The following is a 57,671-nucleotide window of genomic DNA, read 5'->3' on the forward strand; positions in this document are numbered from 1 at the left end:
GTGTATTCTTCATCGGCAAGCACACAAGACGTATTGAAAATATTCAGACCTTTATTTTCCATGGCACCCATGTTAAAGGCACTGGTCGCCACAATCATGTAATTGTCCAGGTCATAGGGACGACCATAATGTTCCTCATCCCATTGCATTGAATGTTTCAGGGCTTCCATGGCAATGTGGCATTTTGGAATGTCTTTTTCTTCGGCATAAATTTCCAGCGAAACGTTCCGACCTTCAGAGGTCACATAAGAATCTTTTAGTACCGCCAAATCACCAATCACGCAGGCAAACAGATAGCTTGGTTTTTTGATCGGATCTTGCCAGATGGTATAGTGACGACCTTCACCAGCCTCACCAGCTTCCATCAGGTTACCATTGGCTAACAGTACCGGAAATTTTTTATCGGCTTCGACACGGGTAGTAAATACAGACAGTACATCCGGACGGTCTGGATAGAAGGTAATTTTACGGAAACCTTCAGGCTCGTTTTGCGTTACGAATAAATCACCACTGGCCTGATACAAACCTTCAAGCTGGGTATTGCTTTCCGGATGAATGATCACTTCTGTTTCCAGAATGACCTGATCTGGTGCATTGGCAATTACCAATTGTTCAGAATCGAGGGTGTAATCTGCAGCTGTCAGAAGTTTACCATTTAAGGTAATGGATTTTAATTCCAGATCACGGCCCAGCAGCACCAAATCCCCGGCAGTCTGACGCTTCATTACCAGGTTTGCATTGACCTGGGTATGATCTGTATAGACTCGAATATCTAAGTTGATTGAATCCACCAAAAAAGAAGGTTTTTGATAGTCTTTTAAATAAACTGTTTGGTCTGCTTCAACCACCGGGTTTGCCGCGATATTCATATAATGTCCTAATCCTGTCGTTCTTAAGCCAAGACTTTGTTGTTGTGAAACGCTTCGATCATACGACAACTTTCGCAATCTGTCTGTGCCATTGATTTAAGTCATATATGGGCATATTGCTGTCAGTTTTCAATTCAAGTTATGCACATTGGTACAATTAATTTCCCTATTGATGACTTAAGGTGCATAAAAGAAGCACATGCTACACATCATGCCGAGAATATGTCTTCACTTTCCACCCTATACTCCTGCGGCTCGGATAGCGCCTTTTTCATATATGTTTGTATAAATTTATTTTTTTCAGATTAAATAAAAAAACTTAACCCAAATTGACACTAATTTTCAAGATGACTACATTTTGAGCACGATTTTTGCTTGTATTCATCTGTGTAAAGCGCACTATAAAATTAAAACAAAACGAGAAGAGGTGTATTATGTATTTAAAAGACCATATTGTTCGTGTTGAAAATATCAAAACCATGCAAACACTTGATGCTGCCGGAATTGATCACAAAGTCATTGCCATGTTTTTGAGCTGTGAAGGTATTCCGATGCAATCGGCGGATATTTACGCAATTTTAAACAACTACGATGCTCTAGGAAGCAGAAAAGTTCCATCTAAAAAAGTTCAGGCCTTGATTAATGCAAAGCAGCTAGGCGAGGAGGATGAGTCTCTGCCTTGTCCTGCCTCTTATTAACCGAAAACTTACCTTCTCTGATGCCCCTATCCTTTCTTGTGGAGATGAAAGATCAGGTCTTCACCTCCACATATTTCAATGTATTGTAAAACTTAGGCTATTTTTCAGTATCCTACTTTCTGGCCAGCTTGTGCTTAGCGAATTATTTTCCATTCAGTACTATTCCATCACGTCCTGGCAAAAGACAGGTGTATAATCTCTGCAATGATTAACCCGACTTGTGATCGACCCATTCCATGCTTCTTCAAATTCTGCAAAAACAGCTCGATGAAAGTACATCATGTCCTTTATGTCAGGCATCCATGTTCTGGATAGAGGCTGAACAGTACGATCAAGCAATGAATTTTCATGAATGCAGCCACTGTCATCATCGCCTGTTTCAAGATGGACGTGGCAACTGCCACTGTGAAACATGTCTGTCCAAGCGTAAAAAAATGCTAGCTGAAACACGGCTTCAGGAACAGCGTAAGCTGAAGTCCAAAGAGAAAGATGCTGTTGAATACCGACTGGATCAAATCAGTTTTTTAAATAAATTGTTTTTACTCAGTATTCTGGATAATCAGGTTCAGGAACATACTACGCATTATGAATATATAGACTGGGAAAACATTAAATATCATTCCCTTACACCAAATTATCTGTTCCAGAATTATTTGATCAAGCAACTGGTAAAAGAACAGATCCTGATTGCCAAGGATTTTGCATCCGAAGCCCATCATTATTACGTCAATGTCCGTTTGGACGGTTATTCGGAACCGAGTCTGTTCAGTATTACCCAGCAACTGAGAAACTGGTTCTATGAAAATTTAACCTTGGGTGTGCCTTTTAAAAATGCCGATGAAGTCAAAAATACGCTTTATCTGGTGCTGTATCAGGAAATTATTCAGTTTGCCCAGTTTTATTGTCGGACTTGGGGCATTCAAATTGCAGGGAACAACAGCTTTCAGACCTTCTGCTATCGCCTGATGGATTCTCTGGCAGTAGGTCAAATCTACTATTTAGTACAAACTGCTTTAGAATATTTGCATCAGCAAAAAGCCCTACAAGCACGCAATGAAAATTTTATTAATACCAACTTGTTAAAGAAAACCTTACAGCAATATCGTGAACGTTCCGTGACTGAAAAATGGGAAACCTCCACCCTGCCCCGTCCACACAACATTCCTTTTAGCAAGATGAGCGAAATCCTGTTGTTCCGCTTTCTGGGCTATGATGAGAGTATTTTTTTCCAGCCCATCTGGAAATTATGGAAAAAAATTGAACCGCGATTAAGTTTTTATTCACAAAAACGCTGTATGTATTGTGGTTCTAATGAACTTACTGTCGATTATGATGCTGAAAATTATGTGACACTCTGCTGTCGAACCTGTAAGCATCAAGACCACTATTTTACCCAATAAAATTTCACCCACTACCACTAGATAGTGATTGATATGTCCAGTTTCTCCGACTCTACCCTGTACAATTCAAGGAATAATCCCATGAATCAAATGTCAACATTGGTCGAGCAGATTGTTGAAGCATGGACACAACTGCAAAACCGGCAGCCTTTGGTGCAATGTATTACTAACAGTGTTGCAGCAAATTATGCAGCCAATGTATTGCTGGCCGCAGGTGCCTCTCCGGCTATGATTGACAATCCGTTCGAAGCCGAAAGTTTTACCACGATTGCCGCTGCACTCAGTATTAATCTGGGTACACCAACCAATGAGCAGATGCAGGCCATGCAAATTTCTGCACAAACGGCGCAGCGTACCCATACCCCATGGGTGCTCGACCCAGTAGGTTATGGTCCTATTCTAAAATGGCGTTCGGATATGGTAGATAAATTACTGCAATATCATCCCACGGTCATTCGCGGTAATGCTTCAGAAATCAGTACGCTTGCAGGCAACCAGGTAGAATCCAAAGGCGTGGATAGCACTTTGGATAGTGCCGATGTCTATCATCAGGCTAAAGTACTGTTAGCCCATGCTGACTGTATTGCCATTTCTGGTGAATCCGATTTTATTTTGACTAAAGAGCTAGATGTCGTAATTCAGGTCAATGGCGGTTCTTATTTACAGCCCAAAGTCACTGCGACAGGTTGTGCACTGGGTGCATTAATCGCAGCTTATTGCGCTGTTACATCACCAACGATTGCGACGATTGCAGCCCATACCCATTTTGCCATTTCAGGAAAACTGGCCTTCGATCAAGCTCAAACGGTCGGACGGTTTAATGTGGCCTTTATGGATCAAATTCAAAGTTTAAATCCGGATTTAATCCAACAATATGCGGATCTTAAAATTCTTAGCCTTTAAGTTTAGTCTACATTCCTGTTACTAAGGTTGACCTGGTTCAGATTGTAATGACCGGGTCTGGGCTTATATCCATGCCAGTATCGGTATAAAAAAGTGAATGACGACGGAAATTTAATAGATTTTTCGACCTGTAAATAAATTAAATACCGTTTCCAAAATCGTTGGCAAATCCAATTTGCAGATACAAAGCAAACCCATGCCATCAAAATAGTCAGGTACATGCTGCATAAAAAAATTGATATGTGGCGTTGCCTTATTTCTTAGACGTTGAATGTGTTCAGGTGTCGTGTGGGGCATCACATAAGGATAGACAAAAATATCTTCACGACGTTTATGCACTTCCGATTTACGCTGCTGAATCATCTGTAGAATTTTTAAATATTCCTGTGGAATTTCTTTGTCTCTACGTGGAAAGAAATTTTGTGAACGAGACGCAAAATAAGTATAAATTTTGGGTTGTATAATGGTAGGTACAAACCATAATGGAATACCGGGATGTTTAATCCGGTGATTAATTGCAACCCGGATTGCGGTTTTAAGTGTCCTGTTACCTTTACGATAAGCAGGTAAAATACTGGCCCGGTAGCTCACCACAAAGATAGGATGCCCCTCTAGAGAAAGCTTAAGCACAGGAATAATATTTTGTCCGACCCGTGTATTTTTATGATAATAATGAACCACTAGAACTGAAACAGCATCCTGATCATAGACAAAATTATAAATTTCTTCTTCGCAAGAATCCGGAAAAATTTGTTGATCAAATTCACAGATCAGTTTAAAAAAACGATGCTTTTCTTCAGATGCAAGTTTTGCAAAATCGACTATCGTTTCTGTAATACGCATCAAATTGATCCAATTTTTTGATAACTATCAATTATTCCCGATTTCAGCTGACTTAAATATCACTAGAAATAGTGATTTAAACTACAGTTCCTCAGTTTTTTACCTGGCTACAATATTACGACGACAATCTATGTATATAAAAATACTACAAAGCATAATAAAAAAGCCCAATAGATCGAGTCCATTAGGCTTTTTCAATAGGGAAAAAAGAGTGATTAAAAGATATAAATCTCGAGTTTAAATCTTGAATTACCCTCTTTACTCAACTCTACTCGATCACACTCTCTAAGGATAGGTAATGAGTACAGACTTAATCCGGTTATCTTCCAGTTCAGTCACTTCAAAGTGAATACCGTGATATTCCAGTTGCGCCCCAAGACTGACTTTGCCATGAGTTTTCTCTAAAATCAGCCCCGCAAGACTGATATAACCCGCCTCTTCTTCAACTAAATCCAGCATGCCCAGCTCCAGTTCAAGCTGATACACATCAAGCATGCCAGAGGCTTTCCAGGTATGATCATCTATTTTCACCAGATCGAGCTGCTCATCAGCATCCGGAAACTCACCTGCAATCGCCTCAAATACATCCAGAGGAGAAATCAAACCTTGTACATTTCCAAACTCGTCACTGACTAATACCAATGAACCTTTCGAACTACGCAAAGTATTAATGGCATCAATCACTTTCATTTTTTCAAAAATATAAATCGGACGATGGCGTTTGATTAAAGCCTTGAGCTGTTCTGGCTCTTCAATGACATCAAGGAGTTCTTTGGCACGAACCACACTCAATACTTTATCCAGGCTACCACGACAAACCGGAAACAGGCTATGCGGTACAGCAAGTACCTGTTCACGAATCTGTTCAGCAGTGTCATCCAGATTCACCCATGAAATCTGGCTTCGAGGGGTCATGATCGAAGCAACTGACCTTTCTGCCAGGGTTAATACTCCACCGATCATATAACGCTCTTCATCGGCAAATGCTTCTTGAGCTTCGAAGTGTTGGGCACTGTCAGTGACCGTTTCCATTTTGCCGCCCATCATTTTCAAGATGGAATCTGCAGTACGGTGACGTAATGGAATTTTAGATTCATGTTTGGCTATATTACGTTGACCAAACTGGTTAAATGCTTCAATTGCAATGGCAACACCAATACCTGAATAGATATAACCTTTCGGAATATGAAAACCAAAACCTTCTGCAATCAGGCTAACACCAATCAGCAACAAGAAACTTAAGCACAGAATCACGACAGTCGGATGTCGGTTTACAAAAGCAGTTAACGATTTAGAAGCCAGCAACATCACAGCCATGGCAACAATCATGGCCACCATCATCACATAGATGTTGTCGACCATGCCGATTGCGGTAATCACCGAATCTAGAGAGAATACCGCGTCTAGCACTACAATTTGTGCAACAACTGCGGTAAAACTTGCATAAACAATACTAGTGGTAACTTTAACTTCAGGCTTGCCCTCAATTTTTTCATGCAGTTCAGTCACAGCTTTATAGACCAGGAATAAACCACCGAATAAAAGAATAAGATCTCGCCCTGAGAATGTCCAATCAAAGACGGTAATAAGCGGTTTAGTCAAAGTGACTAACCAAGAGATAGCAAACAATAAGCCCAAGCGCATGAATAAAGCGAGGGAAAGACCGACTACACGTGCTTTATCACGTTGTTCTGGAGGAAGTTTTTCGGCCAAAATGGCAATAAATACTAGGTTATCAATACCTAAAACAATTTCTAAAACAATAAGGGTAAGCAAACCAACCCAAATTCCCGGATCTAATAAAAACTCCATTAGTTTATATCTCCGTTTTCAAGAATTTGGTTAAAAAAAATTTAAACCGGCACGGCGACGGATCCATATAAGTGACCTTTTCAACAATAGATAAATTTATTATGCACAATCTATTAAATTTGTAATCAAATTTTTGTATTTTGAGCAGTTTCATCTTAGCCTGCCATGCAATTTAGCTTACTTTTGACGCTTTTATTTCGACCTCATCCGATTTTTAGATTAAGAAAATTAAGATTGATCCTTCAATGAATAAATTATTCAAAAAATATTATTAAACAATTATTTATTTAAAGACTTATTTAGAGGATTTACTTGTATACACAGGATTGACTTATTGTATGTACAATTCCAATGTCGAAAATATTTTATTAACAAGACCAGTTCCCCAGCCTTTTTCATTCGAATCAAGGATGATCAAGATTATTGAATTGAATAGATGATAGCTAAACTTAAGATAGGCAAGCTTCTAATTCTATTATTAAAATTTACAGGATAATGTGCAATGCCTCATAAATAAGATCATGCCCAGACATACAGCCCAAAAGTTTGAAATGCTTAAACCTGCCATTTTACAATACAATATTACCAGAACAACGTTATCTTCAGAACATATCAAAATCCTGAAATCCTCGTATATGTATTAAATTTCGTTCAAATTGTCGGATTTCGTCAAGACCAAGACAGTTATGCCCTGTCTTTTCTAACCCTTATGCTCAATTTTAATTCTTTTTGTAAGGAAATTTATAAATATAAGTTTCCTTATTGCAATATAAAAAACTTGAGATATATTAATAACAATAAAAATAATGTGCGTTGTTAGGCAAAATTGGATTTAAATAAGACGCTTTTCAACAAATTAAATACAACAATCTTAGGGAGGCTTTTCTCCATGACTAAAAAGTACAGTAAATTTTTACCTTCTATTGCAGAAGATTTCTCTCTGGAAAATTTTCCTTATTATTGGGTCACTCAAGTGCATGCCCAATATATACAAAATGTAGATCACGCTTTGAAAAAATACGGACTGGACAATTCACGTCGCCGTATTTTACTGTCACTAAAATCCAAACCTCATGCCAGCGTATCAGACCTCTCCGAAATGGTCATTTCCAAAATGTCGACCACAACCAAAATCGTCTATCGCTTAAAAGATGAAGGACTGGTTGAAACCTATTCCTGTGAAGATGACGCCCGGATTACCCGAGTTGTCTTAACCGAGAAAGGACAACAAATGGCACATAAGATTAATGACCTGACAAATGTGGTTTTGGAACAATCTTTTGAAGGTCTGACTCCCCTACAAATTGAAAAAATGATGGAAAGTTTAAAATATATTTTTAAAAATTTAGCCCATTAAGTCGGGTTAAATTCGAAAGTAAACAAATGATTTTTAAGTTTTACTTTACAATATTTTAAAAGATATCGTTTTCACTTTAAATTTATTAAAAATAAGTTACAATAATAAAATACAATTACAACAATTATTATTGGGAAGAGTATAGATGACAAAAAAATACAGTAAGTTTTTACCATCTACAGACAATTTTGAGCTGGAAAATTTTCCATATTACTGGGTAAGTCAAGTACATGCTCAATACGTACAAAATGTTGATCATGCACTGAAAAAATATGGTCTGGACAATTCACGTCGCCGTATCTTGCTCGCTTTAAAATCCAAACCTCGTGCCAGCGTGTCAGATCTATCTGAAATGGTCATTTCTAAAATGTCGACCACCACCAAAATCGTCTATCGTTTAAAAGATGAAGGACTGGTTGAAACCTATTCATGTGAAGATGATGCCCGGATTACCCGAGTTGTCTTAACCGAGAAAGGACAACAAATGGCTCAGAAAATTAATGACCTGACAAATGTGGTTTTGGAACAATCATTCGATGGTTTAACCCCTTTACAAATTGAAAAAATGATGGAAAGCCTGCAACATATTTTTAAAAATTTATCACGATAATGTAATAGAGCTGTAAATTTAAAATTTCGGTTTAATACTGAATTTTTCTTTTGGACTTTACAGATAATATACAATTCATGCATTTTTTACATTTTCTAAAAAATGTTGAAGCAATAAATTATAAATAAAAAATTAATGGGGAGAAAATAAACAATGCCCAAGAAATATAGTAGATTTTTACTTCTATCTGGTGAAAATTTTGATTTAGGAGACTTCCCTTACTACTGGATTACTCAGGTTCATGCACAAAGTGTAAAAAAACTAGATCACGCTTTGAAAAAATATGGTCTGGACAATTCACGTCGCCGTATTTTACTGTCACTAAAATCCAAACCTCATGCCAGCGTGTCAGATCTATCCGAAATGGTCATTTCGAAAATGTCGACCACCACAAAAATCGTCTATCGTTTAAAAGATGAAGGACTGGTTGAAACCTATTCATGTGAAGATGATGCCCGTATTACCCGAGTTGTCTTAACCGAGAAAGGACAACGAATGACCCTGAAGATTAAAGATCTGAGCAATATAGTTCTCAAACAATCTTACCAGGGCCTAACTCCATTACAAATTGAAAAAATGATGGAAAGCTTGCAACATATTTTTAAAAATTTATCGTAATCATCTTAGCTTAATCGAAAAAATTAAGTTGGGGACTAATTTTTTCGATTTTTGCCTTTGGAACATGTAAACATTCAAAATCTACCTCCGGAAACCCTTCTACGAAAGAACGAATATCTGATGAATTAAAACTTAGCCATTCCTCTAAACGCTCGTGAGGAATAATAATCACTGAGCGTTTTACATTTCCAGGTTCATGAAAATCTTTCATCATAGGGTGATTTATGGCATCCATCGTAAGCATGGTTGCTGAACAAATAATTTCATCTCCAATTCGGCAAATTTCATAGAGCGCTGCAATATAAAAAGCATGGCCGTCCTTTCGGCGTACCCCCCAACGTTGAGGCTTATTCTCAATATATTTTGACTCATAAAACTCACTCACCGGCATCACGCCAAATTTGCATTTTGAAGCAGCATTTATAAATGTCGGTTTTTGTAGCAAAGTTTCATTTCGAGCATTATAGGTTTTTAGGGCAATAGTTTTATCTTCAGCCCATTTAGGTACCATCCCAAAATTAACCTTGCGCCACTCCAAACCTTGCGCTGATTTGAACAGCAAGGGCAACTCATAATTTGGATAGACCTCATCCGGATATTCAAAAGGAATATCCGGAAGATTCAACTCATGAAGCTGCTTTAAAGTAAGCGGTTTAAAATTAGCGCACATACAATAAGATTTAAATTAAAACTTATTCCATTATAACTTTAATCACATCATTTCTACTTCACATGACTATTCGGAAGCGTTAACCAATGTGTACGGCTGAACTCATCCAATATCCACTGTCCATTAAAGCGCCCCAAGCCTGAATTTCGCTCTCCGCCAAAGGGTGCATTCGGCTGATCTGCCACGGTTATGGAATTGATATGTGTCATACCTGCATCAATCTGCATTGCAAAACGAGTTCCGCGCTCGAGATCGGTGGTACATACTGCGCTGGATAGCCCATAGGCTGTGTTATTAGCCAAACGCAAAGCATCGGCTTCATCTTGAGCCTTAATGATTGGTAAGACTGGCCCAAAACTTTCTTCTTTCGCTAAACTAGATTCAGGATTGACATCAATAAAAATATGCGGTGGCACCACATTATCTTGAATATCGCCTCTCACGATAAGTTTAGTCCCCTCTTGCAGTGCCTGAGCAATAATGTGTTTTATTTTTTCAACTTGTGTCCCATTAATAATCGGACCAATGAGAGTATCCTCTTGCTCAGGGTCACCGTAGACAATGTTTTTAGTGCGAATGACCAGTTTTTCAACAAAAGTATCATAAACTTTAGCATCGACAATCACCCGATTGGTACTCATGCAAATTTGTCCCTGATGCAAAAAACGTCCCACCACAGCGAGTTCCACTGCCAGATCCAGATCAGCATCATCCAGCACCACTAAAGGCGCATTACCGCCCAGTTCCAGCGCTATTCGCTTCAGATGGCTACCACCAACTGCCAATTGCCCGACACGTTTTCCAACTAAGGTTGAACCTGTAAATGAAATCATTTTAGGGGTATCGTGCTCAACAAAGTAATCCCCTATTTCACCACCTAAACCGGCAACCACACTGAATACCCCCTCAGGGAGACCCGCTTCTTCAAAAATTTTGGCAAGTAGCATTCCTCCTGTAATAGGTGTATCACTTGCAGGCTTTAACACCACACAATTTCCAATCGCTAGGGCTGTGACTACAGAACGCATACTAAGATGAAATGGAAAGTTCCAAGGACTAATTACTGCAATCACGCCGAGCGCTTTTCGTACAACATGGCTTTTGCGAGTAGGGTCTATAGATTGCAATTTCTGGATTTCCATTCTTTCAGGAAATGTGATGGCCTCATTGATAATACCCAATACAGCGTCTACTTCAATATTGGCTTTAAAATGTGTGCTGCCAGACTCCTGAATGAGCCAGTCAATGATTTCTTCGCGTCTATTTTTGACCACATCCAAAACTCGGAGGATAATGCTTTTACGCTCGGATGGAAGCGTTTGCGACCAGGTAGTAAAACTACGCTCTGCAGCCGAATAAGCACTATCCACATCGACAAGGCTGGCAGCCTGCAATTTTAAAATAAGTTCTTGAGTATAAGGATTGAGATTATTAAGCGTATGGGTTGACGTTCCTTTTAGCCAGTGCCCTGCTATAAAAGGATTTTTGTTACTTTTAGACAATAAAAAAGCCTCCGAAGAGGCTTTTTATATGGTAGCTTGATTACGCAGGATTAATCCCCTGTGTAACCTTTTAATTTCAAACGGTATGCATGAAGTAGCGGTTCAGTATAACCAGAAGGTTGTTCAGCACCTTTAAAGACTAAGTCATATGCAGCTTTGTAAGCACAGCCATCAAAACCTGGTGCCATTGGTGTATAAGCTGGATCATTTGCGTTTTGCTCATCAACCACTTTAGCCATACGTTGCATCACTTCTTCCACTTGCTCTTTGCTTACAATACCGTGACGCAACCAGTTTGCCACGTGTTGAGAAGAAATACGTAAGGTTGCACGGTCTTCCATCAAGCCAACATCGTTGATGTCTGGCACTTTAGAACAACCTACACCCAGATCAACCCAACGAACTACATAACCCAAAATACCTTGAAGGTTATTTTCAAGCTCTTTAGTTTTCTCTTCAGCAGTCCAGTTAGTATCTGTCGCTAAAGGCGGAGTTAACAAGTCATCTAATGATAACGGCTGAGTATTCAACAATTCTTTTTGACGCTCAGACACGTTGCATTGATGGTAATGGATCGCGTGAATCACAGCGCCAGATGGAGACGGAACCCATGCACAGCTTGCGCCAGCTTCTGGATGCTCAATCTTGGTTTTGTACATGTCTGCAAGCATATCTGGTTTTGGCCACATACCTTTACCGATTTGTGCCTTACCACGTAAACCTGCTTGAAGACCGATCATCACGTTACGGTTTTCATAAGCCGGGAACCAGATTTGTGACTTCACTTCACCTTTACGAACAAATGGACCTGCTTCCATAAACGTATGGATTTCATCGCCTGTACGGTCCATGAAACCGGTGTTAATGAAGATGGTACGGTCTTTCGCCTGAGCGATAGAGTTTTTCAGGTTCACAGATGTACGACGTTCTTCATCCATGATGCCGATTTTTAAAGTTTTCGCAGGTAAACCAAGTGCCTGTTCAGCACGTTCAAATAACTCAACTGCAAATGCAACTTCTTCTGGACCATGCATTTTTGGCTTCACGATATACATAGAACCTTTACGCGAGTTCTTGATCGTGTTTTCGCCTTTAATGTCAGCAAAAGTCAATAACGGCGTGATTAACGCATCCATGATACCTTCGTAGATTTCTTGACCATCTACCAAGATCGCAGGGTTTGTCATCAAGTGACCCACGTTACGAAGCAACATCAATGAACGGCCATGAAGCGTCGTTTCACCACCAATCAGGTTTTTATGAGTACGGTCCTGGTTCAATGTACGAGTCACGGTTTTACCGTTTTTCTCGATTGATTCAGAAAGTGTACCGCGCATCAAGCCCAACCAGTTACGGTAGCCTTCAACTTTCTCTTCAGCGTCTACAGCTGCGATAGAGTCTTCCAAGTCTTGAATAGTGGTTACAGCAGCTTCCAGTACAAGATCTTTTAAGCCAGCAGCGTCAGTTTGACCAATCGGGCTGGTTGCATCAATTTCAATAATAACGTGTAAGCCATTGTTTAGAAGTACGATTTCAGTTGGTGCTGCTTCATCACCATTGAAACCTACAAATTGCCCTTCTTTTGCTAAAGTCGTTGTTGAACCATCTTTTAGCATCACAACTAATTTTTTGCCTTCAACCGCATATTTGGTTGCATCTGCATGCGAACCATTTGCCAGAGGGAAGGTTTCATTTAAGAAGTTTTTAGCAAATTCGATAACTTTTGCGCCACGAACCGGGTTATAGCCCTTACCTTTTTCCGCGCCACCTTCTTCAGAGATTACGTCGAAACCGTAAAGCGCATCGTATAGAGAACCCCAACGTGCGTTTGCCGCATTCAAGCAGTAACGTGCATTACGCACAGGTACTACCAATTGCGCACCAGCCAATAATGCGATTTCTTCATCTACATTTTCTGTGCTGATTTGGAAATCTTCTACTTCTGGTAATAAGTAGCCAATTTCAGTAAGGAAAGCTTTGTAAGCTTCGAGTTCAAATTTGTTGTTGCGGTGCCATTCATCAATTTTAGCTTGAAGGTCATCACGCTTAGCCAATAGTGCTTTGTTCTTTGGACTAAGATCGACAACGACTTGTTCAAAGTTTTTCCAGTATGTTTCACTGTCCAAACCAGAACCTGGTAATGCTTCATTTTCGATGAAATCGTAAAGTTCTTTAGCAATCGCTAACTTGCCTTTTTGAATACGTGCAGTCATTGTCTTTCCTGATATTGCTACTTTTTATAACAAGAGATTCTAGTATACCGATTTATACCTAGCTGAATAGTATTATCACATTCCTAAATAATGATCATTTTCTAATAAATGAATGTAAACATCACTCAATAAAATAAAGATCACAAATGCAACATTATTATCTGCCTGAATACCTTTTTATAGTCTATAAAGTTTTTAAAATGTCGAAATTAGACTTAAGTGCAGAATTTTGTTTTAAAACCAACCAAAAACGCTATTTCTATCACTGTCGAGCAAAGATTAAGCCACGAATAGAACAAAATGTCGATAAAACACTCAAACAATTTATGTAAAAAAAAGCGCCTGTTTAGGCGCTTGATCTTTAGCTGGCTTCTGAGGCCGACCCCTGTATTTGTCTATGTTCAGAGTTCAGATAATCGTCAGACTGCATTTCCAGTAAACGTGAACGCGTGCGTTCAATTTCAAAGGCCAGTTTTTCACCTTGATAAATGTCAATAATACTGTCTTCCGACGTCAGCAATAGTTTGACCCCACGATCGTAAAACTCATCGACCAGATAGATAAAACGGCGTGTACCTTCCGATAGATAATCGGTCAAATGCGGCACATTACTGACCAGTACAGTATTATAGATATTGGCGATTTCAATAAAGTCAGCCGGACTGCGCGGTTTTAAACACAGCTCTGAATATTCACACCACAACACATCTTCAGTATGACCAATGGTTTCAACAATACGGTTATTGATGATAATCGGTTCTTGGGATTGAGTTTGAGTCTGGGTTAAAGCAGTAAAGCGCTGCGCAATCCAGAGTTTATGCTCATGTGTTAATGGATGTTTAAACAATTGTGCCTGTTTCAGCACACGTAAACGATAATCCACACCGGCATCCACATTGAGAACTACACAATATTTTTTCACCATTTCAATAGTGGGGATAAAACGGTCCCGATGGATTCCATTTTTATATAAACCATCGGGTGCAATATTTGAAGTCGCCACCAAGGTAATGCCACGGGTAAACAGTTTCTGGAATAACTCGCTCAGAATCATGGCATCTGTGACATTGGAAACAAAAAATTCATCAAAACAGATGACCACTGCCTGCTGGTAAATCTGGTCTGCAACCTGATCCAGCGGATTTCGCTGCCCTGATAATTTATTCAGCTCACGATGTACATGTTGCATGAAATGATGAAAATGCATGCGCGTTTTACGGCGAAACGGAATCGACTCAAAAAACTGGTCCATTAACCAGGTTTTACCTCGCCCCACACCACCCCACATATATACACCTCGTGGTGAGGTTTGACGACGAAAACGGCGAAACGCTTTTTTTGAAGCTTTGAAACGCTGAATCAACTCTTGCCAAACGCGATCCAGCTCATGTACAGCTTGCGCCTGTGCCTCATCCGGCATGAACTGACCAGACGCGATGGCCTGTGCATAGCGCTCCGCAGGTGATAAGGGAATAAAGGCTGTACTGTGCTTAGAATTTAAATCTGACATAGGATTGAATACTATTTTAGGCTATTGAAAGTATAGCGAAGGTTGAGGTGAAATATATAACACTTTGGCATTAATATACTTAGGCTATTTACAAAACTACTTAAAGTACTGGCGTGGACTTTGTCCAAACCAGCGTTTAAAGGCATGATTGAAAGCTGCAGGCTCTGAATAACCCAGCAATTCTGCAATCATTTCAATGGAATATTCTTTATATTCCATCAATCTTAATGCCTTGTCTTTAATCAATTGTTCACGTATCTGTTTATAACTGCTTTGCAACTGTTGCAGTTGATGCCGCAACGTACGTTCTGGAATTTGCAGCGCTTGTGCCGTCTCTGCCATGCTAGGCATTACACCTGCTTGCAGCTCTAGATAATCTTGCACACGCTGCACCAGGGAGGGTACAGATTTATTCATCTTTAAACGCTCCAACTCAGCAATACATTTGCTCTCATAAAGATTAAAGGTCATTTTATCTGCTGAAGGAATTTGTACATTTAACACAGCATCATCAAACCAGAATTCTGCATACTCGGCAGTAAACTGTAATTCAGCACCATAGTAATCCTGATAGACATCTAGATCCTGCTGATTTTCAGGCAGCACAAACGGCAGTTCAATCTGCATTCGGGGAATACTTAAGCCCATCATGTTATACAGATCTTGAATAAATTTATAAGTTCCCGATATTTCACATTGTGCTCGCAACAGTCCGAGATCACTGTTTAAATCTTCAGGTACATAGCACAAAGCCATCTTTTGAGCTTTATATTTTAAACTCAACACACCTGTTAAATGAGTTAATGCCTGATAGCGAATCCCCTGCTCTAAAGCAGTACGGATATTTTCACTGGTAACCAATAACATCAGTAAAGGACCATAACCCGCAAGTGCATAATGCTGCCCAATAAACAGACCTTTTTCTGGTGCCACATCCTGCCCAATAACTTTAAGCACATCCCATTCCAGACCTGGATGAATAATTGAGCTAGGATCCAATGCATCCGCACGCAGTCCAATACTTTGAAGTTTTGGATCAACAGCAATCCCAGCTTTACGCATGCCTTGAATTAAATACATCAAGCCGAGAATGGAACGTTTCATAGCAGGATCACATCAAAATAACCTCTTAATTTTTACTATAATTTTTCATGCTTGCAAATTGCCGAAACTATCAATTTTTCTGTCATGGCTATCATGTCGGTTATCTCACCCTTGCTATAAGATACAAAAATAATAGAAGCAATAAGGCCAATAAAAAATGCACAATCAAACACTGCAGCAATCTATGCCAACACAAACAAAAATCGCTATCATTGGTGCAGGCTTTGGCGGTTTGGCGATGGCTATACGTCTACTACAAAGCAATATGCATGATTTTGTGATCCTGGAAAAAGCCAGTGATGTAGGGGGAACCTGGCGCGAAAACCAATATCCCGGTGCAACCTGCGATGTCCAGTCCCATATGTATTCCCTTTCTTTTGCCCCCAAAAGCGACTGGTCAAAACGCTATGCTGAAGCACCCGAAATCTTTAAATATATACAAGATTTAGTCACTGGCTTTAACCTGGAAAAATATTGCCAATTTAATTGTGAAGTTCTGGCTGCCCAATACAATGAACAAAGTTGTGACTGGAAACTCATCCTCAATAATGAACAAACTTTAATTGCTCAATTTGTGGTTTTTGCATCCGGCCCTTTACATGTACCCCATATCCCTCATATCAAGGGCATTGAAAAGTTTCAGGGTAAAGTTTTTCATTCCTCACAATGGGATCACCAATATGACTTGACAGACAAAAATGTTGCTTCAATTGGGACAGGTGGGAGTGCAATTCAATACATTCCAGAAATTGCAGCTAAAGTTAAGCAACTCTATGTGTTCCAGCGTACTGCGGCTTGGGTCATTCCTAGAGATGAACGCCGCTATTGGAATGTTGAAAAGAAATTATTTAAAAAACTAGACTGGTTTAGGAAACTGCACCGGGCACGCTTATATTGGTCCAATGAATCTCGCGTGGTTCCCATTGTTCAACCTGCAGTGATGAAATACACCCAAAAACTGGCAGAAGCTTTTATCAAGTTTCAGGTCAAAGACAAAAATCTGGTGCAAAAACTGACACCTGATTACATCATGGGATGCAAACGTATTTTGGTATCCAATAAGTACTATCCCACTTTTAACCGAAGCAATGTTGAACTGGTGACCGAGGCTATTCAGGAATTTACTGAAAACAGCATCATTACCAAAGATGGCAAAGAACGTAAGATTGATTGCTTAATTTATGGAACCGGTTTTATTACCGATCCACGCATCTATCTAAAATCATTTCAATGTAGTGGTGAACACGGACAAGATTTGCGCGGTGCCTGGCAGGAGGGTGCAGAAAGCTTCTATGGGATGTGTACCAAAGGCTTTCCCAATTTATTTCAGTTGCTGGGACCTAATACGGTTTTGGCACACAACTCCGTGATTTTTATGATTGAATCTCAGGTGAACTATATTCTACAAATGATTGAACTGGTTAAAAACACGCAAAGTCATGCCATTGTGGTTAAAGATCAGGTACAAGACCGATTCAACCAGCGTGTACAAAAATTGCTTGATGGCACAGTCTGGCAATCTGGCTGTGTGAGCTGGTACCAGCAAGATAGCGGCAAGAACTTTGCCCTGTGGCCTACTTATACCTGGAAATACTGGCTACAGACAAAAAAGCTTAATCCTGCTGACTTCCGTCTGCTAAATAAAACAGCTGGAAGTCGTGCAGCCTAAATATTTAACGGTCATAATAAACAGGTATTTATTAGCTGCTTAATTCTTTATGCAATCCTTTTGGTTGATTTTCCAGTTACTGCTTTGTTTAGTGCTCGGATTTGTTTTGGCAAGACGCTTACCTCACTGGCTTGTGCATCTTGCTTTTAAGATTCTGCCCTATTTTACCTATATTCTGCTGATTGCTATTGCCATTGAGTTTAGGCAAACATTACATACGATTGCTCAGCCTTGGCAAATCCTGAATCAGGCCGCTGTTTTAGCCATACTCACCAGCCTCGGCGCATTCCTCTGCTGTTATGTGTTATTCAGGCTTTTGGGTTATCAACCGAGTCACGGCAAAGTGTCTATGAGCCTTGTGAGCAAATCCCTGATCAATATCAGTTATGCTTTTATTGCCTTACTATTAGGTTATGTACTTTCTGAATCTACAGCCTACATGGGCTACACATTGCATATAAGTACCTGGAACCTATTACTGGCGTTCATGTTCATGATTGGCTTGGATCTTGCCTATTCACCCTTAGACCGATCCTGGCTGAACTGGAAAATTTTACTGGTGCCATTGGGCTGTATAGCCGGTTCACTACTGGGTGCTTTCGTTACAGCTACACTGATTCAAGACATCAGTTTAAAAGATCTCATCATGCTGTCCCAAGGTTATGGCTTTTATTCCATGACTGGTATTGTGGTCACAGAACTCAAAAATGCCCATCTTGGTAGTATTGCACTGATGAATGACCTGTTTCGAGAAATATTGGCAATTGTGTTTATGTATATTATCGGTTGGCGTTATCCACGCTCTGCAATTTCTTCAGCAGGAGCAACAGCAATGGATGTCACTTTGCCGATGGTAAAACAGGCCTGTGGCAATGATTTTATTCCACACGCCATGGTCAGCGGCTTTATTCTTTCTATACTAGCGCCCATATTGGTGAGTGTGCTGGCAGCAGTTTAATTTTTATATTTATCCCTCACCTACCTCATCTCCCAGAAGGAGAACTTGTCCATTTTTACAATAATGAGACGTTCTCTCTCCCTTTGGGAGATGAGGAGTACTGCTCCGCAAGGGAGAGGGTGTAAAGTTACAAGGTCGCCAAAATATCTTTTAGCATTTGACGCGGATTGTCCGACTTGGTAATTGGACGGCCAATCACCAAATGTGTAGAACCATCCAGCATGGCTTGCTTAGGGGTGACAATACGTTTCTGATCATCCGCAGCTGAACCTGCCGGACGAATACCAGGAGTGACTAAAGCAAAGCCCTGGCCTAAAATTTCACGCAGCATTTTGGCTTCCTGAGCAGAACAAACCACCCCATCCAGACCACTTTCCTGAGTGAGTTTTGCAAGACGTTGCACTTGTTCAAATGGTTCAACATCTAAACCAATATCTTTTAAATCTTCACGCCCCATTGAAGTCAGTACAGTCACTGCAATCAGCTGCGTATTATAGTTACCGGCTTTTAATCGCTCTACACAGGTTTCCATCATCTTACGGCCACCTGATGCATGCACATTCACCATCCAAACACCTAGGTCTGCTGCTGCACATACGGCTTGAGCCGTAGTATTGGGAATATCATGAAACTTCAAGTCCAAGAAAACTTCAAAACCCTTGTCATGTAATGCCTTTACTACATTTGGGCCTTCATGAGTAAATAGCTCTTTACCAACTTTCACCCGACATAATGCAGGGTCTAACTGCTCTGCAATCGTTAATGCGTCATATTGGCTTTTAGCATCCAGTGCAACAATGATACTCAAGAGACTTACCTTCGCTCAGACAAAAAAGAAAGCTTATTATAAAAGGTATTCCAAAGTTTAACAAAGTGATAAAAAATTAGTTGATTGACGTTATTGCTTTAAATTTTCCTTATAAGGTTAGCTTGTAAAAATAAAAAACACCCTGAAGCATTTACTTTAGGGTGTCCCAAAATTTATTCAATGTTTCGGTTTCAAGCTGGCTGGCTAAAACCCAAACATTATCGTTAACACACAGCACTACAAGGGATTAGACGAACGATCATTCGAATGAATGTCTAAAACTGTTTTTTCATGTCTGCTATGAGCTGCTGCCTCAGCTGCTGCCAGTTGTGCAGCCTGTATTTGTTCTTTTCGAAGATGTTCGATGTCTTTACGTAGTCGCTTAATTTCCCAATTATTTTGAAATACCCGGAAAATTTGTACCCCTAACAACAAACCCAATGCCACACCTAATGCCAAGGTTAATAACAGCAATAAACCTAAACGCATTGCCGGTACCTGTGTAAACAACAGGTCAACTGAAAGTTCAGTACCATTTTGCAGCACAAGAGCCAATGAATAGCCAAAAAGTACAATGAGCAATGCGACTAAAATGTAACGCATAAACACCCCATAAATTTTTTATTACTGTACCGATTCGTTTACTGCATCACGCAATGCTTTGCCAGGTTTAAAATGCGGAACTGCTTTCGCAGCTACTTCAACAGATCGACCTGTTTTAGGATTACGCCCCACACGTGGATCACGGTGATGCAAAGCAAAACTGCCAAAACCCCGGATTTCAATACGATTATCAGATGATAATGCGGCTATCATTTGATCAATCATAATCTTAACAGCTTCTTCAACCAAAGGTTCTGCCAAGTGTGGATTTTTTAGGGAAATTCGCTCTATTAAGTCAGACTTATTCAGTGCTTCAGTAGTCATCTGCGACCTCTTTAATTATCAAGCTACTTTGTAGATGAAACGATAATAACCTGTTTAAATACAAAACGGTAGCGTAATAAGTTAATACTACGCTACCGTTTACAGTATTTGTGTAAAAAGTATTAGTTAATTTACATTAACAATACATTTTAACATCTACTTAGTTACCCATTTGAGCTTTGATCAAATCACCAATAGTCTTAGGACCATTGTCTTGACCAGCTGCAGCTGTTTTCAAGTTAGCAACCGCTTCTTTCTCTTCAGCTTCGTCTTTCGCTTTGATAGACAAGTTGATAGAGCGAGATTTACGGTCTACATTGATAATCTTAGCTTCAACTTCTTGACCAACTTCAAGGAACTTAGTTGCATCTTCAACGCGGTCGCGGTTGATTTCAGATGCTTTAAGAGTCGCTTCAACTTCGTCAGCTAACTTAACAGTCGCGCCACGAGCGTCAACTGCAGTTACAGTACCTTTAACAAGCGCACCACGTTCGTTAGCAGCCAAGAAATCGTTGAACGGATCGCTGTTCATTTGTTTGATACCAAGGCTGATACGGTTGCCTTCAGCATCTACAGACAGGATAACTGCTTCAACAGTGTCACCTTTCTTGTAACGACGGATAGCTTCTTCGCCTTGTTCGTTCCAAGAGATGTCAGACAAGTGAACTAGACCATCGATACCGCCTGGTAAACCGATGAAGATACCGAAATCAGTGATTGATTTGATCGTACCTGAAACTTTTTCACCTTTGTCGTGGTCTTTAGCAAACTCTTCCCATGGGTTAGCACGAGTTTGTTTGATACCAAGAGAAATACGACGACGTTCTTCGTCCACTTCAAGAACCATAACATCAACTTCGTCACCGATCTGAACAACTTTAGATGGGTGGATGTTTTTGTTAGTGTGGTCCATTTCTGAAACGTGTACTAAACCTTCAACGCCTTCAGCGATTTCAGCGAAACAACCGTAGTCAGTAAGGTTAGTTACGCGCGCTTTAACGATAGAACCTTTAGGGTAACGGTTCATGATCGCTAACCATGGATCTTCGCCTAATTGTTTAAGGCCTAAAGATACGCGGTTACGTTCGCGGTCGAATTTAAGTACTTTAACAGTAACTTCTTGTCCAACTTCAACAACTTCTGAAGGGTGCTTGATACGTTTCCAAGCCATGTCAGTGATGTGAAGAAGACCATCGATACCACCAAGATCAACGAACGCGCCGTAATCAGTAAGGTTCTTGATAGTACCAGTAACTGTTTGACCTTCTTCAAGCTGAGCAAGAAGAGCTTCACGGTCAGCTGAAGATTCAGCTTCCATAACAGCACGACGAGATACAACAACGTTGTTACGTTTAGCATCAAGTTTAATTACTTTGAATTCTAACTCTTTGCCTTCAAGGTGAGTTGTGTCACGGATAGGACGAGTGTCTACCAAAGAACCTGGCAAGAACGCACGAACTGGACCGATGTCAACAGTGAAACCGCCTTTAACTTTACCAGAAATAACACCAGTAACGATTTCGCCGTCTTCAAAGATTTTTTCAAGTTTAGTCCAAGTTTCAGCACGTTTCGCTTTTTCACGTGATAAAACTGTTTGACCCATACCGTTGTCAAGAGCTTCAACAACAACATCAACAGTATCGCCAACTTGAACTTCAAGTTCACGTTGGTCGTTTAAGAATTCAGCGCGGTCAACAATACCTTCTGATTTAAGGCCAGTGTCAACTGTTACCCAGTCAGAGTCGATATTTACTACAACGCCTTGGATGACTGCACCCTTTTCAACGTTGAGGTTTAATTCGCTTTCTTCAAAGAGGGCTGCAAAAGATTCGGTCATGATATACCTGATAAGTCAGCGGTCTTGGATCAGACAAGGCCGGTTTAATTAAGCTTCCACATAGTCCGTAATAAACTGATCTAGCTATGCTTTTGCTGAAAATTCGTTAATTAGCTAACTGCTTGTCGACAAAATGGGTCATCAATTTGAATACTTCATCGATATTCAATTCTGAACTATCAATAATATATGCATCTGCTGCCGGTTTGAGTGGTGCGACCGTGCGCTCCATATCTCTTTTGTCTCGAGCTTGTATATTAGCTAAAATGTCGTTCATTTTAACATCTAGCCCCATCCCCTGCAACTGCTTTACTCGTCGCTCCGCTCGGGATTCAGCCGATGCCGTCAGATAAATTTTTGCTTGAGCTTGCGGAAAAATGGAAGTTGCCATATCCCTGCCATCGGCAACCAGTCCCGGAGCTTGTGCAAATGCATGTTGACGTTCCAATAGCGCTGCTCTAAGCTCAGGAACTACCGCAACTTTTGAAGCAAACTCTCCCACCCGTTCGGTACGGATAGTTTGGGTCACATCTTCACCATCAAGCTCAACTCGGGTACCAGATTCAGTCGTCACAAATTTTATGTCTAAATTTGTTGCAATTTTAATGCACTGCTCCAGTTCGGAATCCAGGCTATCGAGTAAATCCTGTTGATGTAATGACAGCCCGAGCAGACGATATAGAGCACCCGAATCAAGCAAATGAAATTGATAATGTGCTGCCAGTTTAGCCGCAAGTGTGCCTTTCCCGGAACCACTCGGCCCATCTATGGTAATAATTTGAACTGTCATTAATTTTCCACTTTACCCTATACAGTTTTAGCTAATTTCGAAAAACCTAGTTTAATCGCAGATTTAAGCTGTGCAAGGATTAATTTACTGATAAAAGGTGCACGTGCCTGCAATTCAATGGTATAGGTAACCAAGGTTTTGTCATCATCTTTAGCCTCAAACTCGATAATGCCCAAATGGTGTTTCACCAAAGGGTTTTTCACAATCTGGTATTCGATACGCTGATTCGGTTCCAGCAAGGTAATCTGTTCCCGTAAAGGCTTGACGGGACCAAAACCCATACGGCGTACCGAACCCACCCCATCCCGACGCTCAGGATCTGTAGAATCTTTAATCCGTTCAACCTGAATCGGTGCAAAAGCTACATTGTAGGTGGCATGCTTTGATAGCAAATCAAAAACCTGATCGATGGGTGCGTTAAATTCTTTTTTTACTTGAATAGAATTCATGACTTATCCTGATTTTTATTGACAATACTCATTGTCATTATAGTTTATATGATTTTAATTAATGATTTTGATTATTTAGAGATTTTTCTTGTAACTTCTGCAATTTTTTTTGCTCACGGCGCATCTTGAAAAAATTGCTGAGCTGCTGGGAACACTGTTCTTGCATACACCCTGCCTCATACTCGAAAACATGATTGTAGTAACCGGTTTCAAATAATCGACGCACGCTAATTAAGGAACCTGCTTTCGGTTCAGTGGCACCAAACACGACCTTGGAGACCCGTGCATGAATCAAAGCCCCAACACACATGGTACACGGCTCTAAAGTCACATAAAGTACCGCGTCTTCAGGTAATCGGTAGTTATTCAGATTTGTACAGGCTTGGCGTAAAGCCTGAACCTCAGCATGAGCCGTGGGATCATTTAAAGAAATAGGTGCATTATGTCCTGCACCAATAATCTGATTTTGACTGACGATGACTGCACCCACAGGAATCTCCTGTTTTGAAGCGGCAATAGCAGCCTGCTCATACGCAAATTGCATCCAGTATTCATCAGTCAATTGTGTAGCATCAGTCATCTGCTTAACTGATGATACCGTAATGCTTCAACAGATCATTCCAGCTTTGAATATTGGTCACAGGCGGACAGTCAGACAAGATGGTTTTTAAAGAGAAATCACTGCCTTTTATCCATTCCGGAGACAGGTCTTTATCAACCAGACGCGCCCGTACACCTTCGACGAAATCAGGGTGACGAATCTTCCAGTTGGAGATTTGCGTTTCAAGCTCAAAAACTTCATTCCAAGAATGAACACGCTTGCCCCACTGCCATAATAACCAGGTTAATGCTGCTGTAGTAGGCGAACCTTTTTGCAGATTTTCACTCGCTTGACGAAGCCAATCACTGCGTGCATCACTCAGCCCGATAATAGATTCATAGTCATGTTCAAAGTTCACCCCACGGCAAACGCTATGAATGACATCCAGTGAATTTTGTAAAGGTCCGGGACCTACCGGACGGTGCATACTATTTAAAGTATCATCAATGGCACGAAAATCCCCTGCAGGATAATGTCCCCAATCAATATTCAGCACTTTGTCCAGCACATTATCACGCTGCGCATCACAAATATGGGTTGCCCAGCCAATCCCATATGCACCGGCAGAGGTCATAATGGAACCAGTTAAACCAGTAAACAGACCAATCGCGCCTCGATCGGCCAAGAAGCGTGTCGCACCGACATCCGGATACAGGCCGATATTAATTTCAGGCATTGCCAAACGCGAATAAGGCGTCACCAGGCGGAATGGTGCAGCCATAAACAGGCCCAGACCACCACCCATCACATAACCTTCACCCCAAACCAGTACTGGCTTGGCATAGTTATGCAGCAATAAATCTAGCGCATATTCTTGTTCAAAGAATTTGTTTGCGGTTGCAACTTCATCATTAATGACCAACTGACGAAGTTTACGGACATCACCACCAGCACAGAAAGCCTTCGGGGTGGTCGAATCCAGCCAGATCGCTTTTACCGCATCATCATGGTGAAAATCTTGGAACACTTCTAAGAGTGCAGTAACGATAGATTCATCCAGGGCATGTAGAGATTTCGGCCGGTTCAGGCGAACAATGCGCCAGCCGTTGATTGCTTCCTCTACAATCAGATCAGGATGATAACTTTTTAGTTCAGGAGATTGTGTCATGCGTCCAGCTGCCAATTGATCGGCTCAATGCCATTTTGTTTCAGATAATTATTTGCTTTTGAAAATACTTTACAACCAAAAAAACCACCACGATTTGCTGACAAAGGAGAAGGATGTGCAGCTTTCAATACCAAGTGTTTATTTTGATCGATACGTTGTCCTTTACGTTGTGCATAGGCTCCCCAAAGGATAAACACGATATGTTCACACTGCTCATTTAAAGCATCAATCACATGATCAGTAAAATCCTCCCATCCACGTTTTTGGTGTGATGTCGGCTGTCCTGCTTCAACAGTCAATACCGCATTGAGCAATAACACACCTTGTTCAGCCCAACGGGTTAAATCACCATGCTTGGGAACAGGAATACCCAGATCAGTATTTAATTCATGGAAAATATTACGTAAAGATGGCGGTAATGCAACCCCTCTTTGTACTGAAAAACTTAATCCATGTGCCTGATTGGGCCCATGATAAGGATCCTGACCCAGAATAACGACTTTAACACGGTTGAAAGGTGTTGTATTTAAGGCATTAAAAATGAGTGAATTAGGGGGATATATAATTTTATCGGCATGTTTTTCAGTCAGCAAGAACTGTTTTAGATCATCCATTTTGGCACTGAGCAAAAAATCGCTCAATGCATTTTTCCAACTTGCATCCAACTGGATTTTATCGAGTTTAGCTTGCTGTTGTTCCGTTAAAGACATACTTGCTTCCTAATTTTTTGACCAGCCCAAACTTTTTTCATTTTCTTCAAATTTGTACTTGAAGATCGACCGCTGGATTCTGGAATTTAATGCCTTGTTGTAATTTTTCATACATTCCAGGATCTGCCCATTCCGCTTGGACCTGTTCAGAAAATACAATCTGGTCAAGACTGAGCACACCCATTTGTTCATTTTCAATATCTTCAATAAAGCTTTGCGCATAACCGGTATCGGTTTCATGCACAATCACCGAATAAACCTCTACGTCGCCTTCCCCATTTTGGGTAATGGTCGATGCAAGCACCTGTTGTGCCAGATAGAAGAAAATGCGTGAGAACTGTTCTGCAGAAGGTGAAACAGGTAAAGATACCCAGCGGGCACTAAATTTTTTGCAAGCGGCAATATATTCAGCATCATCATATTGCCAGAAGCAGATCGCATGATCAAAACTGTCAAAAATATCTTTGATTACGCCTTTTAATAATCCGAAATCATAGACCATTTGACCATGATCAAGCTTGGACGCTTTAAGCAACAATTCAACTTTATAGCTATGACCATGAATCGAACGCTTACAGCGATCTGATGTGCAGTTTCGCACAATATGAGCATTTTCAAACTTAAATAACTTACGAATTAACATGTGCCGTGATGCAATCAAAAATCTGTGAATTAAATTTGATTATAAAGCAAAAGTGAAAGTTATAAAGCAAAAGTGAAATTCTGAACATTAATTTTACTGTTCAATAGCATTGGAGAAACACATGCAGTTGAATGGATGTGTTTCTCATTTTTCATCATATCTCGGGATCTGATTAGAATGGAGCCATGCTGCGAGATGCGATATACACCGACTTATCTTTTCGTACCAGATCACTACTGAACTGGCGTTTACGTCCGCCGAGCTGCACTTCAATTTTGGCTTTAAAATACGCAGATTTTACATCTAGCAAATTGCTTGTCTCACTTCTCACATCGGCACCAACCTGACTAAACGGCTCAATACCCCATAACTCATTCACACTGGAAAAATGCTCCAACTTGGCCTGGCGCTGTTGTAAAACCTGCTGCACCGCCTTGATATCCAGCTTGGGATCAAGACTGGCCAACAGCATCGCCGGAGCTGTATTAATGTTTATCTTGCTATCCATGGTTGGAACAGCACTGACATAATCAGCAATTTGCTGATATTTTTTTCCCTCAAAGCCACGTACCAGTTTCAGTTCTTCCACATTATGGAATTTACTGTTTGCCGGTAAATAACCTTGTGCCAATCCCTGATAATAACTGGCTTCTGCACCCATCGAGCCAATGGTTTCATTATCGGCATCTTGCCAGTCAATCACTGCCTCAGTTAACTTTTCAGGTAATCCCACACGTAGCAGCAGTTTTTCAAACCATGCTTTTGCCTGAGGATTGGGCGTACCATCCATATTCACCAAGCTGTTTAAATTAAATTTGCCTGATTGATCCTCTAAAGTGCCCGCAATAAAACCGTCCTCTACAGGAAAAGCCGGCATCGGTTTGGCCCAGTTTTCCTGTAAATGATCAATAGCACCAGCATTTTCAGCATCATCGACCAAAAGCTCTGAAAAAAAGGCTTCAGCACTTTTGGCATATAGCAAGGATTGATTTTGGCGCATTAAATATGCCGTATTTTCAGCTGTATTGGCCTGTCTTTTGGCAATGGTCGCAGCCAGGATGGTGGCTAATGCCACCATGACCAAAATCGTAATTAAGGCAACACCCTGTTGCGACTTTATGTTCAATTGGACCAAACCTTATAATGTAGAGTTATTTGTATCGCTATTTGCATTGTTATTTGAAGTGCCAGTTTGCTGTTTTAAATAATCGGTATTTAATAAACTGAAAATCCACTCATAGGACACATCTTTGACGGTCAGTTTAATTTTAATGCCCCTCGGCAAGATCTGTTTTTGTGTGACATCGTTTAAATCTACCTGACCCTCTGGCCATGCATTGAGTTCATTCGGATTCAACACCACAATTTGAAACTGGTCAACATCATTTAACAGCACACTGGATTCAGGCTGATCCCGCCCTGTACTGTTTAAATGACGGTATTTCAGTCGGTACAGTTTCTTTTCATCGGCACGATATTGATATTCCACGCGCTCGTCCGGAGAAATACCTTGCTGTAAAGGATCAGTGACCCCGGTTTTACTAAAATTAAATCGACCATTTTGCAAAACCAAAGCAGGCTGAATATCGCCATTGATATTGGCATTCAGTGGCACAACCTGAACGGTGTCACGCAGAATTTGCTGGTAGGCTTCCTGCAGCTGACCCAAATTGATCTCATGTTCAGCATTACGGTCTTTGACTTTAATTAAATAATCAAAGACTTTCCAGCCCAATGCGGAAAGCACACTAAAGATGGCAATTGCCACCAAAAGTTCAACCAAAGTGAAACCTTTTTTATTTTTCGTAGTCTGCTTTTTCATGCTTTGGCCTTCGGGTTGAAGAAAACCAAATGCGTCACTCCCGATTCAACCTTGCCACTTTTCACATTAAACAAACTGACCTGTACTTCTATGCGTTGTACATTTGGACTAATGGTCAATTGCGCAGATTTGTCAATTTGCCAGGTTTCACCTTGCTGGGTGACCTGTTTGGATTGGGTTCCCTGCAACCATTCCTGATTGATTTCCATCACGGCGACTTCATTCAAGGCTACGAATTGCGCCTTGGTTCTTAAAATGGCATTGGATGTTGCCTGGGTGTATTGCATTGCCACTTTGGTAAAAGCAATTGCAGCAGTGGCAAAAATCGCCAAAGCAACCATGACTTCCAATAGCGTAAAACCTGAGCAGCGATGAGTAAAACGCTGTTTCGATGCTGCACATAACCAAAAGCTATGCCTGGAGTATCTAGCGTTCATTGATTTTACCCAAATGATCAATCTCGATTTCTTCCCCAATCGGACGCTGTTCAAAATAAAATTGAATCCGTACCGGTTTGGCCTCGCCATTGCCCAACCACAACAGCTGCGGTGCATTCGAATTCAATAAATCCTCATTATTGGCATTTTCATAAGCATGATCGAGTGAAGTGATGCTAAAAGAAACATGCTCGGGTAAAGCCCTTTGAGCAAATTCCGCATATGGTTGCCATTTTTTGTTTTCTTCAACAATTTGTGGGGCTACAGTTTGAATGGAAGGAATGATGTATTCAACCACCCCGTAACTGAACGGCAATACATCTGTCGCGCTGTGCACATCCAGGGCAAAAATGCGCGCCTGATCATTGGCTTCACGGTTAATCCTGCGTAAATCCATAATAAACACTTCCCGTGCCTGCATCGCTTTACGCTGGTCTACCCCGTTAATATTGGTCAAAATTAAAGAAGCCATGATTGCCATAATCACAATAACCACCATCAACTCGATTAAGGTAAAACCACGAACTGATAATGGTCGGATTGGCTTCATGGCATACCTTTAAGCAAACTGTTCCGCAGAACTGACCTGTTTTGGCATTGCCAGTGCCTGATCAATATAGGCTACGCGCAATGTGTCACGTGAACCCAAATAACGCTGGTAAAAACTGGAATTTAGAATAGCCGCAGCACCATGAGTTAGGGCCCAAATAGAGGCCAGATAATCGCGTGTCGACATGCTGCTTTGAATACTTTCCAGATAGCTTTCAGTCATACGGATAATAATCCGTAAACGCTGTTTTCTGACCTGATACAGTTCACTAAATAGTAGATTGATCCCAATACCGGTCGTAGATAAACGTTCTTCAATTTGATGGAACAGTACCGTGCGCTCAGGATGATGTAAATGATGCAACATAAAGAATGCCAAATGCTCGGGAAAAGCCTTCTCTGCATCCTTAATCATCTCGAGCAACATGTTCTCATTACGAATAATCAGAAGCATGTACAGTTCATCTTTACTCTGGAAATGCTTATATAGAGTTCCCTTCGCCAAATCGAGTTCTGCTGCCAACGCATCTAGTGTCATCCCTGATTCGTCATTTTCTAACAGCAACTGCTCTGCAACCTGAAAAATTAACGCTTCTCTTGCTCGAAACTGAGCCTGACGATCCATCTTCACTCTGTAATTCTCTTCTGCGCTTATATCAATTTAATTTATTTACTTTAAATTAAGGAGGTTTTCAAAGTTTTGCATTGTAATGAAAGCAATTTCCTCAACAGACTTATCATATACATCACTTAGGGCTTTGGCTACATAAGGCACGTATTTTGGTTCATTAGATTTTCCTCTATATGGCATCGGTGCCAGATAAGGACTATCGGTTTCAATCAGCACCCGATCTAGTGGAACCTGCTTGGCCACATCACGTAAATCCTGCGCATTTTTAAAAGAGACAATTCCGGAAAATGACACATAATAACCACAATCCAGCACAGCTTTTGCGGTTTCCCAGTCTTCAGTAAAACAGTGCAAAATACCATGCGTGGATTTTTCAGCCAGAATGATATCGACTGTATCGTGTTTCGCTGCACGGGTATGCACCACCACCGGTTTTTTTACTGCCTGTGAGGCATGAATATGGCGGGCAAAACATTCTTTTTGTTCAGCAATAAAATCGGTGCTATGAAAATAATCCAGGCCGGTTTCACCAATCGCCCAGACCTTTTCAGGCTGTGCCAGTTCAATCAGATAATCTGTAGTGGCACGTGCCATGACCGCAGGGTCTTCACAGGGATGAACACCCACACTGTAGCCCACATCAGCATGGCGTGAGGCAATTTTAGCCAGCTCGATATGGTCATCCAGATCAACAGAGATAGTCATGAATTTGGATACCCCTGCTTCACGCGCCTGAGCTAATGCCAAGTCCAGATTGCCATCATAAGGCGTTAGATCCAGCATGGTTAAATGGCAGTGAGTATCTACAAACACAGTGATTTCCTAAATCTTTTAAATATCTACATAGTGTAACTAGTTCGACCTTCAGACTTAAGGCCTGTAAGCAACTTTTCAGCTTCTGATTTGTAATAAACGCCTTTTTCTCCGGTCAATTGCATACCAAAACCTTGTAATTTGATGCCATTTTGTTTTTGGGAGACCCAGATGACCTTGCCTGTTAAAGGAATTTTTTGTGATTGTTCGGGTAAGGTTGCCAGCACAAACACTTCTTCACCAAGCTTAACCGGCTGTTTGGTCGGAATAAACAATCCTCCACCGACAACATAAGGCATATAGCTGGCATACAAAGTTTCTATATCCGGGATATTGGCATGAATAATACCGCCCATACGTGGTTGCATTTTTATTCCCCTTAAAAATATTTAAATGTTCATTAGTTTTATACACAATTGATCAAGCACTAAATTGCTTTGTACATTTTGCTCAATATATTGTTTAGCTTGCTGCAAATCAGAATAAACCGCAAATAAAAATTCCAAGGTATATTGTTCGGATAATGCACTCAAATCAAGATCGGAATTTTTAACTTGCTGACTGAGCTTGACACAAATTAAATCTGACAACAAGTATTCAAACATTTGTGAAAAGTCACTAAAATTTAAGACTTTATTCCACTTGGTCGCAATCGCCATCGGCATATTTTTTTGCGTGACCAGTTTTTGCCAATCCGTTAAAAATTCTTGTCGCTTATTTAACCATTCCATTTCAGCCAGCTGCATGGCCTGTAATGGCATCTGATTAGATAAATTCATCAACAGTTGTTTTTGCATTTGATCTAAATTGGGTAAATGCTCGGTTAAATACGCATCTGCTTGCGAAGAAGAAATACGGTCCAGCGCAAAATGCTGCAAACGGCTGCGAATCGTGGCTGGAAGTTTTAAGTAATGATCGGCCAGTAAAATAATGACTACCCGATCACCCGGCTCTTCCAAGGTTTTGAGTAATGCATTGGCAGAGGCGATATTCAAAGCTTCTGCCGGTTCAATCACAATCACACGCCAGCCATCTACGGTTTGCTGCACAAAGGGCAATAAATCACGGATTTTCTCAATCTTGATTTTGGCATTCTGCTTTTTATTGTCTTCATCGGTGCTGATATGAACATAGTTGGGATGGGTATCAGACTTTAACCACAAACAACTGCCACATTCACCACAAGGGGCATTGTTTTCATGACGATTGGCACATAGCACCCAAGCCAAAAAATATTGTGCAAAAGCTTCCTTGCCACAGCCTTTTTTACCATAAAAAAGTAGACCATGCCCCAGTTTGGGAAAGCGTCCGGTCAAGGTCTCCCAAACCGTTTGCTGCCATGGGTAGACTTGTGCCGCAACATTATTTTGCATGGAGGAGTCCACCTTATTCGAAGCAAGAAACATCCATCTGATTTAAACGGTCCAAATCTGCCTGTGTATCGACACCCGGTGGCAAGTTGGCTTCTGCAACGGCAATGGCAATACGGTGACCATTTTCCAGTACACGTAATTGTTCCAGACTTTCCAGTCTTTCCAGCGCACCCATATCCCAGGACACATATTCTTGCAGCAAATTCACACGGTAGGCGTACAAGCCTAAATGACGGTATGCCTGCTGATGTAATTGCTGAATTTCTTGTTTTGCACCATCACGGTCATAAGGAATCGTGGCACGGCTAAAATACAAAGCCTGGTTATATTTGGACATCACCACTTTTACAATACTGTCGCGCTGAAACTCTTCCATACTATGAATCGGCTCACATAAGGTCGACATGGAAGATTCAGGTTGCGATTCCAACAATTGCGCCACCTGCTGCACCAATTGAGCCGGAAGCAGAGGTTCATCACCTTGTACATTGACAATAATGTCTTCACTGTCCCAGCCTTTAATGCGGGCAACTTCACTTAAACGGTCGGTGCCAGAAGGATGATCTGCACTTGTAATGACAACATCCACGCCTTCTGCACGGCACACTTCTGCAATACGCTCATCGTCGGTTGCCACACATAAATCATCAAAACCAGCCACTTTTTTTGCCTGATCCACCACACGTAGAATCATGGGACGACCATGAATTTCCAATAGTGGCTTGCCCGGCAAACGGGAACTTGCAAAACGTGCTGGAATAACAATATGTTTCATAAACAATGAACCTTAAGAAATTTGAATACCGAGTTGCTGTAACTGTTGATGCAAAACATCATAGCACTGTGGCGAAAGCACTGCTTCAACAGGAACCACCCAGATTTCCCGTTTAAAATTTGGATTTTGCTTTAATAATGGCAGCAGTTTTACTGCATCTTTTTCCGTGGTAATAATGGGGTTGTTATCTTCAAACTGCAGATCCGTAATTTCGTAATCATAATGATCAGGAAATTCATGGCACTGAAACTGATGAATCCCCATGGAATCTAAAGTGTTGTAAAAACGCTGTGGAAAACCAATACCAACCACGGCATAAAAATTATCCGTCGGATTAAAAGATCTTTCATCTACCGCATCATTAAGCAAATAAGGAGCAGCAATTTCTAAATGCATATTCAGGGCAGAATTTGGCTGACTGGCATGCTCAATAACGGTTGCTGTGGTTAAGCGGCTTGGCGGTTCGCGTAAATATCCTTCAGGCAATAACTTCTGATTACCCAGACCACGATTCTGATCCAGCACAATCCACTCAATTTGTCGTGCTAAAGCCCAGTGTTGCAAACCGTCATCACTGATAATTAAATCCAGCTCATGTTTTGACAACAAATATTCAATACTATGCTGCCGGTTTGATCCCACTACCATGGGCACACCGGTAGACTGAACAATCAGACAGGGTTCATCCCCTACCACTTCAGGAACTGACTCCAAATCCACATAAGCAGGAAAAGGTCCTTTTCCACCGTAACCGCGACTGATGACACCGACACGAACATTTTGACTTTGTAGGTAATTGACCAGCTGAATCAGCAATGGTGTTTTACCACTGCCACCAACGGTAATATTACCAATCACCATCACCGGAACTGGAGATTGATAGCTGGCTTTAACGCCACATTGGTACAGTTTTTTATTCAGTAAAAAACCACCACGATAAATCCATGACAAAGGTCTAAGCACAATCAACCACTTGGCCTGTTTGTTCCAGGCATCCTGAATCAATTGTGCAAATGACATAGATCAATTTTCCTCGAAATTACGCTGATGCAATTGATAGTAAGCACCATGTTTAGCAATCAACTCTGCGTGCGTACCTTGCTCGACAATGCTACCGTTGTCCATCACCACAATGCGATCTGCATTTTCAATGGTTGATAAACGATGGGCAATCACAATCGTTGTCCGGTCTTGCATGGCTGCATCAAATGCTTTCTGGATAAAATACTCTGATTCATTATCCAGTGCACTGGTGGCTTCATCCAGAATCAGGATTGGTGCATTTTTCAAAATGGCACGTGCAATGGCAATACGCTGGCGCTGTCCACCTGAAAGATTCAGGCCTTGTGCGCCGAGTTGCGTATCATAACCTTGTGGCAAAGCCATAATAAAATCATGTGCATAGGCAGCTTTTGCAGCTGCAATAATTTCTGCATCGGTTGCATTTTCAAGCTGCCCGTAGGCAATATTTTCACGTACAGTGCGGTTAAACAACACCACCTGCTGGTTCACCATGGCAATTTGTGTACGTAAAGTATTAATTTCCAGCTCTTGAATGGCATACTGGTCTAAATAAATATTACCTGAACTCAACTCCTGAAAACGTACCAGCAAATTGACCAGAGAAGTCTTACCTGCTCCTGAACGCCCCACCAAGGCAATGGTTTCACCCGCCTTGACGTCAAGGTTAAAATCATGAATCGCATGATGACCATCTGGATAAATTAAATTAGTCTGCTGAAATTGGATATTGCCTTTCAGCATTGGCGTAGCCGTACCGGTATTTTGCTCTTCCGACAAATCCAGCAACTCAAAAACGGAATGTGCTGCAGCCATGCCACGTTGTAATTTTTCATTGACATCGGTTAAAGCTTTAATTGGCTTGCTCAACATCCCTGCTGCAGTAATATACGCGACGAATTCACCTGCGCTGGTATCGCGTAAAATTTCTGGTCGTAATGCAATCCAGATGATAATTGCCATGGCAATCGACATAATGAACTGTACAATCGGGCTATTCAGTTGTTGCACCACCACCATTTTCAAACCGCGTCTTAAATTTTCAAGCGAATTGTCACGAAAACGCGTTTGTTCATAGTCTTGTCCGCCAAAACCTTTAACAATTAAATTCCCATTCACCGTTTCCTGTACCACATGGTTAACATCACCCATAGTATCCTGAACTTGCAAGGATAATTTACGCATGCGTTTTGAGGCTTGACGAACTAGCAATCCCATCAGTGGAGCAAAAATCAGAATAATAAAAGTAAGTCGCCAATTGCTATATAACAGATACCCTAACAATCCGAGGGTAATCAAACCTTGTTGTACAATCGTTTTTAGAGATTCAGATGAAGCAGCCGTTAATTGCTCCACGTTATACATGATTTTAGCGGTGATATGCCCGCTGGTATTATCCAGATAATATTGCGATGGAAGCTTAAGCAGTTTGGCGAAAACTTCCTGACGAATATTAAATACCAAATTCCGAGAGATGACTGCGGTATAATAACCCCCAACAAAGGAACCTAAACCGCGAAAGAACATCAATAAAATAACCAGAAAAGGAAATATGGAAGTAAAGCCTTGATCTCGATTCTGGATAGCGGTAATAATTTTTTCCAGTAATTTTGCAATAGATACTTCCGTTGCCGCACTAATTGCAAAACCGATAAAAACCAGTATCGCTACACCCCAAAAAGGCTTCAGATAGCCCAAAAGACGTAGATAGACTTTAAAATCCTGCTTCACTCATAACCCCTAGACGGAACTTTGGTACTAATATTGACGTTAACAAAACCTAACTGTCCTGCTACATCCATTACACGAATCACATCCTGATGCGTTGCCTTGGCATCCGCAGCAATAACAAACATTAAATCACGTCGATCATTGGAAATCTGTTTAATTGCGGTACTTAAATCTACAACATCTTTGCTGGCAATTGATTGTCCATTAATGGAATAGTGACCAGAAGCATCTACTACTACTTCAATTTTATGATCATACTGTTTAGGGGGCACGCCTTGCGCATCAGGCAAGGTTAAATTCATGCGGCTAAACTGATTGAACGTGGTAGATAACAGTAAAAAAACCAGAATAAACAGCAAGCAGTCAATCATGGGGGTTAAATTAATATGAATATTTTCAACTTGTGTGCGTTTGAATTTCATTTTTCACCACCTTAACCTGCTTTTCTAATATCTTGTTCTTGATCTGTAGAATTTTGATAGAAAAGTGCTGCATGAAATAAGGTCGATTGCTGCTCAAGCTCTGCAATATATTCTTGTACTAAACGCTGAAAATAGCGATAGGCAAACAGTGCAGGAATGGCAATAAACATCCCTGCTGCCGTTGTGATCAACGCTTTGGAAATACCAGGAATCATTAAAGTAGGATTGCTATTGGTACCTAAATCAATCACCAAGAAGGATTCGATAATACCCAGTACGGTACCCAATAAACCCAATAATGGTGCTACTGCACTTAAGGTTCCCAAGAAGTTGATGTTTTTTTCCAGATAACCAATTTCTTGGGAAGCAGTGGTTTCCATTTGTGCACGGGCAAATTGTTCATTTTGATTTTTACTTTGGTAACCCGCCATAAAAATGCGCCCCAAAGTACTGCTTTGTAAGGCTTGATCCTGCTTTAACTGCTGCATGACCATATCAATATTTTGCACCTGATTTAACAGCAATACCTTAGGCAAGATCATTGTTCTTTTTAACCGAATAAAGCGTTCAATCGTGATTGCTACAGTAAAAATTGAACATAAAACAAGGGGAAGCATGAGCCACCCACCCGCCTTAACTAATTCCCACATATGTTTTCCCCAATAAAAATTTTAAAAATTATTCTGCAAAGCAGATATTTAATATCCCATCCAATTCATCAAGTGAATGGTATTGAATGACAAGTTTCCCCTTGCCTTGTTTATTATGATCAATTTTCACATCTGCGCTGAAACGCTCTGCCAGACGCTGTGTCAGTTGCTGAATATCGGGTGCAATTTCAGCTTTCGGTTTTTCTTGTTTTGGCGTATTCAAGTCGCGCACCAGTTGTTCGGTTTGGCGTACAGATAAACTTTTCTCAATCACATGCTCTGCAACCTTAAGCTGATCTTTAGCCTTTAAAGTCAGAATAGCACGCGCATGCCCCATATCCAGCAAACCTTGCTGCATGAAGTCTTTTACCGATTCAGCCAGTGTCAGTAAACGCAACAAGTTACTGACTGTAGTACGCGCCTTACCGACAGTATCGGCAATTTCCTGATGACTTAAACCGAATTCTTCATGAAAACGCTGGAGTGCCATCGCCTGATCGATCGGGTTTAAATCCTGACGTTGAATGTTTTCAATCAATGCCAAGGCAATGGCAACCTGATCATTCAAATCACGAACAATTGCAGGAACTTCCGTCAAACCCGCCAGTTGTGCTGCGCGCCAACGACGCTCACCGGCAATAATTTCATAGGGATGCTTTTCATCATCAATTGGACGAATCACAATCGGCTGCATCACCCCATGCTTTTCAATCGATGCTGCCAGTTCCTGAAGATCTTGCTCATGAATAAAACGTCGCGGTTGATATTCACCGCGCTTGAGTAAATGGACATTAATCTGTTTCAGCTGACCATGATCTAACGCTTGAGCTTCCATTTGTAATTTTTCTTTCTGGATTGAGCCAAGCAAGGCATCCAGACCACGACCTTTTGCTAATCCGCGTTTTTTTGTGGTCATGCGTTACTTCCTTTTTTTACTTTACTTTTCTTTAACATTTCAGCTGCCAGATTCAGGTAAGCAACTGCACCCTTGGAGCTTTTTTCAAAATAGATAATCGGCAAACCATGCGCAGGGGCTTCAGCCAAACGGACATTACGCGGAATCACCGTATCATAGAGTTTTTTGCCAAAATACTGTTCAAGCTCTTCTGAAACATCACGGGTTAAAGCATTACGTGCATCGTACATAGTGCGCAAAACGCCCACAATTTGCAGATCCGGATTTAGGGCTTGCTGAATACGGTCAATGGTTTGGGTTAAATCCGCCAAACCTTCCAGAGCATAGTATTCACATTGCATCGGAATCATGACACCCTGCACGGCAGCCAAAGCATTCACCGTAATCAGACTTAAGCTGGGCGCACAGTCAACAATAATATAATCAAAAGAAGATTCAATTTCTTGCAATGCTTCACGCAAAATATATTCGCGGCCATCCTGTTCGGCAATGGCCAGTTCTACACCCGCCAAATCGCGGTTAGCCCCGAGAACTTTATAGCCGACTTCCGCTTTGGTAATTGCAGTTTCAATTGGGACTTCGCCCAATAATACATCAGTGACCGAATACAACAGATCATTTTTCTGAATACCGGAACCCATCGTGGCATTGCCTTGTGAATCCATATCCACAAGTAAAACGCGCTTTTTTAAAACAGCTAACGATGCTGCCAAATTTACTGCGGTTGTGGTTTTACCTACGCCACCTTTTTGGTTCGCAATCGCAATAATTTGTGCCATGGTGACCCCAATCCTTCGAAAAAATTAAATATGTTTCAATAAAAGCAAATGACGTTGTTCGTCTAAACGCGGAACTTTCAGCTCAATGATCTCAAAACTGAATTCATTTTTTAAAGCCTCTACTTCATCCGCAGGGATTAATCCTTTCATCGATGCAATAATACTGTGCGCATGCATAAAAGGTTTAGAAGCGGCAACAAAATCGGTTAAAGAGGCAAATGCACGACTGGTAATGACGTCGAACTGACCGAGCTCCTGGATACTTTCCTCATTTTCGACACGCGTCTGTACGGCAACCACATTTTTTAGTTTTAAATCGGCAATAAACTGTTTCAGGAAACGGATTTTTTTACCGTTCGAGTCTAGCAACACACACTGACGCTCAGGCTGACATAATGCAATGATCATGCCTGGCATACCTCCACCGGTTCCGATATCCAGCAAGCGGCCTTGAGGCAAATCTTTCAAAATACTCAAGCTATCTAGCAGATGCTTGACCAGCATCTCTTTCGGATCACGAATCGCGGTCAAGTTATATGCTTTATTCCACAGTACCAAAGCATCCTGGTATTTGAGTAATAAATTTAAAGCCTCATCGCTAAGCTCCAAACCCAAAGCTTGACTACCCTGCTTAAGTTCTTTGAAAAACTGGTGCATATACAAATAACGTCTCGAAAAGTTAATGGAAGTATACCGATTTATACAACAAGTCACAGTAGCTTGTGCTTAGTGAATATGCACTTAATCGTACAAGCCTTGCTTAATTTGTTGATCCAGTACATTTAATCGCTCGGGAGTGCCAACATCTACCCAGACACCTTGCATTTTGGATGCAGTAATTTGCTGTTCAAGCATCGCTTGCTTTAATAAAGGTGCCAGTGGTCGTTTACCATTTTCCAGACCTGCAAACATCGCAGGATGAATCACCGCAACGCCACTATAAGTCAGTGCTTCACCTTGCTGTGCCTGATCAAAAGTATAAGCCCGGCCATGAGCAAGGATAAAGTCACCGTTGGGATGTTGAGCCGGATTATCGACAAAAACCAGATGAGCAAGATCATCCTGCAATTTCACATCAAATAAGGTCGCAAAGTCCATGGTGGTCCAGACATCACCATTAACCAGAATAAAAGGTTCTTCGCCTAACAATGGCAAAGCATTGATAATCCCCCCCGCAGTTTCTAGTCCTTCACCTTCATGTGACCACAAGATATTGACGCCAAACTCTGACCCATCACCCAAAGCTGAGGCCAGTTTTTCGCCCAACCAGGCCGTATTGATGACAATTTCAGTGACGCCAATACTTTGCAGTTTTTCAATATGCCAAACTATCAAGGGCTTTCCACCCACTTCCAGCAAGGGTTTTGGCGTATGCAGGGTCAGTGGACGCATACGGTTACCCAGCCCTGCAGCAAGAATCATGGCTTTCATTTATGCAGCAACCTCATAACGACCATATTTGGCTTCAAATTTCGGCATCACTTTAGCGTGAATAAACCGTATAAAGGGTTGTAGTTCTGCATAAGGCTGGCTTTCTTCCAGCAAATACCACATCACACGTGGTAAATCCTTGAGATAACCTGACTTACCATCGCGTTCAAACAGACGCACAAAAATACCCAAGATTTTGATATGACGCTGAATCGCCATCATGTCGGCATCTTTTTTAAACTGTTCAAAATCACGGTCTTGCTTTGCCGATTCAGGCAACAGATCATAGAAGGTCTTAAACCATGTATAAACACGGTCTGCGTTCCATTGCACATAGGCATCGCGGGTAATTGAAATCAGGTCATAGGTATCTGCGCCAATAACTGCATCCTGAAAGTCAATCACCCCCAGATCGGTTTCGCCTACAATTTTCATTAAATTACGGCTATGAAAGTCGCGATGTACAATGACTTGCGGTTGCGCCAAAGCCGCGTTGGCTAAAATGGCAAAGGTTCGTTTAATTAAGGCACTTTCTTCTGCTGTTGGCTGAATGTGTAATGACGGCAACATCCAGTCGGTCAACAGTTCCATTTCAGAAATCAGTTTTTCATAAGAATAATTTGGAAAATGATTTGTCCCATCAATGGCTTGTAATTGAATCAGCTGTTTAAAACTTTGTACATAATAAGTATCTACCGTTTGCTCATTCAGCAAGGTCGAAAGTAAGACATCACCAAAATCTTCGAGTAGCAAAAAACCCAGTTCCAGGTCTTTGGCAACAATATGCGGCACACGCACACCATTCTGATCAAAAAATTCATCAATCGTCACAAAAGGCACACAATCTTCTTTTTCTGGTGGTGCATCCATGAGCATAAATGTTTTATTATTCAATTTGATTCGTGCATAACGACGGAAGCTTGCATCGCCTGCCAAAAAATGCGTCTCAAATTGATCTGAACCAAGTACAGATGTAATCCATGTTTGTATCAATTGTTCACGTTGTGTATTCATTTGCGATAAATTCTAATACAGGCTGAGTTTTTAAAGTGCTAAGTGTAGCCACTTATCAACTTTTTCTCTATGATGCGAGAATAATTAATTGCGATTAAGCATACTTGGTTAATGATACAAATGAAGCATCAGTTTAAATTTAATCCTTTAGCGACTGCTATTTTAACCCTTTTATGTGGCAGCTCGATCTCAAGCTATGCTGAATCTACAATTCCAGCTTCGACTGTCGACAACCAAAAAATGAAAGACAGTATTCAGGAGTCATATCCTGGACAACAATTTTTTGAACAATACTATGTAGACAAATCAGCACCTGAAGCTCAACAACGTCAGGGACAGTATTTGAGCTCTGCTTATTGCAAAGGCGCCTGGATTACACCAATCAGTCCGGAGACCAAAGCTGCAGATCCAGACAATGCCACATCTACAGTGACTGCAGATTATGGTCATTTTGACCCGAATGGCGACTCTGTTCTTGAAGGCAATGTATTAATTGACCAGCAAGGCCGCAAAATTCGTGCCGATAAAATCACCATCGACCAGACCCAAACCTACGCAAATGCACAAGGTCGCGTGCAAATGGCACAAGCCGGCTTACTGGCACAAAGTGACCAGATCAATTACAACTTAAAGACCCAGCAAGGCGATTTAAATAACAGCTTTTATATTTCTGAAGAGCAGCATGCACATGGCCGTGCAGAAAAAATCACCCGCACTTCAGAAAATGTGGTGGTGATGAATAACGCTACCTACAGCACCTGTCCACCCGATGAAAAACCAGGCTGGAAAATTCAGGCTGATAAAATTACCTTAAATAAAGAAACCGGACGCGGTGAAACGCGCGGTACCAAACTTTATGTCAAAGAAGTACCGGTGCTTGCAGTACCTTATTTCAACTTCCCGATTGATGACCGTCGCACTACCGGTATTTTGACCCCAGGTTTTGGATTTACCAACGATGGTGGCGTAGAACTTACAGTTCCTGTTTATTTAAACTTGGCACCTAATTACGATGCAACCCTTACACCGCGCTATATCGGTAATCGCGGCGCAATGCTTGAAGGCGAATTCCGCTATTTAACGAAAAATTACGGCACTGGCAGAGTATCGGGCGGCTACTTGGCTGCAGATAACGAATATAATGACCAAGACCGTAAAGGCTTGCAATTCTTACATAACTGGCAAATCAACAACCAGTTTTCTACCAATATTGAATATAACTATGTTTCAGATAAAGACTATTTCTCTGATTTAAATAACAATCCCAACTCAAAAACAGAATTAAACTTGCGCCGTGCCTGGCAGCTCAATTACGGCAATGGAATTCCAGGATTATCTGCGCAACTCAAAGTTGAAAATTTCCAAACGCTCGATAATACCGTTTCATCTGTAGACCGCCCTTATGCACGTCTACCACAATTTTTATTGAATTATAAAACTGGCAATCCCTTAGGTTTGCAATATGAATTCAATAATGACACCGCTTACTTTAAAAAAGATATTACTGATTTCAATAGCCCAAACAACGAACCAAGCGGTACCCGTATTTACAATGATTTTGCAGTGCGTTACAACTATCGTACTCCTTGGTCATTTATGATTCCTGAGATTTCACTGCGCAATATAAATACCGTATATGATCAAAATACGATTGCTGCTCAGAATATTAGCTCATCAGATGAAACAAAGACCGTCACCGTCCCCCAATTCACTTTAGATACCGGTTTAACCTTTGAAAAAGAAGGTAAATATCTGCAAACACTTACTCCTCGCGCTTTTTATGCCTATGCACCGTATAAAAACCAGGATGAACATCCAAACTTTGACTCGGCTCCTGCCTCCATCAATTATGATCAGTTATTCAGTCCACGTCGTTTCTATGGACATGACCGTTTAGAAGACAATAATTTTCTGTCTTTAGGACTAAGTTATAGTCTGTTTGATGAAGTAGGTTTAGAACGCTTAAAAACCAGCGTGGGTCAAAGCTTCTTTTTTGAAGATCGCCGGGTAACGCTAGAAAATAAAGCTGATCAGTTTGATACTGAACGTCGTACCGGCCCTATTTTAAGTGTCTCTAGCCAACTGTCACAAAATTTCACCGTTGGTGCAAATTCTGCATGGATGTCGAATGGTGATAATGCACAGCGTGATCTGCAATTGTATTACACAGGTAATCAGGGAAATCTTTATAATCTGGGTTATTTCTACCGCAAAGACATTCCGAACCGTCAAGACCAGTATGATCAGGTTGTCGCATCATTCATTCAACCTGTAGCAAATAACTGGCGTATTTTAGGTCATGCACAATATGATATGGACAATAATGTCGCTCGTGAGTATTTACTCGGTGTAAATTATGAGTCCTGTTGCTGGGGCATTTCGGTATATGGCCGCTCTTACTATAATGACCTGGACAACGTGAACGATGATGGTGTTTCACCCAAACGTGCCATTATGGCGGAAATTAGCCTCAAAGGCTTAGGCGGCTTCAACAACAAGCTTTCATCTTTACTAGAAAACCGTATTTTAGGTTTCAATAATATTAATCAATCTTGGACACAACGTTAATGAAGACAATACAGTTAAAACATTTTTTTAAAGCGACTGCGCTTGCTTTAGCCTTATCTTCATCAATGACTACATTTGCTCAATCCTCAGATGAAGTGGTTGCAGTGGTAGATAACAGTGTCATTTTAAAAAGTGATTTAGAACAAGGTATCGCAGAACTCAAACATCAATTAGAAACACAAAAAAAACAGCTGCCACCAGAACAATATTTACAGCAACAGGCACTTGACCAGCTCATTATTCGTCAAGCACAACTTGAACAGGTTAAACGCTACAATATTAAGCCGAATGAAAGAGAACTGAATGAAGCTGTGCTTAAGGTTGCAGGTCAATCTGGAAGCAAAAGTTTAGAAGCCTTCCAGCAAAAGCTTGATGGTATTGCACCGGGGACTTACGAATCCTTGCGCAATCGCATTGCAGAAGATTTAGCAATTAATCGCCTGCGTCAACAAGTGGTGATGTCCCGTATTAAAATTAGCGATCAGGATGTAGAAAACTTCTTAAAGACGCCACAAGGTCAAGCCGCTTTAGGGAACCAAGCGCATGTTATTCATATCCGTGTATCTGGTGATGACCAAGCAGCCTTAGAAAAAACTGCAAAACTTGTCAAAGCTGAACTGAATAACAGCAATGATGTTAAAGCGATTGACCAAAAGTTCACTACCAAGACAGTTAAAGTGGAGGGTGCAGATATGGGCTTTAGAAGCCTGTCTGATATCCCGGCTGAACTGGCAGCCCGTGTAAGTACGTTGCAAGAAGGTCAGACTACAGACCTGATTCCAGTGCGAGACGGTATTCATGTGTTAAAATTGATTGAACGTAAAGGTGGTGCGCAAAAAGCGATCGTATCGCAATACCAGACACGTCACATTCTCATTCAGCCTTCGGAAGTAGTAAGTCCTGAAAATGCCAAACAACAAATTGACAGTATCTATAACCGCTTAAAAGCGGGTGAAGATTTTGCCGTATTGGCATCAACTTTTTCCAATGATCCAGGTTCTGCACGTGATGGCGGCAGCTTAGGTTGGGTGAACCCGGGCGTTATGGTACCTGAATTTGAGGTGCAAATGAAAAACACGGCTGTCGGTCAGATCAGTGCACCCTTCCAGACTCAATTTGGCTGGCACATTCTTCAGGTTACAGATATGCGCCAACAAGATATGACGCGTGAATATCAACAACGCATGGCACGTCAAATTCTGGGTGAACGTCAATTCGATGCTGAACTGGATAGCTGGTTACGTGAAATTCGTAGTAATGCCTTTGTAGAAGTCAAAGACCCAAATCTAGACCGTAAAAAAAATAAATAAGCCTCAATTGATTTGAGCCCAAAAACCAGTTGTTTAAGCAACTGGTTTTTTATTACCCACAAGAAAACTAATTAAGGTTTATTGATATTTCATATATAAATTTATGCCCAAATTGAGCAAGCATAGATGAATTGTCTACAATCTTTAGTCCATTCATTTGCTTCAAAATAAAAAAGCCTCTCATAAAGAGAGGCTTTTAAGAATTAACAATTAACGATTATTTTCATCGTCTTGAGAATCTTCAAATTTTGTTTCGCCTTCAAAACCTGGGTTTGCTTGACCACCGAAGCCGCCTTGACCACCGAAACCACCTTGGCTACCGAAACCACCTTGGCCACCGAAGCCACCTTGGCTACCGAAACCACCTTGGCCACCGAAACCACCTTGATTACCACCGAAGCCACCTTGACCACCGAAGCCACCTTGACCACCGAAGCCACCTTGACCACCGAAGCCACCTTGAGGCTGACCACCACCAAAACCGCCAGCACCTTGAGCACCAGCAGGAGCACCAGCAGGACGTGGATTACGTGCAGGAACAACTGTAGAAATCGCATGTTTGTAAACCATTTGGCTTACAGTATTTTTTAACAAAACTACATATTGGTCAAATGATTCAATATGACCTTGTAATTTAATACCATTCACAAGGAAGATAGAAACAGGAATACGTTCCTTACGGAGAGAATTTAAGAACGGATCTTGTAAAGTTTGACCTTTAGACATGTTATAACTCCAAAAAATTAAAAATCAGCGCAAAAAACTATCTTTATTTCTCAATAAAAATTATAAAAAAGATAGTTATTAAATTTTGCTTTATCCGTAACACTTTCGCAAGTCTTCTTGGGCCTGCTTGACCGTCAAATATGTTTTAAAATTATGCGATTCTTGCAAAGATCTTAACCAAGTATATTGACGTTTTGCCAGTTGTCGTGTTGCAAATAAAGACTTATCCTCCATTTCCTGTCGTTTTTTGATACTTAGATCACTTTTTTGTATAAATTCTAGAGCTTGACGATAACCAACTGAGCGCATGGATGGCAAATTATCATTTAAATCGTATTTTTCAATCAGTCCTTCCACTTCATGTAAAAATCCGATATCCCACATGATTTTTAACCGTTGTTCGATACGCTTGTGTAATTCTACACGATCAGGTAATAAGGCATGATTATGAAATGTGTAGCGATATGGTATATTTTTGGGTTGTTCAGCTTGTAGTTTTGTAATTGGCTGTCCAGTCAGCTTAAATACCTCCAAAGCACGAATGATGCGTTGTTTATCACTGACCTTAAATTTCTGCCCCGCCAGAGCATCAACCTCACATAATTCCTGATAAACCGACTCCCAGCCTTCACGCTCTGCTTTAGCCTCAATTTCTGCACGTACTGCATAATCGGCACTGGGCAAATTACTTGACAATCCCTCCAATAAAGCCTTGAAATACAGCATGGTACCACCCACCAGAATAGGTGTTTTACCACGTGCATGGATATCATCAATTAAGCTATAGGCATCCTCTACAAACTGGGCGGCCGAATACACTTCCAATGGAGTGATAATATCGATTAGATGATGCGGATAACGTGCCTGCTCTTCTTTCGTTGGCTTCGCGGTACCAATGTCCATATCTCGATAAACCAGCGCAGAATCAACAGAGATCAGCTCAAAATGACCCTGCTCATAAAGTTCACATGCCAAAGCGGTTTTACCACTTGCAGTTGGTCCCATTAAATTGATGACCGGCAATTGATTCGACATGTACAACTACTCTCCTCGAGCAAAAAGTTTATCTAATTGTGAAAGTGGAAATGCACGCCAAGTTGGACGTCCATGGTTACACTGACTGGCAAATTCGGTTTGTTCCATTTGCCGCAGTAAAGCATTCATTTCCGAAAGACTTAGAATACGATGCGCACGTACAGCACCATGACAGGCCATCCCTGCTAAAATTTGGTCACGCTTTTGCAACAATCCCTGTGCTTCATCATTGGGATCGAGGTCATTGAGCAATTCAGGAACCAAAGCAGCAAAATCTGCCTTGTGCAAAATGGCAGGAACACTACGAACAATTACCTGTTCATCGCCATATTGATCTATTTCCAAACCCAGACGCGCCAACTGGCTTTTTAAATCATCCACCCGCATGGCTTGCATACGGCTAATACTAATTACTTTAGGAATCAGCAATTGTTGTGATGTCCAGAATTCAGGCTTATCCCATGCGGCTTTCATTTGCTGCAACACAATGCGTTCATGTGCGGCATGCATATCGACAATAATCAGGCCTTCAGAGTTTTGTGCCAGAATATAAATGCCGTGTAACTGTGCAATTGCAATCCCGAGTGGATGCTCATCTACATACGTCGATTGCGGCTTTTCAATATTATCACTATTACTTAGGCTATTGATTTGAGAAGAAACAGTATCAGTTTCTTCTCTTAACGGTGCCAGATAGCTTTTCAAGGCATTATTCAGCTGTTGTGAACCTGCATAGCTATTTGCAGCCTGAGATGAAGCATAATGTACCGTTTGCGGACTGCTGGCATTAAAATCACTGAGCAAATCGGTGGAAATTTGCGCTTCCGGTTGTGGCGTATACGCATCTACCGCTTTATGCAGTTGAAATTGTTCCTGATAACGTGGTTGCGGCTGCAGCGCAGCAATCTGGTCTGCTTCATCTCTTTTCATGGCCGAAGCCAGTTCTGCTGTGGCCGTTTGAAATTCAGACAATTTTTCTTTAGCAAAATGACGTACAAACTCGTGTACTTCACGCTGGTTTAAAAAACGGATTTCATGTTTGGTTGGATGCACATTGACATCAATATTTTCAGGATCAACTTCTAAAAACAGCAAATAGGCAGGATGTTGATGACCATGCAAAATGCCATCATAGGCCATACGTAAGGCATGCGAGATAGTCTTGTCTTTGACAATCCGGCCATTCACATACACATATTGCACATCGGCTTGCGCTCTTGCATCTGAGGGATGCCCCAACCATCCGGACAAGCGCATATTGATACTGTCGGCATCAATCCAGTACGCATTTTCGGTAAATTGTCGGCCCAAGAGCTGCTGTACACGCTGGAAGCGCAGCTCACCACTATCTGCAACCGGCAAATTCAGCCGAATAGTGTTGTTATGCTCCAACACAAAACGGATATCAAAATGGGTCAATGCCAGACGGCGCACGATTTCTTCAATATGACCAAATTCAGTCGCCTGTTTTTTTAAGAATTTGCGCCGCGCCGGTACATTAAAGAATAAATCCTGTACCCGAATATGAGTGCCTTTTTGTGTTGCAACCGCCTGAATTTCCTGATGATCAAAAGCTGTGCCATTCACTTCCACCTGATAACCGATGCCTTCATCATTTTGACTGCTAATCAGGGTCAGGCGTGACACCGCAGCAATCGATGCCAAAGCTTCACCACGAAAACCCAAGCTGACAATGGCTTGCAAATCCTCTGCTGTCTGGATTTTACTGGTGGCATGCCGCATGACGGCCAAAGCCAAATCGTCAGGATGAACCCCATGACCATTGTCAATGATTTCAATCAGGGTACTGCCGCCTTGCTCAACCCGAATAACAAGCTCCGTCGCACCCGCATCAATTGAATTTTCTAATAATTCTTTGACCACCGATGCTGGACGTTCAATCACCTCACCTGCTGCAATCTGGTTCGCCAGTGCAGGATTAAGGGTATGAATACGACGTTCGCTCAAATTATCACGCATTGTTAAAATGGCTCTCTAATGCTTGGTTTAATGCTGCAGACGAGAAACTTAAACTCGCAGTACGCGTCAGTTCATCTTCAGACTTTTCAATATTGATAATCAGGTCAGGCTGTGGAATTTCATCGCCACCTTTGGATGGCCATTCAAATAAAAATAGCGCATTCGGCGTTTCCAAATAGTCACGAATGCCCATCAGCTCCAGCTCATAAGGGTCATTTAAACGGTATAAATCGAAATGGAAGATGTCTTTTCCATGAATATTATACGGTTCCACCAAGGTATAAGTAGGGCTTTTTACCGCACCTTGATGGCCTAAGCTTTGCAAAAAATAGCGTGTCAGTGTGGTTTTACCGGCACCTAAATCACCAATTAAATAAATTACACCCGTTGTAAAATGCTGCGCCAAAACCTGTGCTAAATTTTGGGTATCGTCTTCATTGTTTAAAGCCAAATTAAATGAATACTGCATATTACTCACGACAAGATTCAAAAGAACAATTATGATAGCATCGCACCGCTTTATTGCCCATGTTCACACTTCCAAATATGGAACTTTTCCTGCATTTCATTGTAAATAGCAGTGATTTTATGCACAGCAGATTGATCTACGACAAATCACATGACCAGTACTGAATTTCTTCCGCCCATGATTGATGGTGTTAGCGCAAGTAAAGTTTTTCTTCCTAAAACCTCTCCTGCACCAGACAGTGTATATCAATATCTTTGTCAGCAATTTCCGCATATCAAGCCTGCTGAATGGCAACAACGTTTTACTGATGCTTTAATTTATGATGCCGCAGGCAATATCTTAACGGTTGATGCACCTTATAATGAAAATAGTCATGTGTTCTATTACCGTTTTTTAGCCCATGAAATACCCATTCCGTTTGAACATAAAGTTTTATTTGAAAACGAACATTTGCTGGTCATCGATAAACCACATTTTTTAACCATCAGTCCGACGGGGCAATACGTACAGGAAACCCTGCTGGTACGATTAAAAAAACAGACCGGCAATGAATTTCTAACCCCGATTCATCGTTTAGATCGCGAAACTGCCGGTGTGGTTTTATTCTCCAAACAGGTTGCCAGCCGTGCAATCTATCAGGAGATGTTCGCCAAACGTGAGGTGAAAAAAACCTATCACGCTATTGCACCGTTTCATGCCACTTTAACATTTCCATGTTATACACGTTATCGTATGGAAAAAGGTGAACCCTTCTATACCATGCAAGTGGTTGAAGGCAAAATAAATAGTGAAACAGAGATTGATCTGATCGAACATGATAGAGCATGGGGAAAATATGAGCTAAAACCAACCACCGGCAAGCAACACCAACTGCGGCTGCACTTAAGTAGTTTAGGCATTGCCATTAAAAACGATCCCTTTTATCCAACAGTACAACATAAAAGAGAAGATGATTTTTCTGCACCACTGCAACTGTTAGCCAAACATATTGCATTTATTGATCCCCTGAGTGGACAGAACATGACTTTTTCATCCCATTTTGACCTAACATTGTAATATCTTTGTCATTACAAAATATTTTGGTAAATCGAACGTATGAATATTGAAATTACATTCAATTTGATTAAAATAAATGCTGAAAAGTTAAGTAATTAGACGTATTTAAAAAATCATGAGAAAAACCGAAGTTTATCAAATACGACTGGATTCCCAAGAAAAAAAGCATGCTTTTGCAGTATTTAAACAATTGGGCATTACGCCTGCACAAGCAGTCCGACTATTTTTCAAACAAGTTGTTTTAACAAAATCTATTCCATTTTCTATTGAAAATCAGAATATTAACCTTGATCAACTGCAAAAAATCCGAAAATTAAAGCAACAACAAAACACTTCAAACACCTCTACAGAACAGGCTGTTTCTCATGATCAGGACTTTGATCTGGATGACGACCATCTTGACCTTTTTGAAGAACTGAATGCCATTTTGGGTGAAAGTGACAAAACTTAACACTGTCGCATTTACAAACAAAATTTAGAAAAATTCTCATAAAAACTTAGGTATGCTTCATGCAAAGACTATAAAAAAGCATGGAGTATCGCATGATCGTACGACGCGCCTCTTTAGAAGATTTACACCCCCTTGCTGTTTTATTCGATGAATACCGTCAATTTTATGGTGCTTCTTCTAATCTGGATGTATCTTATCAATTTTTAAAGCAGCGATTTCAAAATCAGGAAAGCATCATTTTCATTCATGTAAAAGATGATATTTTTACCGGTTTTATTTTGTTATATCTCGGCTTTTCATCAGTCGCCTGTAGCACCTATTACATTCTGGATGATGTTTACGTCACCCCGACTTTTCGTCGTCAGGGTTCAGCCAAACAGCTCATCGATACTGCGATTTTATTTGCACGTCATGAAAACGCTCAACGTATCAGCCTACAGACGCAAAAGAATAATTATCAATCCTATCAGCTTTATCAAAAAATGGGTTTTGTCAAAGATGATGAATTCCAAACCTATCATTGTTTCCTGAAATAACAATTAAGCTGTCATTCTTGTCTTGGCTAATTCCACCTGTTCGGGGCTTAAATAGATCCAATGCCCTTCTTGTAAATCTGTTAACTCCAAAGCGCCAATCTGCTGACGATGCAATCGCTCTACTTTATTCCCCACTGCGGCCAGCATGCGCTTGACCTGATGATAAACACCCTGATGAATAGTCAGCTGCAATTCATGTTCAGCCAGTAGAATGATATCAGTCGCGGCAAAAATACCCGATTCATTGCGCAATTCCACCCCCTGCTTTAACTGCTGAATTTGCTCTTCCGTTACAGCATCAGCGGTTTGCATACGGTAAACTTTGGCCACATGTTTTTTCGGATGGGTTAAGGCCTGTAGAAATTGTCCATCATCAGTCAATAACAACAGTCCACTGGTGTCCTGATCTAGACGACCCACACACTGCAAGCCACGATTCATCAGCACATCATCAAATAAATCAAATACGCTAAAATGATGGGTGGCCTGATGGGAACACTCATAACCTTGCGGCTTATTTAAAGCGATATACACCTTTTCCCGATAAGCAAAAGTTTCGCCATAGACCGTAAATGTTAAATTATTTAAATCCAGTTTATGTTTTGGATTGGTGATGACTTCCCCTTGAATGGCAATCGCTCCGTTTTTAATGAGCTGCTGGCAATGTTTACGCGAACCAAAACCCTGGGATTGCAACATCTTTTCCAACAACATAGACCTGACCTTTTACTCTCACGAAATGCGCATTCTATACTGAAATGAGAGGTATTTTTATTGTTCCTGCTTTTTCGGGCAAATCTTCCATCAAAACCTTATACAATAGCAATGATTTATAAATTTCTCCCTTTAAATAATGTCCCATCTAGATTTAAACCTGATTGTCCTGCTGGTTTTATTGGCCTGTGGTATCTTTAGCCATAATAGTGCCGTGACGATTGCTGCAGGTGTATTGATCGTTTTTCGCATTACCCCGCTGAGTGAATATTTTCCCTATCTGCAACAACATGGTTTAAATATTGGCATCATTATTTTAACTATTGGCGTTCTGACTCCGATTGCCAGTGGCAAAATTTCTGGCGATGCCATTTTAAAATCCTTCTTGAATTTTAAATCCTTACTTGCCATCGCCATTGGCGTACTGGTCGCCTGGCTGGGTGGACGCGGAGTCAAACTGATGAGCAATCAGCCTGACGTGGTTGCAGGCTTGCTGATTGGTACGGTTGCAGGTGTGGCAGTATTGCGCGGCGTTCCTGTCGGCCCTTTAATTGCTGCTGGAATATTAACCCTGTTTATTGGTCATTCTTGATTTTTTATTCTTAAGCCTGACAACGGATGTTTGACAGGCTTGATCTGCACAATTTATGCAGCTTTTCGAAATAAAATTCTGGTTAAAAGCATGCCAATCAGGGACATGCTTGCCATTAAAATTCCGACCCAAAACCATCCACCTGTGGCCAGTACAATTGAGGCAATCAAAGGCGGCAACAGAAATTGAGATGTGGCGGAGAATTGCAAGACTAATCCTATTGTAGTGGTAATGGCAATCGGCTTTGCGGAAAAATTTAATACTTGAGAAAACACGACCGCTGCGACCAAACCGCCAAATAATGAAAAGCTCAAAACCAATATAAACTGCAGAATAAAGGGCAAAAATTCGCGTAACAGATAAAAACTCAGGGCACAGACCATTAAGGTGGCAAAACCAGTTTGGACTAAAGTTTGAGGCCGCAAACCACGCTGTAACATTAAACCACACACAAAGGTGCCAACAGCATTGGCAATCGCCACGATTGCCGTTAAGGCTCCTGCCACGGCTAAAGGAATTTGATATTGCTGATAAATGCTGGGCAAAAATCCCACCAGACTCAACCATTGTCCGGCATATACACCAAAAATAGCGGCCAGAATCCAGGCTGGAGGATGTTTTAAAGTCAGTTTAATTAAATCAAATACTGCAACCAACTGGGTATGGGTCTGCACTGCGGGAATAACCCTGTAAATCACAGCTGCCAAAGCCAGTGATAATATCCCGAAACATATCCAAACCCCTTGCCAGCCCATACTATTGATCAGGAATGGCGTACACAGTAAGCCTATTCCCATTCCGCCTCCCATATAGGCGCTCCATAGCCCCATCTTGGCTTGTAACTGCTCGAGCGGAACCAGTTGGCGGATAAAAGCAGGACCACTTAAGGTAATCAGTAAAAATCCGAAACCTTCAACCACACGCAGTGCAAGCAACGTCGGGAATTCCTGCACAAAACCACCAGTGAAACTGGCGAATGCGAGTAAACTCAAGCCCAATAGTACACAGCGTTTTAAGCCAATTTTAGCGGTATAACTACCCAGCACGAGTGCCATGCACATACCGGCAACCTGTACCAGAGATAATAAAAAACCGGCTTGCACCAAGCTGATGCCTAACTCGGCTTGGAGTACAGGAACCGCGGGTGGCAACTTGCCTACATGCATGGCAGCGACAAATCCTGCTGCAATAATCCATAAATCTTTGCTGAGCCAACGCACGGCACTCACAACCTTCTCCTTCGGCAATTCCAGCGTAGACTAGCAAGAATAAAAACGATTATTTATCGTTGATTTGAATAAGCTAAGAGCTTGTAACAATCAATCTAGCATTGACTCGGATCATGAAAAAATTCCCTATAAGGCTTTGATTCTATATAGGATTCAAGCATGATTTTTTAAGCAGAATAATACGGATTACGCTTTTGCGAGAATTTTTCCAGTTGTTTCAGGAAACCTTCAAAATAGCTTTTTTCTTTTTCTTCAGTTCGATAACCCGCATACAAGGTCCGGCGCAAACCACTCGCAGAAACGCAATCCAAACGGCGCGAAGTCACCCATCCCTTTTGTTCATATTCATTCACCACCCAGTCTGGAAGTGCAGCAATACCTCGCCCACTGGCCACCAGTTGAATCAGCATTTGGGTTAAATCCGTGGTCCGGATCTGTTTGGGTTGAATATTGGCAGGAATAAACAGTTTCGCCATGATATCCAGACGGTGCTTATCTACCGGATAAGTAATCAGAGTTTCCTCTGCCAATTCCTGCACGGTAATACGTTCTGCACGAACCAGTGGATGAGTGTTCGACAAGACCAGACGTGATTCATATTCAAAAATCGGAAAATATTCGATGCCTTTTAAGGCAATCGGATCTGCCGTAATTAACAGGTCAAATTCGGCATTTTGCAGCAGTTCATGTGGATTGGCTTCAAAGCCGGAAGCAAAATCCAGATCTACATCTGGATATAAGTGGCGATACTGGTTGAGCAGTGGCATTAACCAGTCAAAACAGCTATGACATTCAGAGGAGAAAATAATACGTCCAGTCTGGCCATGCACAATACGGGTAATATCTGTCTGGGTAATCTGGATTTGTGGCAGTACATCATCTGCCAGTTTGAGCAAACGCTGCCCTACATTAGAGAAAGTGACCGGTCGGCTGCGGCGATTGACCACCTCTACCCCATACCAGTGATCAAGTTCTTTTAACTGATGTGAAATGGCCGATGGTGTTAAACACAGGTCATTGGCAGCAGCCACCAGTGAACCATGTTCACGCAGAGCAGTCAGTGTTTTTAAATGGCGAATTTCTAACATATTAATAGTCATTCCAACAGAGCATAATTTTTGAGCCCTTGTACGTGAAGCCCAAAAGCAAAAAATCATATAATGAATAAAAATAATTTTAACATGAAAATAATGAGTTTGATTCATCTTTATTTTTGTTCGATGATAGTTGCAACAAAATGAGATCATCTATCTCCCTGGAAATATCATGACTTTAACTACACATATTTTGGGCTACCCACGCATTGGTGCAAAACGTGAACTTAAATTTGCAGAAGAAAGCTATTGGAAAGGTGAAATAACTCAAGCAGAATTTTTAGCAAAAGCCCAAGCGCTAGAAGCAAGTAACTGGCAAGCACAAATAGATGCCGGCTTATCTTTGGTGACTGTGGGTGACTTTGTATTTTATGACAGTATTTTAACCCATGCCATGCGTTTAGGGATAATTCCAGCCCGCTTTAAAGAAGCTAAAAAGCTAAATCAAGTTGATCAACAGTTCTATTTGGCACGGGGTCGTGCACCCCACTGCACCGATGTTGCTGCACTAGAAATGACCAAATGGTTTGACACCAACTACCACTACTTAGTACCTGAATTAAATTCAGCACAACAGTTTAAAGCTGATTTTTCTGATTTACTGGCGCAAGTCGATCGCGCCAAGGCATTGAATCAACCGCTTAAAGTGGTACTCCCTGGTTTAGTCAGCTTTCTGTATTTATCCCGTATTGTCGATGCAAATACAGCAGAAGCAGAAAAACATGCCTGTGAATGTGGAAATGATCATGCTGACATAAGCGCAGATCAGGCAAATTTAAAATTTGTAGATGCATTGCTGCCAATTTATGCAGCATTATTCGATGAACTCAAAGCACGCGGCGTAGAATATGTACAGGTCGATGAACCGGCTTTAGTACTTGATCTTGCACCAGAATGGCAAGCTGCATTTGAACAGGTTTATCATCTGTTACAACGTCATGATTGTTTAAAATTGATTGTGGCAAGTTATTTTGAAACTCTAGGTGCCAATTTAAATCTTGCTGTCAATCTCCCAGTTGCAGGCTTACACATTGACATTACCCGTGAAAAAGTGGGTGAGTTTTTCTGGAAAAAAGTCATTGACCAATTACCCACACACAAAATCTTGTCTTTGGGCTTAATCAACGGTCGTAGTGTTTGGGCAAGTGACCTAGTGGCCCTGAATGATATTGTTCAAACAGCACAAAAATCTTTAGGTGAGCGTTTATGGCTTGCTACGGGCTGTTCATTGCTGCACGTGCCGGTTGATCTGCGTTCTGAAACTATTCCTGCTGAAGTAGACGGCAAACTTGCTTTTGCCCGCCAAAAACTAGAGGAGCTTGTCGCCTTAGCAAACGGTCACATTTATGCAAATGAAAAACTTTCTAAAGCTGTGGATGCACCATTTGATTTAGTGGCCCAATCTCGCCAAGCACCGTTTGAAATTCGTTTCAAGGCCCAACAAGAAAAGCTGAAATTACCTTTGATCCCGACCACGACCATCGGTTCATTCCCACAAACTGCTGAAATTCGTGCAGCACGTGCAGCCTGGAATAACGGAAATTTGACCAACGATGCCTATGAAGCAGCAATGAAAAAAGAAATCGCATATGCGATTCAACAGCAAGAAGAACTTGGTCTAGATGTTCTGGTACATGGTGAAGCCGAACGTACCGACATGGTTGAATACTTTGCAGGTCTGCTGGACGGCTTCTGGTTATCCAAGTTTGGTTGGGTTCAGTCTTACGGTAGTCGCTGTGTTCGCCCGCCAATCATCGTAGGGGATATCACTCGTCCAAATGCCATGACGGTGAAATGGATTGAGTATGCCAATACCTTATCTGACAAGATTGTCAAAGGCATGTTGACCGGCCCGGTTACTATTCTAAACTGGTCATTCCCTCCTGCACATCGGACTCGTCGTGAAGTATGTTTACAGCTGGCTGAAGCAATCCGCCAGGAAGTCTCTGATCTGCAAGATGCTGGTGTCGAAATTATCCAGATTGATGAAGCGGCATTCCGTGAAGGTTTACCCCTGCGTAAAGCCGATCAGGCTGAATACTGGGATTGGGTGGTAAAATCGTTCAAACACTGTTCAAGCGGCGCACGTGTGGATACGCAAATTCATACCCACATGTGTTATTCAGACTTTAAAGACTGCCTGCCACAAATCACAGCGATGGATGCAGATGTCATCACGATTGAAACTTCCCGTTCAGGTTTACAGCTGTTAGACGTGTTCCACGAGCAAGGTTATCCCAATGCAGTTGGTCCAGGTGTATATGACATTCACAGTCCACGTACCCCTACCAGTGACAACATGCGTACCGTGATTGATGGTGCATTAAAAACCATTCCTGCTGAACGTTTATGGGTCAATCCGGACTGCGGCTTAAAAACACGTGGTTGGGCTGAGACGAAAATAGCACTGGCAACGCTAGTGAAAATGGCCAAAGAAGTACGTAAAGAGCTGCAAGCTGCATAATCCAGATCGCACAATAAAAATAGCTCCTTTATTGGAGCTATTTTTAGCATCTAATTCAGGATGAACTAACTAAAGTTATAATATTGTGCTGTACTAAAATCATACAGCGTTATGATCGAGCCAGAAATGGTAATTTCGTAGTAACTTGAGTTGCCATAATGATAGCCTTCGTATTTTTTTATGCCTTTCTTTTTTAAACTGATAAATTCGCTATGACCATAATCATACAGGTTAAATTCCCGGCCGGTGTTTCGTCCCTCAAAAACAGCTGATCGGTGATAATCATAAAGTTTTGCCTCGCCCGCATTAACGTTACCGCTGATTTGAGAATAAGCACTTTCATTGTAATCATAAATATTTGACTTATGATTGCCGAATTCCAGCTTGGCCACCACCAAAGCCAAAGCCGCTCGCTGATACTGTCGCATATATTTTTCCTTTTCATTTTTATTCTTTTTCGTCAGTCAAAAAATCA

At 41.2% G+C, this 57,671-nt stretch carries 60 protein-coding genes (1 of these 60 only partly in view); 16 read left to right on the forward strand and 44 right to left on the reverse strand.

The features are described from left to right. A protein-coding gene (gene pepN, locus JFY49_RS09100; protein WP_200222646.1) for an aminopeptidase N crosses the window boundary here: on the reverse strand, window positions 1–869 show its beginning. The gene continues 1,738 nt to the left of window position 1, outside the view; only the first 869 of its 2,607 coding nucleotides appear in the window; its start codon is at window positions 867–869; its stop codon lies beyond the left edge, outside the window. A 434-nt stretch (window positions 870–1,303) separates the two neighbouring features. Between pepN and JFY49_RS09105 the strand changes: the two genes are divergently transcribed. The 3 genes from JFY49_RS09105 (at window position 1,304) to thiM (ending at window position 3,870) form a co-directional block, all read left to right on the forward strand. Beyond that, window positions 1,304–1,567, forward strand: coding sequence for a hypothetical protein (locus tag JFY49_RS09105; protein ID WP_086195451.1), 264 nt, complete (start codon window positions 1,304–1,306; stop codon window positions 1,565–1,567). Window positions 1,568–1,803: 236 nt separating this feature from the next. Further along, window positions 1,804–2,967, forward strand: coding sequence for a hypothetical protein (locus JFY49_RS09110; protein ID WP_200222647.1), 1,164 nt, complete (start codon window positions 1,804–1,806; stop codon window positions 2,965–2,967). Between the two features lie 81 nt (window positions 2,968–3,048). Beyond that, entirely contained in the window at window positions 3,049–3,870 is an 822-nt protein-coding gene (thiM, locus tag JFY49_RS09115; protein WP_180176129.1) for a hydroxyethylthiazole kinase, read from the forward strand. A 111-nt stretch (window positions 3,871–3,981) separates the two neighbouring features. Here the strand turns inward: thiM and JFY49_RS09120 are convergent, their stop codons facing one another. Together JFY49_RS09120 and JFY49_RS09125 are read right to left on the reverse strand one after the other, a co-directional pair. Further along, the gene (locus JFY49_RS09120) at window positions 3,982–4,713 is read right to left on the reverse strand and encodes a hypothetical protein (RefSeq protein ID WP_180176130.1); all 732 of its coding nucleotides are present in this window, start codon (window positions 4,711–4,713) and stop codon (window positions 3,982–3,984) included. Between the two features lie 285 nt (window positions 4,714–4,998). Beyond that, on the reverse strand, window positions 4,999–6,525 hold the full coding sequence (locus tag JFY49_RS09125; protein ID WP_200222648.1) for a TerC family protein: 1,527 nt from the start codon (window positions 6,523–6,525) through the stop codon (window positions 4,999–5,001). A gap of 889 nt (window positions 6,526–7,414) precedes the next feature. Here JFY49_RS09125 and JFY49_RS09130 point away from each other — a divergent pair. The 3 genes from JFY49_RS09130 to JFY49_RS09140 all read left to right on the forward strand — a co-directional run bounded on the left by JFY49_RS09130 (window position 7,415) and on the right by JFY49_RS09140 (window position 9,110). After that, window positions 7,415–7,882, forward strand: coding sequence for a MarR family winged helix-turn-helix transcriptional regulator (locus JFY49_RS09130; protein WP_086195456.1), 468 nt, complete (start codon window positions 7,415–7,417; stop codon window positions 7,880–7,882). 145 nt (window positions 7,883–8,027) lie between these two features. Continuing rightward, entirely contained in the window at window positions 8,028–8,492 is a 465-nt protein-coding gene (locus JFY49_RS09135) for a MarR family winged helix-turn-helix transcriptional regulator (RefSeq protein ID WP_086195457.1), read from the forward strand. A 153-nt stretch (window positions 8,493–8,645) separates the two neighbouring features. Beyond that, entirely contained in the window at window positions 8,646–9,110 is a 465-nt protein-coding gene (locus tag JFY49_RS09140) for a MarR family winged helix-turn-helix transcriptional regulator (protein ID WP_180044574.1), read from the forward strand. Between the two features lie 10 nt (window positions 9,111–9,120). Here the strand turns inward: JFY49_RS09140 and JFY49_RS09145 are convergent, their stop codons facing one another. The 3 genes from JFY49_RS09145 to JFY49_RS09155 are packed head-to-tail and all read right to left on the reverse strand — an operon-like array spanning window position 9,121 to window position 13,495. After that, window positions 9,121–9,780 carry an SOS response-associated peptidase family protein gene (locus tag JFY49_RS09145; RefSeq protein WP_200222649.1) on the reverse strand — a complete coding sequence of 220 codons (660 nt, stop codon included), beginning with the start codon at window positions 9,778–9,780 and terminating at the stop codon, window positions 9,121–9,123. Window positions 9,781–9,833: 53 nt separating this feature from the next. Beyond that, a complete protein-coding gene (locus JFY49_RS09150) occupies window positions 9,834–11,282 on the reverse strand; it encodes an aldehyde dehydrogenase family protein (protein WP_200222650.1) in 1,449 nt (482 codons plus the stop codon). Window positions 11,283–11,332: 50 nt separating this feature from the next. Then, the gene (locus tag JFY49_RS09155) at window positions 11,333–13,495 is read right to left on the reverse strand and encodes a malate synthase G (RefSeq protein ID WP_200222651.1); all 2,163 of its coding nucleotides are present in this window, start codon (window positions 13,493–13,495) and stop codon (window positions 11,333–11,335) included. A gap of 200 nt (window positions 13,496–13,695) precedes the next feature. On the opposite strand from JFY49_RS09155, the gene JFY49_RS17650 reads away from it, so the two are divergent. Then, window positions 13,696–13,827 carry a hypothetical protein gene (locus JFY49_RS17650; protein ID WP_265092666.1) on the forward strand — a complete coding sequence of 44 codons (132 nt, stop codon included), beginning with the start codon at window positions 13,696–13,698 and terminating at the stop codon, window positions 13,825–13,827. 29 nt (window positions 13,828–13,856) lie between these two features. Here JFY49_RS17650 and zapE read toward each other — a convergent pair whose 3' ends face one another. Beyond that, window positions 13,857–15,005, reverse strand: a complete 1,149-nt coding sequence (gene zapE / locus JFY49_RS09160; protein WP_180080310.1) for a cell division protein ZapE — start codon at window positions 15,003–15,005, stop codon at window positions 13,857–13,859. A gap of 96 nt (window positions 15,006–15,101) precedes the next feature. Further along, entirely contained in the window at window positions 15,102–16,109 is a 1,008-nt protein-coding gene (locus JFY49_RS09165; RefSeq protein ID WP_200222652.1) for an AraC family transcriptional regulator, read from the reverse strand. 184 nt (window positions 16,110–16,293) lie between these two features. On the opposite strand from JFY49_RS09165, the gene JFY49_RS09170 reads away from it, so the two are divergent. Together JFY49_RS09170 and JFY49_RS09175 are read left to right on the forward strand one after the other, a co-directional pair. Beyond that, a complete protein-coding gene (locus JFY49_RS09170) occupies window positions 16,294–17,778 on the forward strand; it encodes a flavin-containing monooxygenase (RefSeq protein WP_227609429.1) in 1,485 nt (494 codons plus the stop codon). 49 nt (window positions 17,779–17,827) lie between these two features. Further along, entirely contained in the window at window positions 17,828–18,736 is a 909-nt protein-coding gene (locus JFY49_RS09175) for a lysine exporter LysO family protein (protein ID WP_180041638.1), read from the forward strand. A 127-nt stretch (window positions 18,737–18,863) separates the two neighbouring features. Here the strand turns inward: JFY49_RS09175 and pyrF are convergent, their stop codons facing one another. From pyrF to JFY49_RS09315, 28 genes are all read right to left on the reverse strand, one after another. Next, window positions 18,864–19,544 carry an orotidine-5'-phosphate decarboxylase gene (gene pyrF / locus JFY49_RS09180; protein ID WP_180041640.1) on the reverse strand — a complete coding sequence of 227 codons (681 nt, stop codon included), beginning with the start codon at window positions 19,542–19,544 and terminating at the stop codon, window positions 18,864–18,866. Between the two features lie 237 nt (window positions 19,545–19,781). Beyond that, window positions 19,782–20,147 carry a lipopolysaccharide assembly protein LapA domain-containing protein gene (locus JFY49_RS09185; RefSeq protein ID WP_086195466.1) on the reverse strand — a complete coding sequence of 122 codons (366 nt, stop codon included), beginning with the start codon at window positions 20,145–20,147 and terminating at the stop codon, window positions 19,782–19,784. A gap of 21 nt (window positions 20,148–20,168) precedes the next feature. Then, window positions 20,169–20,471 (reverse strand): integration host factor subunit beta, encoded by a 303-nt coding sequence (locus tag JFY49_RS09190; RefSeq protein ID WP_086195467.1) that lies wholly within the window; start codon window positions 20,469–20,471, stop codon window positions 20,169–20,171. A 160-nt stretch (window positions 20,472–20,631) separates the two neighbouring features. Further along, the gene (gene rpsA / locus JFY49_RS09195) at window positions 20,632–22,308 is read right to left on the reverse strand and encodes a 30S ribosomal protein S1 (RefSeq protein WP_086195468.1); all 1,677 of its coding nucleotides are present in this window, start codon (window positions 22,306–22,308) and stop codon (window positions 20,632–20,634) included. A 106-nt stretch (window positions 22,309–22,414) separates the two neighbouring features. Beyond that, a complete protein-coding gene (gene cmk / locus JFY49_RS09200; protein WP_180080319.1) occupies window positions 22,415–23,098 on the reverse strand; it encodes a (d)CMP kinase in 684 nt (227 codons plus the stop codon). Between the two features lie 17 nt (window positions 23,099–23,115). Then, window positions 23,116–23,547 (reverse strand): SRPBCC family protein, encoded by a 432-nt coding sequence (locus JFY49_RS09205; RefSeq protein WP_200222654.1) that lies wholly within the window; start codon window positions 23,545–23,547, stop codon window positions 23,116–23,118. 58 nt (window positions 23,548–23,605) lie between these two features. After that, on the reverse strand, window positions 23,606–24,127 hold the full coding sequence (gene tadA, locus JFY49_RS09210; protein ID WP_180080322.1) for a tRNA adenosine(34) deaminase TadA: 522 nt from the start codon (window positions 24,125–24,127) through the stop codon (window positions 23,606–23,608). A 4-nt stretch (window positions 24,128–24,131) separates the two neighbouring features. Further along, complete coding sequence (locus JFY49_RS09215) at window positions 24,132–25,256, reverse strand: enoyl-CoA hydratase/isomerase family protein (RefSeq protein WP_086195472.1); 1,125 nt, start codon at window positions 25,254–25,256, stop codon at window positions 24,132–24,134. Next, on the reverse strand, window positions 25,253–25,966 hold the full coding sequence (gene ung / locus JFY49_RS09220) for a uracil-DNA glycosylase (RefSeq protein WP_086195473.1): 714 nt from the start codon (window positions 25,964–25,966) through the stop codon (window positions 25,253–25,255). The genes JFY49_RS09215 and ung overlap by 4 nt, the downstream gene beginning before the upstream one ends. 46 nt (window positions 25,967–26,012) lie before the next feature. Beyond that, on the reverse strand, window positions 26,013–26,609 hold the full coding sequence (locus JFY49_RS09225) for a 6-pyruvoyl trahydropterin synthase family protein (RefSeq protein ID WP_180041646.1): 597 nt from the start codon (window positions 26,607–26,609) through the stop codon (window positions 26,013–26,015). Window positions 26,610–26,781: 172 nt separating this feature from the next. Beyond that, window positions 26,782–27,687, reverse strand: a complete 906-nt coding sequence (gene gspK / locus JFY49_RS09230; protein WP_218944695.1) for a type II secretion system minor pseudopilin GspK — start codon at window positions 27,685–27,687, stop codon at window positions 26,782–26,784. A 60-nt stretch (window positions 27,688–27,747) separates the two neighbouring features. Further along, a complete protein-coding gene (gene gspJ, locus JFY49_RS09235; RefSeq protein ID WP_200222655.1) occupies window positions 27,748–28,431 on the reverse strand; it encodes a type II secretion system minor pseudopilin GspJ in 684 nt (227 codons plus the stop codon). Further along, window positions 28,428–28,772: a type II secretion system protein GspI gene (locus JFY49_RS09240; protein ID WP_265092682.1), complete on the reverse strand. Its 345-nt coding sequence runs from the start codon at window positions 28,770–28,772 to the stop codon at window positions 28,428–28,430. Before JFY49_RS09240 ends, gspJ begins: the two co-directional genes overlap by 4 nt. Window positions 28,773–28,857: 85 nt before the next feature. Continuing rightward, window positions 28,858–29,418 carry a type II secretion system protein gene (locus JFY49_RS09245; RefSeq protein WP_200222657.1) on the reverse strand — a complete coding sequence of 187 codons (561 nt, stop codon included), beginning with the start codon at window positions 29,416–29,418 and terminating at the stop codon, window positions 28,858–28,860. A gap of 9 nt (window positions 29,419–29,427) precedes the next feature. Beyond that, window positions 29,428–30,042: a TetR/AcrR family transcriptional regulator gene (locus JFY49_RS09250; RefSeq protein WP_200222658.1), complete on the reverse strand. Its 615-nt coding sequence runs from the start codon at window positions 30,040–30,042 to the stop codon at window positions 29,428–29,430. Between the two features lie 45 nt (window positions 30,043–30,087). Beyond that, window positions 30,088–30,861 carry a TatD family hydrolase gene (locus JFY49_RS09255; protein ID WP_200222659.1) on the reverse strand — a complete coding sequence of 258 codons (774 nt, stop codon included), beginning with the start codon at window positions 30,859–30,861 and terminating at the stop codon, window positions 30,088–30,090. A 26-nt stretch (window positions 30,862–30,887) separates the two neighbouring features. Next, window positions 30,888–31,229, reverse strand: coding sequence for a PilZ domain-containing protein (locus JFY49_RS09260; RefSeq protein WP_092818360.1), 342 nt, complete (start codon window positions 31,227–31,229; stop codon window positions 30,888–30,890). A 21-nt stretch (window positions 31,230–31,250) separates the two neighbouring features. Next, window positions 31,251–32,234: a DNA polymerase III subunit delta' gene (locus JFY49_RS09265; RefSeq protein ID WP_180041668.1), complete on the reverse strand. Its 984-nt coding sequence runs from the start codon at window positions 32,232–32,234 to the stop codon at window positions 31,251–31,253. 13 nt (window positions 32,235–32,247) lie between these two features. Then, on the reverse strand, window positions 32,248–33,009 hold the full coding sequence (gene kdsB, locus JFY49_RS09270; protein WP_180041670.1) for a 3-deoxy-manno-octulosonate cytidylyltransferase: 762 nt from the start codon (window positions 33,007–33,009) through the stop codon (window positions 32,248–32,250). A 12-nt stretch (window positions 33,010–33,021) separates the two neighbouring features. Further along, the gene (lpxK, locus tag JFY49_RS09275; RefSeq protein ID WP_200222660.1) at window positions 33,022–34,029 is read right to left on the reverse strand and encodes a tetraacyldisaccharide 4'-kinase; all 1,008 of its coding nucleotides are present in this window, start codon (window positions 34,027–34,029) and stop codon (window positions 33,022–33,024) included. 3 nt (window positions 34,030–34,032) lie between these two features. Then, the gene (gene msbA, locus JFY49_RS09280; protein WP_200222661.1) at window positions 34,033–35,760 is read right to left on the reverse strand and encodes a lipid A export permease/ATP-binding protein MsbA; all 1,728 of its coding nucleotides are present in this window, start codon (window positions 35,758–35,760) and stop codon (window positions 34,033–34,035) included. Beyond that, complete coding sequence (locus JFY49_RS09285) at window positions 35,757–36,182, reverse strand: ExbD/TolR family protein (protein WP_200222662.1); 426 nt, start codon at window positions 36,180–36,182, stop codon at window positions 35,757–35,759. Before JFY49_RS09285 ends, msbA begins: the two co-directional genes overlap by 4 nt. Before the next feature lie 11 nt (window positions 36,183–36,193). Further along, complete coding sequence (locus JFY49_RS09290; RefSeq protein WP_180174681.1) at window positions 36,194–36,832, reverse strand: MotA/TolQ/ExbB proton channel family protein; 639 nt, start codon at window positions 36,830–36,832, stop codon at window positions 36,194–36,196. Window positions 36,833–36,860: 28 nt separating this feature from the next. After that, window positions 36,861–37,748, reverse strand: a complete 888-nt coding sequence (locus JFY49_RS09295; protein WP_086195486.1) for a ParB/RepB/Spo0J family partition protein — start codon at window positions 37,746–37,748, stop codon at window positions 36,861–36,863. After that, entirely contained in the window at window positions 37,745–38,527 is a 783-nt protein-coding gene (locus JFY49_RS09300; protein WP_086195487.1) for a ParA family protein, read from the reverse strand. Before JFY49_RS09300 ends, JFY49_RS09295 begins: the two co-directional genes overlap by 4 nt. Window positions 38,528–38,551: 24 nt before the next feature. After that, window positions 38,552–39,184 carry a 16S rRNA (guanine(527)-N(7))-methyltransferase RsmG gene (gene rsmG, locus JFY49_RS09305; RefSeq protein WP_180080359.1) on the reverse strand — a complete coding sequence of 211 codons (633 nt, stop codon included), beginning with the start codon at window positions 39,182–39,184 and terminating at the stop codon, window positions 38,552–38,554. Between the two features lie 84 nt (window positions 39,185–39,268). After that, window positions 39,269–39,958, reverse strand: coding sequence for an N-acetylmuramate alpha-1-phosphate uridylyltransferase MurU (gene murU / locus JFY49_RS09310; RefSeq protein ID WP_180080362.1), 690 nt, complete (start codon window positions 39,956–39,958; stop codon window positions 39,269–39,271). Then, window positions 39,959–40,972, reverse strand: a complete 1,014-nt coding sequence (locus JFY49_RS09315) for an aminoglycoside phosphotransferase family protein (protein WP_200222663.1) — start codon at window positions 40,970–40,972, stop codon at window positions 39,959–39,961. A 120-nt stretch (window positions 40,973–41,092) separates the two neighbouring features. Here JFY49_RS09315 and JFY49_RS09320 point away from each other — a divergent pair, with 120 nt between their 5' ends. After that, a complete protein-coding gene (locus JFY49_RS09320) occupies window positions 41,093–43,540 on the forward strand; it encodes an LPS-assembly protein LptD (protein ID WP_200222664.1) in 2,448 nt (815 codons plus the stop codon). Beyond that, the gene (locus JFY49_RS09325) at window positions 43,540–44,850 is read left to right on the forward strand and encodes a peptidylprolyl isomerase (RefSeq protein WP_180041687.1); all 1,311 of its coding nucleotides are present in this window, start codon (window positions 43,540–43,542) and stop codon (window positions 44,848–44,850) included. Before JFY49_RS09320 ends, JFY49_RS09325 begins: the two co-directional genes overlap by 1 nt. Before the next feature lie 210 nt (window positions 44,851–45,060). On the opposite strand, the gene hfq is transcribed toward JFY49_RS09325, so the two are convergent. The 4 genes from hfq to tsaE all read right to left on the reverse strand — a co-directional run bounded on the left by hfq (window position 45,061) and on the right by tsaE (window position 49,060). Further along, window positions 45,061–45,576: an RNA chaperone Hfq gene (gene hfq / locus JFY49_RS09330; RefSeq protein WP_086195493.1), complete on the reverse strand. Its 516-nt coding sequence runs from the start codon at window positions 45,574–45,576 to the stop codon at window positions 45,061–45,063. Window positions 45,577–45,666: 90 nt separating this feature from the next. Continuing rightward, on the reverse strand, window positions 45,667–46,611 hold the full coding sequence (miaA, locus tag JFY49_RS09335) for a tRNA (adenosine(37)-N6)-dimethylallyltransferase MiaA (protein ID WP_200222665.1): 945 nt from the start codon (window positions 46,609–46,611) through the stop codon (window positions 45,667–45,669). 6 nt (window positions 46,612–46,617) lie between these two features. Then, window positions 46,618–48,591 carry a DNA mismatch repair endonuclease MutL gene (gene mutL / locus JFY49_RS09340; RefSeq protein WP_200222666.1) on the reverse strand — a complete coding sequence of 658 codons (1,974 nt, stop codon included), beginning with the start codon at window positions 48,589–48,591 and terminating at the stop codon, window positions 46,618–46,620. Then, window positions 48,584–49,060, reverse strand: coding sequence for a tRNA (adenosine(37)-N6)-threonylcarbamoyltransferase complex ATPase subunit type 1 TsaE (gene tsaE, locus JFY49_RS09345; protein WP_086195496.1), 477 nt, complete (start codon window positions 49,058–49,060; stop codon window positions 48,584–48,586). Before tsaE ends, mutL begins: the two co-directional genes overlap by 8 nt. A gap of 150 nt (window positions 49,061–49,210) precedes the next feature. Between tsaE and JFY49_RS09350 the strand changes: the two genes are divergently transcribed. The 3 genes from JFY49_RS09350 (at window position 49,211) to JFY49_RS09360 (ending at window position 51,103) form a co-directional block, all read left to right on the forward strand. Next, window positions 49,211–50,116, forward strand: coding sequence for a pseudouridine synthase (locus JFY49_RS09350; protein ID WP_200222667.1), 906 nt, complete (start codon window positions 49,211–49,213; stop codon window positions 50,114–50,116). A gap of 115 nt (window positions 50,117–50,231) precedes the next feature. Beyond that, window positions 50,232–50,567: a type II toxin-antitoxin system RelB/DinJ family antitoxin gene (locus JFY49_RS09355; protein ID WP_180080382.1), complete on the forward strand. Its 336-nt coding sequence runs from the start codon at window positions 50,232–50,234 to the stop codon at window positions 50,565–50,567. A gap of 92 nt (window positions 50,568–50,659) precedes the next feature. Next, complete coding sequence (locus JFY49_RS09360) at window positions 50,660–51,103, forward strand: GNAT family N-acetyltransferase (protein ID WP_180080386.1); 444 nt, start codon at window positions 50,660–50,662, stop codon at window positions 51,101–51,103. Between the two features lie 3 nt (window positions 51,104–51,106). Here JFY49_RS09360 and JFY49_RS09365 read toward each other — a convergent pair whose 3' ends face one another. Beyond that, complete coding sequence (locus JFY49_RS09365) at window positions 51,107–51,817, reverse strand: pseudouridine synthase (protein WP_200222668.1); 711 nt, start codon at window positions 51,815–51,817, stop codon at window positions 51,107–51,109. 139 nt (window positions 51,818–51,956) lie between these two features. On the opposite strand from JFY49_RS09365, the gene JFY49_RS09370 reads away from it, so the two are divergent. Further along, on the forward strand, window positions 51,957–52,409 hold the full coding sequence (locus tag JFY49_RS09370; RefSeq protein ID WP_413784581.1) for a DUF441 domain-containing protein: 453 nt from the start codon (window positions 51,957–51,959) through the stop codon (window positions 52,407–52,409). A 53-nt stretch (window positions 52,410–52,462) separates the two neighbouring features. On the opposite strand, the gene JFY49_RS09375 is transcribed toward JFY49_RS09370, so the two are convergent. Further along, window positions 52,463–53,638, reverse strand: coding sequence for a CynX/NimT family MFS transporter (locus JFY49_RS09375; protein ID WP_227609430.1), 1,176 nt, complete (start codon window positions 53,636–53,638; stop codon window positions 52,463–52,465). A 167-nt stretch (window positions 53,639–53,805) separates the two neighbouring features. Then, window positions 53,806–54,726: a LysR family transcriptional regulator gene (locus tag JFY49_RS09380; RefSeq protein WP_086195502.1), complete on the reverse strand. Its 921-nt coding sequence runs from the start codon at window positions 54,724–54,726 to the stop codon at window positions 53,806–53,808. 178 nt (window positions 54,727–54,904) lie between these two features. On the opposite strand from JFY49_RS09380, the gene metE reads away from it, so the two are divergent. Further along, window positions 54,905–57,196: a 5-methyltetrahydropteroyltriglutamate--homocysteine S-methyltransferase gene (gene metE, locus JFY49_RS09385; RefSeq protein WP_200222669.1), complete on the forward strand. Its 2,292-nt coding sequence runs from the start codon at window positions 54,905–54,907 to the stop codon at window positions 57,194–57,196. 65 nt (window positions 57,197–57,261) lie between these two features. Here metE and JFY49_RS09390 read toward each other — a convergent pair whose 3' ends face one another. After that, complete coding sequence (locus JFY49_RS09390; RefSeq protein WP_200222670.1) at window positions 57,262–57,624, reverse strand: hypothetical protein; 363 nt, start codon at window positions 57,622–57,624, stop codon at window positions 57,262–57,264. Window positions 57,625–57,671 lie beyond the last annotated feature (47 nt).

Source organism: Acinetobacter sp. CS-2 (genome assembly GCF_016599715.1).
In the GTDB taxonomy this organism is placed as follows: Bacteria; Pseudomonadota; Gammaproteobacteria; order Pseudomonadales; family Moraxellaceae; genus Acinetobacter.

Excerpts from the sequence above, each read along its gene's own strand:
- JFY49_RS09105 (WP_086195451.1), top strand. The coding sequence starts at position 1,304 with ATGTATTTAAAAGACCATATTGTTCGTGTTGAAAATATCAAAACCATG.
- JFY49_RS09110 (WP_200222647.1), top strand. The coding sequence starts at position 1,804 with ATGCTTCTTCAAATTCTGCAAAAACAGCTCGATGAAAGTACATCATGT.
- thiM (WP_180176129.1), top strand. The coding sequence starts at position 3,049 with ATGAATCAAATGTCAACATTGGTCGAGCAGATTGTTGAAGCATGGACA.
- JFY49_RS09120 (WP_180176130.1), bottom strand. The coding sequence starts at position 4,713 with ATGCGTATTACAGAAACGATAGTCGATTTTGCAAAACTTGCATCTGAA.
- JFY49_RS09125 (WP_200222648.1), bottom strand. The coding sequence starts at position 6,525 with ATGGAGTTTTTATTAGATCCGGGAATTTGGGTTGGTTTGCTTACCCTT.
- JFY49_RS09130 (WP_086195456.1), top strand. The coding sequence starts at position 7,415 with ATGACTAAAAAGTACAGTAAATTTTTACCTTCTATTGCAGAAGATTTC.
- JFY49_RS09135 (WP_086195457.1), top strand. The coding sequence starts at position 8,028 with ATGACAAAAAAATACAGTAAGTTTTTACCATCTACAGACAATTTTGAG.
- JFY49_RS09140 (WP_180044574.1), top strand. The coding sequence starts at position 8,646 with ATGCCCAAGAAATATAGTAGATTTTTACTTCTATCTGGTGAAAATTTT.
- JFY49_RS09145 (WP_200222649.1), bottom strand. The coding sequence starts at position 9,780 with ATGTGCGCTAATTTTAAACCGCTTACTTTAAAGCAGCTTCATGAGTTG.
- JFY49_RS09155 (WP_200222651.1), bottom strand. The coding sequence starts at position 13,495 with ATGACTGCACGTATTCAAAAAGGCAAGTTAGCGATTGCTAAAGAACTT.
- JFY49_RS17650 (WP_265092666.1), top strand. The coding sequence starts at position 13,696 with ATGTCGAAATTAGACTTAAGTGCAGAATTTTGTTTTAAAACCAACCAA.
- zapE (WP_180080310.1), bottom strand. The coding sequence starts at position 15,005 with ATGTCAGATTTAAATTCTAAGCACAGTACAGCCTTTATTCCCTTATCA.
- JFY49_RS09165 (WP_200222652.1), bottom strand. The coding sequence starts at position 16,109 with ATGAAACGTTCCATTCTCGGCTTGATGTATTTAATTCAAGGCATGCGT.
- JFY49_RS09170 (WP_227609429.1), top strand. The coding sequence starts at position 16,294 with ATGCCAACACAAACAAAAATCGCTATCATTGGTGCAGGCTTTGGCGGT.
- JFY49_RS09175 (WP_180041638.1), top strand. The coding sequence starts at position 17,828 with ATGCAATCCTTTTGGTTGATTTTCCAGTTACTGCTTTGTTTAGTGCTC.
- JFY49_RS09185 (WP_086195466.1), bottom strand. The coding sequence starts at position 20,147 with ATGCGTTACATTTTAGTCGCATTGCTCATTGTACTTTTTGGCTATTCA.
- JFY49_RS09190 (WP_086195467.1), bottom strand. The coding sequence starts at position 20,471 with ATGACTACTGAAGCACTGAATAAGTCTGACTTAATAGAGCGAATTTCC.
- rpsA (WP_086195468.1), bottom strand. The coding sequence starts at position 22,308 with ATGACCGAATCTTTTGCAGCCCTCTTTGAAGAAAGCGAATTAAACCTC.
- cmk (WP_180080319.1), bottom strand. The coding sequence starts at position 23,098 with ATGACAGTTCAAATTATTACCATAGATGGGCCGAGTGGTTCCGGGAAA.
- JFY49_RS09205 (WP_200222654.1), bottom strand. The coding sequence starts at position 23,547 with ATGAATTCTATTCAAGTAAAAAAAGAATTTAACGCACCCATCGATCAG.
- tadA (WP_180080322.1), bottom strand. The coding sequence starts at position 24,127 with ATGACTGATGCTACACAATTGACTGATGAATACTGGATGCAATTTGCG.
- JFY49_RS09215 (WP_086195472.1), bottom strand. The coding sequence starts at position 25,256 with ATGACACAATCTCCTGAACTAAAAAGTTATCATCCTGATCTGATTGTA.
- ung (WP_086195473.1), bottom strand. The coding sequence starts at position 25,966 with ATGTCTTTAACGGAACAACAGCAAGCTAAACTCGATAAAATCCAGTTG.
- JFY49_RS09225 (WP_180041646.1), bottom strand. The coding sequence starts at position 26,609 with ATGTTAATTCGTAAGTTATTTAAGTTTGAAAATGCTCATATTGTGCGA.
- gspK (WP_218944695.1), bottom strand. The coding sequence starts at position 27,687 with ATGGTGGCATTAGCCACCATCCTGGCTGCGACCATTGCCAAAAGACAG.
- gspJ (WP_200222655.1), bottom strand. The coding sequence starts at position 28,431 with ATGAAAAAGCAGACTACGAAAAATAAAAAAGGTTTCACTTTGGTTGAA.
- JFY49_RS09240 (WP_265092682.1), bottom strand. The coding sequence starts at position 28,772 with ATGGTTGCTTTGGCGATTTTTGCCACTGCTGCAATTGCTTTTACCAAA.
- JFY49_RS09245 (WP_200222657.1), bottom strand. The coding sequence starts at position 29,418 with ATGAAGCCAATCCGACCATTATCAGTTCGTGGTTTTACCTTAATCGAG.
- JFY49_RS09250 (WP_200222658.1), bottom strand. The coding sequence starts at position 30,042 with ATGGATCGTCAGGCTCAGTTTCGAGCAAGAGAAGCGTTAATTTTTCAG.
- JFY49_RS09260 (WP_092818360.1), bottom strand. The coding sequence starts at position 31,229 with ATGCAACCACGTATGGGCGGTATTATTCATGCCAATATCCCGGATATA.
- JFY49_RS09265 (WP_180041668.1), bottom strand. The coding sequence starts at position 32,234 with ATGCAAAATAATGTTGCGGCACAAGTCTACCCATGGCAGCAAACGGTT.
- kdsB (WP_180041670.1), bottom strand. The coding sequence starts at position 33,009 with ATGAAACATATTGTTATTCCAGCACGTTTTGCAAGTTCCCGTTTGCCG.
- lpxK (WP_200222660.1), bottom strand. The coding sequence starts at position 34,029 with ATGTCATTTGCACAATTGATTCAGGATGCCTGGAACAAACAGGCCAAG.
- JFY49_RS09285 (WP_200222662.1), bottom strand. The coding sequence starts at position 36,182 with ATGAAATTCAAACGCACACAAGTTGAAAATATTCATATTAATTTAACC.
- JFY49_RS09290 (WP_180174681.1), bottom strand. The coding sequence starts at position 36,832 with ATGTGGGAATTAGTTAAGGCGGGTGGGTGGCTCATGCTTCCCCTTGTT.
- JFY49_RS09295 (WP_086195486.1), bottom strand. The coding sequence starts at position 37,748 with ATGACCACAAAAAAACGCGGATTAGCAAAAGGTCGTGGTCTGGATGCC.
- JFY49_RS09300 (WP_086195487.1), bottom strand. The coding sequence starts at position 38,527 with ATGGCACAAATTATTGCGATTGCGAACCAAAAAGGTGGCGTAGGTAAA.
- rsmG (WP_180080359.1), bottom strand. The coding sequence starts at position 39,184 with ATGCACCAGTTTTTCAAAGAACTTAAGCAGGGTAGTCAAGCTTTGGGT.
- murU (WP_180080362.1), bottom strand. The coding sequence starts at position 39,958 with ATGAAAGCCATGATTCTTGCTGCAGGGCTGGGTAACCGTATGCGTCCA.
- JFY49_RS09315 (WP_200222663.1), bottom strand. The coding sequence starts at position 40,972 with ATGAATACACAACGTGAACAATTGATACAAACATGGATTACATCTGTA.
- JFY49_RS09320 (WP_200222664.1), top strand. The coding sequence starts at position 41,093 with ATGAAGCATCAGTTTAAATTTAATCCTTTAGCGACTGCTATTTTAACC.
- JFY49_RS09325 (WP_180041687.1), top strand. The coding sequence starts at position 43,540 with ATGAAGACAATACAGTTAAAACATTTTTTTAAAGCGACTGCGCTTGCT.
- hfq (WP_086195493.1), bottom strand. The coding sequence starts at position 45,576 with ATGTCTAAAGGTCAAACTTTACAAGATCCGTTCTTAAATTCTCTCCGT.
- miaA (WP_200222665.1), bottom strand. The coding sequence starts at position 46,611 with ATGTCGAATCAATTGCCGGTCATCAATTTAATGGGACCAACTGCAAGT.
- mutL (WP_200222666.1), bottom strand. The coding sequence starts at position 48,591 with ATGCGTGATAATTTGAGCGAACGTCGTATTCATACCCTTAATCCTGCA.
- tsaE (WP_086195496.1), bottom strand. The coding sequence starts at position 49,060 with ATGCAGTATTCATTTAATTTGGCTTTAAACAATGAAGACGATACCCAA.
- JFY49_RS09350 (WP_200222667.1), top strand. The coding sequence starts at position 49,211 with ATGACCAGTACTGAATTTCTTCCGCCCATGATTGATGGTGTTAGCGCA.
- JFY49_RS09355 (WP_180080382.1), top strand. The coding sequence starts at position 50,232 with ATGAGAAAAACCGAAGTTTATCAAATACGACTGGATTCCCAAGAAAAA.
- JFY49_RS09360 (WP_180080386.1), top strand. The coding sequence starts at position 50,660 with ATGATCGTACGACGCGCCTCTTTAGAAGATTTACACCCCCTTGCTGTT.
- JFY49_RS09365 (WP_200222668.1), bottom strand. The coding sequence starts at position 51,817 with ATGTTGTTGGAAAAGATGTTGCAATCCCAGGGTTTTGGTTCGCGTAAA.
- JFY49_RS09370 (WP_413784581.1), top strand. The coding sequence starts at position 51,957 with ATGTCCCATCTAGATTTAAACCTGATTGTCCTGCTGGTTTTATTGGCC.
- JFY49_RS09380 (WP_086195502.1), bottom strand. The coding sequence starts at position 54,726 with ATGTTAGAAATTCGCCATTTAAAAACACTGACTGCTCTGCGTGAACAT.
- metE (WP_200222669.1), top strand. The coding sequence starts at position 54,905 with ATGACTTTAACTACACATATTTTGGGCTACCCACGCATTGGTGCAAAA.
- JFY49_RS09390 (WP_200222670.1), bottom strand. The coding sequence starts at position 57,624 with ATGCGACAGTATCAGCGAGCGGCTTTGGCTTTGGTGGTGGCCAAGCTG.